The 57,671-nt window shown below is 50.1% G+C and carries 49 protein-coding genes, 1 tRNA gene, 1 pseudogene and 1 riboswitch (1 of these 52 running past the window's edge); of the genes and pseudogenes, 28 read left to right on the forward strand and 23 right to left on the reverse strand.

Annotation, left to right across the window (positions count from 1 at the left end; all coding sequences use genetic code 11):
• Positions 1 to 500 precede the first annotated feature (500 nt).
• Positions 501 to 590 (reverse strand) — tRNA-Ser (locus ACP7IZ_RS11015).
• Between the two features lie 159 nt (positions 591 to 749).
• Between ACP7IZ_RS11015 and efp the strand changes: the two genes are divergently transcribed.
• The 3 genes from efp (at position 750) to ACP7IZ_RS11030 (ending at position 5,282) form a co-directional block, all read left to right on the forward strand.
• Positions 750 to 1,316, forward strand: a complete 567-nt coding sequence (gene efp / locus ACP7IZ_RS11020) for an elongation factor P (RefSeq protein WP_087636042.1) — start codon at positions 750 to 752, stop codon at positions 1,314 to 1,316.
• A 45-nt stretch (positions 1,317 to 1,361) separates the two neighbouring features.
• The gene (locus ACP7IZ_RS11025; protein WP_081461451.1) at positions 1,362 to 2,192 is read left to right on the forward strand and encodes an inositol monophosphatase family protein; all 831 of its coding nucleotides are present in this window, start codon (positions 1,362 to 1,364) and stop codon (positions 2,190 to 2,192) included.
• Between the two features lie 111 nt (positions 2,193 to 2,303).
• A complete protein-coding gene (locus ACP7IZ_RS11030) occupies positions 2,304 to 5,282 on the forward strand; it encodes an ATP-dependent DNA helicase (protein ID WP_426849194.1) in 2,979 nt (992 codons plus the stop codon).
• A gap of 18 nt (positions 5,283 to 5,300) precedes the next feature.
• Here ACP7IZ_RS11030 and ACP7IZ_RS11035 read toward each other — a convergent pair whose 3' ends face one another.
• On the reverse strand, positions 5,301 to 5,504 hold the full coding sequence (locus tag ACP7IZ_RS11035; protein WP_003625755.1) for a cold-shock protein: 204 nt from the start codon (positions 5,502 to 5,504) through the stop codon (positions 5,301 to 5,303).
• 143 nt (positions 5,505 to 5,647) lie between these two features.
• Complete coding sequence (locus tag ACP7IZ_RS11040) at positions 5,648 to 6,316, reverse strand: dienelactone hydrolase family protein (protein WP_426849196.1); 669 nt, start codon at positions 6,314 to 6,316, stop codon at positions 5,648 to 5,650.
• A gap of 210 nt (positions 6,317 to 6,526) precedes the next feature.
• On the opposite strand from ACP7IZ_RS11040, the gene groES reads away from it, so the two are divergent.
• From groES to ACP7IZ_RS11090, 10 genes are all read left to right on the forward strand, one after another.
• Entirely contained in the window at positions 6,527 to 6,820 is a 294-nt protein-coding gene (gene groES / locus ACP7IZ_RS11045) for a co-chaperone GroES (RefSeq protein ID WP_026019247.1), read from the forward strand.
• Between the two features lie 55 nt (positions 6,821 to 6,875).
• Positions 6,876 to 8,516: a chaperonin GroEL gene (gene groL / locus ACP7IZ_RS11050; protein ID WP_006116437.1), complete on the forward strand. Its 1,641-nt coding sequence runs from the start codon at positions 6,876 to 6,878 to the stop codon at positions 8,514 to 8,516.
• 194 nt (positions 8,517 to 8,710) lie between these two features.
• Positions 8,711 to 10,927, forward strand: coding sequence for a hypothetical protein (locus ACP7IZ_RS11055; protein ID WP_426849198.1), 2,217 nt, complete (start codon positions 8,711 to 8,713; stop codon positions 10,925 to 10,927).
• Positions 10,928 to 11,070: 143 nt separating this feature from the next.
• Positions 11,071 to 11,445 (forward strand): hypothetical protein, encoded by a 375-nt coding sequence (locus ACP7IZ_RS11060; protein ID WP_006116435.1) that lies wholly within the window; start codon positions 11,071 to 11,073, stop codon positions 11,443 to 11,445.
• A gap of 14 nt (positions 11,446 to 11,459) precedes the next feature.
• The gene (locus ACP7IZ_RS11065) at positions 11,460 to 13,040 is read left to right on the forward strand and encodes a capsular biosynthesis protein (RefSeq protein WP_426849200.1); all 1,581 of its coding nucleotides are present in this window, start codon (positions 11,460 to 11,462) and stop codon (positions 13,038 to 13,040) included.
• 12 nt (positions 13,041 to 13,052) lie between these two features.
• Positions 13,053 to 13,784 carry a glycosyltransferase family 2 protein gene (locus tag ACP7IZ_RS11070; protein WP_426849201.1) on the forward strand — a complete coding sequence of 244 codons (732 nt, stop codon included), beginning with the start codon at positions 13,053 to 13,055 and terminating at the stop codon, positions 13,782 to 13,784.
• Positions 13,785 to 13,967: 183 nt separating this feature from the next.
• Positions 13,968 to 16,094: a hypothetical protein gene (locus ACP7IZ_RS11075; RefSeq protein ID WP_426849203.1), complete on the forward strand. Its 2,127-nt coding sequence runs from the start codon at positions 13,968 to 13,970 to the stop codon at positions 16,092 to 16,094.
• Between the two features lie 85 nt (positions 16,095 to 16,179).
• Positions 16,180 to 17,772, forward strand: coding sequence for an SGNH/GDSL hydrolase family protein (locus tag ACP7IZ_RS11080; RefSeq protein WP_426849204.1), 1,593 nt, complete (start codon positions 16,180 to 16,182; stop codon positions 17,770 to 17,772).
• Positions 17,773 to 17,832: 60 nt separating this feature from the next.
• Positions 17,833 to 19,809 carry a hypothetical protein gene (locus ACP7IZ_RS11085; protein ID WP_426849205.1) on the forward strand — a complete coding sequence of 659 codons (1,977 nt, stop codon included), beginning with the start codon at positions 17,833 to 17,835 and terminating at the stop codon, positions 19,807 to 19,809.
• 206 nt (positions 19,810 to 20,015) lie between these two features.
• A complete protein-coding gene (locus ACP7IZ_RS11090) occupies positions 20,016 to 22,118 on the forward strand; it encodes an HAD-IIIC family phosphatase (RefSeq protein WP_426849206.1) in 2,103 nt (700 codons plus the stop codon).
• Positions 22,119 to 22,203: 85 nt separating this feature from the next.
• Here the strand turns inward: ACP7IZ_RS11090 and ACP7IZ_RS11095 are convergent.
• A pseudogene (locus ACP7IZ_RS11095) lies at positions 22,204 to 22,332 on the reverse strand (IS5/IS1182 family transposase); the annotation flags it as partial.
• Positions 22,333 to 22,770: 438 nt separating this feature from the next.
• Between ACP7IZ_RS11095 and ACP7IZ_RS11100 the strand changes: the two are divergent.
• Positions 22,771 to 24,114, forward strand: coding sequence for an ammonium transporter (locus ACP7IZ_RS11100; RefSeq protein ID WP_426849272.1), 1,344 nt, complete (start codon positions 22,771 to 22,773; stop codon positions 24,112 to 24,114).
• A gap of 134 nt (positions 24,115 to 24,248) precedes the next feature.
• Positions 24,249 to 24,776, forward strand: coding sequence for a hypothetical protein (locus ACP7IZ_RS11105; protein ID WP_426849274.1), 528 nt, complete (start codon positions 24,249 to 24,251; stop codon positions 24,774 to 24,776).
• A gap of 47 nt (positions 24,777 to 24,823) precedes the next feature.
• Here ACP7IZ_RS11105 and ACP7IZ_RS11110 read toward each other — a convergent pair whose 3' ends face one another.
• The 3 genes from ACP7IZ_RS11110 to ACP7IZ_RS11120 are packed head-to-tail and all read right to left on the reverse strand — an operon-like array spanning position 24,824 to position 27,697.
• Entirely contained in the window at positions 24,824 to 25,759 is a 936-nt protein-coding gene (locus tag ACP7IZ_RS11110; RefSeq protein WP_150178159.1) for a pepsin/retropepsin-like aspartic protease family protein, read from the reverse strand.
• On the reverse strand, positions 25,756 to 26,742 hold the full coding sequence (gene pip / locus ACP7IZ_RS11115) for a prolyl aminopeptidase (RefSeq protein ID WP_426849208.1): 987 nt from the start codon (positions 26,740 to 26,742) through the stop codon (positions 25,756 to 25,758). The genes ACP7IZ_RS11110 and pip overlap by 4 nt, the downstream gene beginning before the upstream one ends.
• A 7-nt stretch (positions 26,743 to 26,749) precedes the next feature.
• A complete protein-coding gene (locus ACP7IZ_RS11120) occupies positions 26,750 to 27,697 on the reverse strand; it encodes a tyrosine recombinase XerC (RefSeq protein WP_006116425.1) in 948 nt (315 codons plus the stop codon).
• 83 nt (positions 27,698 to 27,780) lie between these two features.
• On the opposite strand from ACP7IZ_RS11120, the gene ACP7IZ_RS11125 reads away from it, so the two are divergent.
• Positions 27,781 to 30,051 (forward strand): primosomal protein N', encoded by a 2,271-nt coding sequence (locus ACP7IZ_RS11125; protein WP_426849210.1) that lies wholly within the window; start codon positions 27,781 to 27,783, stop codon positions 30,049 to 30,051.
• Between the two features lie 28 nt (positions 30,052 to 30,079).
• Here the strand turns inward: ACP7IZ_RS11125 and yajC are convergent, their stop codons facing one another.
• On the reverse strand, positions 30,080 to 30,445 hold the full coding sequence (gene yajC, locus ACP7IZ_RS11130; RefSeq protein WP_193561110.1) for a preprotein translocase subunit YajC: 366 nt from the start codon (positions 30,443 to 30,445) through the stop codon (positions 30,080 to 30,082).
• Between the two features lie 145 nt (positions 30,446 to 30,590).
• Here yajC and ACP7IZ_RS11135 point away from each other — a divergent pair, with 145 nt between their 5' ends.
• The 3 genes from ACP7IZ_RS11135 (at position 30,591) to mutT (ending at position 33,680) form a co-directional block, all read left to right on the forward strand.
• A complete protein-coding gene (locus ACP7IZ_RS11135; protein ID WP_426849211.1) occupies positions 30,591 to 31,460 on the forward strand; it encodes an ATP-binding protein in 870 nt (289 codons plus the stop codon).
• 116 nt (positions 31,461 to 31,576) lie between these two features.
• On the forward strand, positions 31,577 to 32,695 hold the full coding sequence (locus tag ACP7IZ_RS11140; protein ID WP_426849212.1) for a Rieske 2Fe-2S domain-containing protein: 1,119 nt from the start codon (positions 31,577 to 31,579) through the stop codon (positions 32,693 to 32,695).
• Entirely contained in the window at positions 32,688 to 33,680 is a 993-nt protein-coding gene (gene mutT, locus ACP7IZ_RS11145) for an 8-oxo-dGTP diphosphatase MutT (RefSeq protein WP_426849214.1), read from the forward strand. Before ACP7IZ_RS11140 ends, mutT begins: the two co-directional genes overlap by 8 nt.
• Before the next feature lie 45 nt (positions 33,681 to 33,725).
• On the opposite strand, the gene ACP7IZ_RS11150 is transcribed toward mutT, so the two are convergent.
• Entirely contained in the window at positions 33,726 to 35,225 is a 1,500-nt protein-coding gene (locus tag ACP7IZ_RS11150; RefSeq protein WP_426849216.1) for a mannose-1-phosphate guanylyltransferase/mannose-6-phosphate isomerase, read from the reverse strand.
• 94 nt (positions 35,226 to 35,319) lie between these two features.
• A riboswitch (SAM riboswitch) is annotated at positions 35,320 to 35,399 on the forward strand.
• A gap of 110 nt (positions 35,400 to 35,509) precedes the next feature.
• Here ACP7IZ_RS11150 and metZ point away from each other — a divergent pair.
• The 3 genes from metZ to folE all read left to right on the forward strand — a co-directional run bounded on the left by metZ (position 35,510) and on the right by folE (position 37,959).
• A complete protein-coding gene (gene metZ / locus ACP7IZ_RS11155) occupies positions 35,510 to 36,718 on the forward strand; it encodes an O-succinylhomoserine sulfhydrylase (RefSeq protein ID WP_426849217.1) in 1,209 nt (402 codons plus the stop codon).
• Between the two features lie 119 nt (positions 36,719 to 36,837).
• The gene (gene apaG / locus ACP7IZ_RS11160) at positions 36,838 to 37,308 is read left to right on the forward strand and encodes a Co2+/Mg2+ efflux protein ApaG (protein WP_414145414.1); all 471 of its coding nucleotides are present in this window, start codon (positions 36,838 to 36,840) and stop codon (positions 37,306 to 37,308) included.
• Between the two features lie 39 nt (positions 37,309 to 37,347).
• Positions 37,348 to 37,959 (forward strand): GTP cyclohydrolase I FolE, encoded by a 612-nt coding sequence (folE, locus tag ACP7IZ_RS11165; protein WP_426849218.1) that lies wholly within the window; start codon positions 37,348 to 37,350, stop codon positions 37,957 to 37,959.
• Between the two features lie 52 nt (positions 37,960 to 38,011).
• On the opposite strand, the gene ACP7IZ_RS11170 is transcribed toward folE, so the two are convergent.
• Both ACP7IZ_RS11170 and moaB read right to left on the reverse strand, forming a co-directional pair.
• Entirely contained in the window at positions 38,012 to 38,590 is a 579-nt protein-coding gene (locus tag ACP7IZ_RS11170; RefSeq protein WP_426849220.1) for a DJ-1/PfpI family protein, read from the reverse strand.
• A complete protein-coding gene (gene moaB / locus ACP7IZ_RS11175; RefSeq protein ID WP_193562055.1) occupies positions 38,583 to 39,221 on the reverse strand; it encodes a molybdenum cofactor biosynthesis protein B in 639 nt (212 codons plus the stop codon). The genes ACP7IZ_RS11170 and moaB overlap by 8 nt, the downstream gene beginning before the upstream one ends.
• 134 nt (positions 39,222 to 39,355) lie before the next feature.
• Here moaB and ACP7IZ_RS11180 point away from each other — a divergent pair, with 134 nt between their 5' ends.
• A complete protein-coding gene (locus ACP7IZ_RS11180; RefSeq protein WP_426849222.1) occupies positions 39,356 to 40,822 on the forward strand; it encodes a carbohydrate porin in 1,467 nt (488 codons plus the stop codon).
• Here ACP7IZ_RS11180 and ACP7IZ_RS11185 read toward each other — a convergent pair.
• Together ACP7IZ_RS11185 and ACP7IZ_RS11190 are read right to left on the reverse strand one after the other, a co-directional pair.
• On the reverse strand, positions 40,806 to 43,511 hold the full coding sequence (locus ACP7IZ_RS11185; protein ID WP_426849223.1) for an AAA family ATPase: 2,706 nt from the start codon (positions 43,509 to 43,511) through the stop codon (positions 40,806 to 40,808). The genes ACP7IZ_RS11180 and ACP7IZ_RS11185 overlap by 17 nt on opposite strands.
• On the reverse strand, positions 43,508 to 44,656 hold the full coding sequence (locus ACP7IZ_RS11190) for a metallophosphoesterase family protein (protein ID WP_426849225.1): 1,149 nt from the start codon (positions 44,654 to 44,656) through the stop codon (positions 43,508 to 43,510). Before ACP7IZ_RS11190 ends, ACP7IZ_RS11185 begins: the two co-directional genes overlap by 4 nt.
• A gap of 313 nt (positions 44,657 to 44,969) precedes the next feature.
• On the opposite strand from ACP7IZ_RS11190, the gene ACP7IZ_RS11195 reads away from it, so the two are divergent.
• The 5 genes from ACP7IZ_RS11195 to ACP7IZ_RS11215 all read left to right on the forward strand — a co-directional run bounded on the left by ACP7IZ_RS11195 (position 44,970) and on the right by ACP7IZ_RS11215 (position 49,759).
• Positions 44,970 to 47,054, forward strand: coding sequence for an FUSC family protein (locus ACP7IZ_RS11195; protein ID WP_006116410.1), 2,085 nt, complete (start codon positions 44,970 to 44,972; stop codon positions 47,052 to 47,054).
• A gap of 1 nt (position 47,055) precedes the next feature.
• Entirely contained in the window at positions 47,056 to 47,256 is a 201-nt protein-coding gene (locus tag ACP7IZ_RS11200) for a DUF1656 domain-containing protein (RefSeq protein ID WP_003624554.1), read from the forward strand.
• A gap of 15 nt (positions 47,257 to 47,271) precedes the next feature.
• The gene (locus ACP7IZ_RS11205; protein ID WP_414145420.1) at positions 47,272 to 48,234 is read left to right on the forward strand and encodes a biotin/lipoyl-binding protein; all 963 of its coding nucleotides are present in this window, start codon (positions 47,272 to 47,274) and stop codon (positions 48,232 to 48,234) included.
• 42 nt (positions 48,235 to 48,276) lie between these two features.
• Positions 48,277 to 49,041, forward strand: a complete 765-nt coding sequence (locus tag ACP7IZ_RS11210) for a hypothetical protein (RefSeq protein ID WP_426849227.1) — start codon at positions 48,277 to 48,279, stop codon at positions 49,039 to 49,041.
• 241 nt (positions 49,042 to 49,282) lie between these two features.
• Complete coding sequence (locus ACP7IZ_RS11215) at positions 49,283 to 49,759, forward strand: MarR family winged helix-turn-helix transcriptional regulator (RefSeq protein WP_414145422.1); 477 nt, start codon at positions 49,283 to 49,285, stop codon at positions 49,757 to 49,759.
• Between the two features lie 46 nt (positions 49,760 to 49,805).
• Here ACP7IZ_RS11215 and ACP7IZ_RS11220 read toward each other — a convergent pair whose 3' ends face one another.
• The 10 genes from ACP7IZ_RS11220 to ACP7IZ_RS11265 form a co-directional block, all read right to left on the reverse strand.
• Entirely contained in the window at positions 49,806 to 51,035 is a 1,230-nt protein-coding gene (locus ACP7IZ_RS11220) for an amidase (protein ID WP_426849229.1), read from the reverse strand.
• A gap of 50 nt (positions 51,036 to 51,085) precedes the next feature.
• On the reverse strand, positions 51,086 to 51,556 hold the full coding sequence (locus tag ACP7IZ_RS11225; RefSeq protein ID WP_426849231.1) for a flavin reductase family protein: 471 nt from the start codon (positions 51,554 to 51,556) through the stop codon (positions 51,086 to 51,088).
• Positions 51,553 to 52,311 carry a class II aldolase/adducin family protein gene (locus ACP7IZ_RS11230; protein ID WP_426849233.1) on the reverse strand — a complete coding sequence of 253 codons (759 nt, stop codon included), beginning with the start codon at positions 52,309 to 52,311 and terminating at the stop codon, positions 51,553 to 51,555. The genes ACP7IZ_RS11225 and ACP7IZ_RS11230 overlap by 4 nt, the downstream gene beginning before the upstream one ends.
• A gap of 20 nt (positions 52,312 to 52,331) precedes the next feature.
• Positions 52,332 to 53,309 carry a ketopantoate reductase family protein gene (locus ACP7IZ_RS11235; protein WP_426849235.1) on the reverse strand — a complete coding sequence of 326 codons (978 nt, stop codon included), beginning with the start codon at positions 53,307 to 53,309 and terminating at the stop codon, positions 52,332 to 52,334.
• A complete protein-coding gene (locus ACP7IZ_RS11240; protein WP_426849237.1) occupies positions 53,306 to 54,265 on the reverse strand; it encodes a PDR/VanB family oxidoreductase in 960 nt (319 codons plus the stop codon). The genes ACP7IZ_RS11235 and ACP7IZ_RS11240 overlap by 4 nt, the downstream gene beginning before the upstream one ends.
• Positions 54,262 to 54,996 carry an SDR family NAD(P)-dependent oxidoreductase gene (locus ACP7IZ_RS11245; protein WP_414145428.1) on the reverse strand — a complete coding sequence of 245 codons (735 nt, stop codon included), beginning with the start codon at positions 54,994 to 54,996 and terminating at the stop codon, positions 54,262 to 54,264. Before ACP7IZ_RS11245 ends, ACP7IZ_RS11240 begins: the two co-directional genes overlap by 4 nt.
• Positions 54,996 to 55,469, reverse strand: a complete 474-nt coding sequence (locus ACP7IZ_RS11250) for an aromatic-ring-hydroxylating dioxygenase subunit beta (protein ID WP_414145429.1) — start codon at positions 55,467 to 55,469, stop codon at positions 54,996 to 54,998. Before ACP7IZ_RS11250 ends, ACP7IZ_RS11245 begins: the two co-directional genes overlap by 1 nt.
• On the reverse strand, positions 55,466 to 56,731 hold the full coding sequence (locus ACP7IZ_RS11255) for an aromatic ring-hydroxylating oxygenase subunit alpha (RefSeq protein WP_426849240.1): 1,266 nt from the start codon (positions 56,729 to 56,731) through the stop codon (positions 55,466 to 55,468). Before ACP7IZ_RS11255 ends, ACP7IZ_RS11250 begins: the two co-directional genes overlap by 4 nt.
• Before the next feature lie 98 nt (positions 56,732 to 56,829).
• A complete protein-coding gene (locus ACP7IZ_RS11260) occupies positions 56,830 to 57,189 on the reverse strand; it encodes a hypothetical protein (protein ID WP_414145431.1) in 360 nt (119 codons plus the stop codon).
• 19 nt (positions 57,190 to 57,208) lie between these two features.
• On the reverse strand, positions 57,209 to 57,671 hold the end of the coding sequence (locus ACP7IZ_RS11265) for an acyl-CoA dehydrogenase family protein (RefSeq protein WP_426849242.1). 692 nt of this gene lie beyond the right edge of the window; 463 of the gene's 1,155 nt are visible here — the last part of the coding sequence; its start codon lies off the right edge, out of view — the gene reads right to left on this strand; the stop codon is at positions 57,209 to 57,211.

Raw genomic sequence — 57,671 nt, forward strand, 5'->3', positions numbered from 1 at the left:
AGCGCCACCGGTTACCAGAAAACGAGCCATACTCTCTTTTCGCTCCGTGCAATGTAAAAAGTCATACCCGGTTATCTTGCTGATACGTCGGGGGAAGAGTTTGCTTCATTCACCTTTCAGAACGGCTTAAGCAAACGGTCAAGATAACTTAATAATTGCTTATAGTACCGTCGATATTTTCATAATGCAAAAATTGCCGCATAATTTTCTGGAAAAATCCATTTTTCAATAAAAACTCACAGAGCATTTTCTAAGGCTTTTAGACTCTGCGATCACATGCGTTCTTACTGTCCACGCATCCATTCGTCTTCATGACCGCATCTTCCAACTGGATGATACGGAAGCCCCAAAACCCGCACCAGTAACCTCGCATAATGACTGATGGCTCTCGGCTCAGGTGTCATTCTTTGAAGTAGAAAATACAAAGCCGCCGCAAGGTGCGGTCTGTCAGGCGCTTCATATCGTAACAGGCTGATTTTATTGGAAAGTCTTCTTTTTGATGGCGGATGGGGTGGGATTCGAACCCACGGTACGGTTCCCCGCACGCTGGTTTTCAAGACCAGTTCCTTAAACCACTCGGACACCCATCCTCATGTCATCCATCTGAGGACCTGCCGCCTTATAAACAGGATATGGCCACCCTGTCCAGCGGGAGAAAACACGATATATCAAGTGCAGCAAACTTGCTCTTCGTGCGTCAGGCTTGTACAAGCCCCATCCTTAATAGACATTCCTTTCAGGGACGAATTATGAAACAGCAGGCAAACCTGATCCGCGCCGGTCAGGTGATTGAGCATGATGGCCGCCGCTGGACGGTGCTGAAGCAGCAGATCATCACCCCCGGCAAGGGCGGAGCCTTTATTCAGGTTGAAATGCGCGACCTGAAAACCGGCAACAAAACCAACGAACGCTGGCGGACCGCTGATAGCGTTGAACGCCTGATGACGGAAGACAAGGAATACCTGTATTCCTACGCCGATGGTGAACTGCTGGTTCTGATGGACCCAGAAACCTATGACCAGCTGACAGTTCCTGTGGATCTGCTGGGTGATCAGGCCCCGTTCATTCAGGATAACATGACCATCAACCTGCATCTGGTTGAAGGTGACCCGGTGGGTATTGATCTGCCGCCGCAGGTTACGCTGGAAGTTGTGGAAGCAGATCCGGTTGTAAAAGGCCAGACAGCCTCTTCCTCCTACAAGCCTGCAAAACTTTCCAATGGTGTAAAAACCATGGTACCGCCCTTTATTGAATCGGGTGAACGTATTGTGGTTCGGACGGAAGACGGTTCCTACGTCGAACGCGCCAAAGACTAATCCCTTCCGTTTTTCTCTCCAGAGCAGGACAAAACTACAGTGGCCATGCGTCTCTCCCCCGTCATGATGGTGATGCAAACAGCAGCCCAGAAGGCAGCCAAGCGTCTCCTGCGCGATTTTAATGAAGTCGAGCAGCTTCAAGTCAGCATCAAAGGGCCGGGAGACTTTGTTTCCCAAGCTGATCTGCGCGCAGAACAGACCCTGCGGGAAGAGCTTGAACGCGCCCGCCCCGGCTATGCCTTCTTTATGGAAGAATCCGGCAAATCCGGCAGCGATAACTGGACATGGCGTTGGGTGGTAGATCCGCTGGATGGCACCACCAACTTCCTGCACGGTATTCCGCACTGGGCTATTTCCATTGGCTTGCAGCGCCGCCTGCCAGATGGGCGTATCGAACTGGCAGCAGGGCTGGTTTACAACCCGGCTGCGGGTGAAATGTTCTGGGCAGAAAAAGGCACCGGTGCCTATCTGAACGAACGGCGTATCCGTGTATCCGCACGGCGTGACATGCAGGAATCCCTGTTTGCCACTGGCATTCCATTCGCCAAAGTGCCTGCGCGTATGCGCCTGCCATTTGCACGCGTGCTGGGTTCTCTTATGCCGCGCGTAGCCGGTGTGCGTCGCTTCGGTGCCGCCGCGCTGGATCTGGCATGGGTAGCTGCCGGGCGTTACGAAGGTTACTGGGAATTCGGCATTAAACCGTGGGATTGTGCTGCTGGCGCCCTTATCGTGCGTGAAGCTGGCGGCCAGGCAACAGACCCCGCAGGCGTTGATCTGGATGATCTCCCTGATGATGTCATGATTGTTGCTGGTAACGGCAATCTGCACAGCAAACTTCTGGAAGTGGTGGCAGATAGCCTTAAAGACGGCAACTAACTTTTCTGCCCCAGATTACCACCTAAAAAGCCTGCCTCATTCTGATGAGGTGGGCTTTTTTGTTCTTCATATGTTGCTTTTTGATTTCTAGCTCTGGCATTCCGCGCCGGAATGGATCATCTAGTATTTATCATGCAGACATCCTTCCCCTCCGCTTACGATGCCCCAGCACTGGTTGCATATAAGGGAGCCTATTCCCTTCTTACGGAAGATGGAGAGGTTCTCCATTTGTCTGCGCAGGATGTTAAGCAAAACCTGCAAAACATGCCTTGCCCGCTTGTTATCCATGCACCTGCATTGGCGCGGCGGCTAGATTTACCCCATCCGGGGCAACCTGCCCCGTGGCTGGATCTGTTAGAACTGTTTGCCTTTGTGCACCCAGCCACATCTGTTGCCCCAACCCCACGCGGGTTAGCACTGGCCTTGGGGATGCAAGATGCGGATATAGGCGCCGCAGAAGCAGATCTACTCCCTCGCCTTCTTTCTCTGTTGCTCACCAATCTGGCACGCCAGAACAACGGCACAACAGCAGAACATCTTGCTGCCCTGACCTTGCGGCTTGGCCAAGCAGGATGGATCTGGAGCGGTACAGTTGCCGAAACCTTAGGGCTGCATGAAAAACTAACGCCGCAAGGCAAATTGCCCGAAACCATGCTGCAACCCGGGGATGCGCTGCGTATCTGGCGTTTTTTGCCAAAATGGGAGGAAACGCCTCTTCCCCCTCCTCCTGCGTCTCACCCTATTTCCCCTGTAGAGGCGCGCGAGCAGCTTACCAAGATGCTGGGCGAAGATGCCGAAATCCGCACAGGGCAAGCCGACTTTGCATCCGTTGCCACAGGGGCTTTTGAGCCACGCAATGTGCGTGGAGACCCCGCCATTGTACTGGCAGAAGCTGGTACAGGAACAGGCAAAACCTTAGGTTACATTGCCCCTGCCAGCCTTTGGGCCGAGCGGAATAAAGGGGCTGTTTGGGTCAGCACCTATACGCGCCACCTGCAACGCCAGATTGAACAAGAAACCCGTAGGCTCTACCCAGATCAAACCACGCACCGGCAGCGCGTTGTATTGCGCAAAGGGCGGGAAAACTATCTGTGCCTGCTGAATATGGAAGAAGCTGTTAATACTGCAGCCTCTCGCCCTGCGGGTATTACCATCGCCCTTATCATGCTGGCCCGCTGGGGCTTAGCCACCGCAGATGGAGACCTGTTTGGGGGAGACTTGCCCGGCTGGTTTGGGGATCTGTTCGGCCAAGGGAATCTGATAGGCGTAGCAGACAGACGCGGCGAATGTATTCACGGTGCATGTGCCCATTACCAGCATTGCTTTGTTGAACATTCCATCCGCCGCGCGCGTGAAGCAGATCTGGTGATTGCCAATCACGCTCTCGTTATGGCGCAGGCCGCCTACGCACAGGCTGGCATGAGCGATGATGCCGATGAAACGGATGATCCCTCAGCCCCATCCCGCTATGTATTTGATGAAGGCCACCATCTGGCCGATGCCGCAGATAGTGCCTTTTCGGCCGAGCTTTCCGGGCTGGAAGCAGCCGAGTTACGGCGTTGGCTCCTTGGTGCAGAAGGCAGACGCTCCCGCGCGCGCGGCTTAAAACGGCGCTTGGATGATCTGGTTGTGGGCCACCCAAAACTGGAAACACCCTTGGAAGCTGCCCTTATGGCAGCAACGGCGCTTCCTGCCCCCGGCTGGTCTTCACGCTTAGGGCAAGAACAGGCGGATGAACCACCGCCGCCTGAACCTCCAGAAGATATCGGGCTCTTTCCGCTTGAACCAGAAGCGCCTCAACCGGTTTTGGAAAACCCCACAGAAGTTTTTCTGCGGCTTCTGCGCCAACAAGCGCTTGCCAGAACACAGGAAGGCGGAAAACAGCACGTTTATGCAGCCCTTGAATGTGATCTGCACCCTTTGGTGCCAGACTTGGCAGAAGCCGGACATCTTCTGGCCCGCGCCTTAACGCGCCTTGTTGAACCTTTACGCACCTTGGTGGACCGCCTGCACGCCCGCCTGGAAGAAGATGCCGAAACGCTGGATTCCACAACACGCGGGCGCATAGAAGCCATGACACGCGCCTTACGCCGCAGAGCTATCTCTCGGCTAGATGCGTGGATTGCCATGCTGAGCGCACTAGACACACCACCTGAACCCGATACCACCCCTTCGCACGTGCACTTCATCCGGGTTGAGCGGCGCGAAAAACAGAGAATGGGGGAGCAGGATGTGGGCCTCTATCGCCACTGGCTAGACCCCACCATTCCATTTGCTGGAATCATGGCCATACCTGCGCAGGGTATGCTGATTACATCTGCCACCTTGCGTGATCAGCAAACCAATGAACCGGATAGCGATAACGCAGAACAGGCGTGGGAAGCCGCTGAAGCACGCACTGGGGCCAATCACTTCCCTTCCCCACCTCTGCGTGCCAGCTTAGCCAGCCCGTTTGATTATGCCCGCCAGACGCGCGCCTATATTGTAACGGACATAGACAACAGCAGCATTGTGGATCTGGCAGCCGCATTTCGCACGCTTTTCTTGGCATCCGGTGGTGGGGGCTTGGGGCTTTTTACGGCCATTTCTCGCTTGCGTGGTGTGTATGATCGCATTGCCCCAACGCTGGAAGAAAACGGCCTCCCGCTCTACGCCCAGCATGTAGATGCGATGGACAACAATACGTTGGTAGATATTTTCCGCACAGAAGAACACGCTTGCCTGTTAGGCACTGATGCCATGCGAGATGGCGTAGATGTACCCGGCAATGCGCTACGGCTGGTGGCTTTTGAACGTGTGCCGTGGCCGCGGCCAGATATTCTGCACCGTGAACGCCGTATTCACCTTTCTGGAGGTGACCCGAAATCTTTTGATGAACGGATTGCACGCCTGCGGTTACGTCAGGCCTTTGGTCGGCTTATTCGCCGCCAGTCTGATCGGGGGGTATTTGTCCTGTTAGACAGGCGCACCCCTACCCGCTTGCTCAGCGCGTTTCCCGAAGGCGTGGAAGTTCGTCGCCTTGGGTTGGCAGACACAGCACGGGAACTTGCTGCCTTTTTAGCAGATACAGAAAGGGCCGATCAAAACTGATCGGCCCTGCCTGAAAAATCAATCTACTTTCAGATTGGTTGCAGCCTGCTTGCCGCGTTCTTCAACCAGATCGAAAGAAACTTTCTGTCCGTCATTCAGGCCACGCAAACCCGCTGCCTGCACTGCGGTAATATGCACGAACACATCTTTACCGCCATCATCTGGGGCAATAAAGCCATAACCCTTGGTGGCGTTAAACCATTTTACTGTACCGGTCGGCATGAGCGGGATAGTCCTTGTTCTTCTCAACGTTTTGTCCTGCTGCACACCGTGTGCGGTTCAGGATATACCCCATCCCCCCATGACCAGCCACAATTGTCAATCATAATTCGATAACAGGCCATGACGAGGACAGGAAAATAGCACTATGGATTCATATTGCTTTTCAGGAAATTAATGCTGCGTTCCTGCGCTTCCTGATAAGCTTTGGCATTAAAAGCGCTTCTTTCTGGGCAACCAAAGCCGTGCCCTGCATCGTCGTACACGTAAAGTTCAACTTCCGGGCGCGCCTGCCGAATGGCTGCAATATCAGTATGCGGAATACTTGTATCCTGTTCACCGAAATGCAGCTCTACGGGGCAACGCGGAGTCTCATTCCGGCTGGCGGCAATACCTGCCCCATACCAGCCAACAGCGGCTGCAAAGTCATCCGTTCTGCATGCAGCTTCCCACGCCAATGTACCACCCCAGCAATAGCCGATAATGCCCACCTTACGCGGCTTGAACACTGAGGCGGCTGCCTGAATATCCAACAGTGTTTTAGCAAGCGGAATTTGCGCCCGCAGCGCCTTGCCTTTTTCCACGCTTGCTGCGGAATAATCCAGCTCCACCCCACGTTGTGCGCGGTCAAACAAAGCTGGCGCAATAACGTGGAATCCGGCCTTGGCAAAGTTTTCGCAAACCTGCCGGATATGGTGGTTCACCCCAAAAATTTCCTGAAGCACCACAAGTGTGTAAGGATGATGGCTACCTTCGGTTTCCCACGCGGAAAATTCATGTCCATCCGCAGCCTGAAGTGTAGTGATATGACCCATGCGAGCACCTCCTATCTGTTCTTACGTTACAGCAAAAAGAAACTTTATCCACATTCCTTGACTCTGCCTTTGGCCAGACCTATCTCCTTTTCTGGCACTCCCGGGGTGGGAGTGCTAACGTAACGCGGCGTTATGTTACGCGCGACAAAGTGGATGGGGCTGCTTTCTGTTAAGGGCACCATCCCAAAAATGAATGTGGAGCGATCCATAATGACGAAGTTTCGTCCCTTACACGACCGGGTAGTTGTCCGTCGCCTTGAAGGCGAACAGAAGACCGCTGGCGGAATCATTATTCCTGACACAGCTCAGGAAAAGCCTATGGAAGGCGAAGTGGTTGCAGTGGGTCCGGGTGCCCGGAATGAACAGGGCCAGATTGTGGCGCTTGATGTTAAGGCTGGTGACCGTGTCCTGTTTGGCAAATGGTCCGGCACAGAAGTGAAGATCGATGGCGAAGAGCTGCTGATCATGAAGGAAAGCGACATCATGGGCGTGGTAACCGCCTGATTTTGCGCTGATCCGCATTATTTAATTTCAGAACGATCTTCACAGGAGAAATTCAATGGCTGCCAAAGACGTAAAGTTTGGTGCAGACGCACGCCAGCGTATGCTGCGCGGTGTGGATATTCTGGCTGACGCTGTAAAAGTAACGCTGGGCCCCAAAGGCCGTAACGTGGTGCTGGACAAGAGCTTCGGCGCTCCCCGCATCACCAAGGACGGTGTTTCCGTTGCCAAGGAAATCGAACTGGCTGACAAGTTCGAAAACATGGGCGCTCAGATGCTGCGTGAAGTTGCATCTAAAACCAATGACATTGCTGGTGACGGCACCACAACGGCTACGGTTCTGGCTCAGGCTATCGTGCGTGAAGGCCACAAGGCTGTTGCCGCTGGCATGAACCCGATGGATCTGAAGCGCGGGATCGACAAGGCTGTTGCCGTTGTTATTGAAGAGCTGAAGAAGAACGCCAAGAAAGTTACCACCCCGGCGGAAACCGCTCAGGTTGGTACGATTTCTGCAAACGGTGAATCTGAAATCGGTCAGATGATCTCCGAAGCCATGCAGAAAGTTGGCTCCGAAGGCGTGATCACGGTTGAAGAAGCCAAGCACTTCCAGACAGAACTGGATGTTGTTGAAGGCATGCAGTTTGACCGCGGCTACATCTCTCCGTACTTCGTGACGAACCCGGAAAAGATGACAGCGGATCTGGAAAACCCCTACATCCTGATCCATGAAAAGAAGCTGTCTTCCCTGCAGCCCATGCTGCCGCTGCTGGAATCCGTTGTTCAGTCCGGCCGTCCGCTGCTGATTATTGCAGAAGACGTTGACGGTGAAGCACTGGCAACTTTGGTTGTTAACAAGCTGCGCGGTGGCCTGAAAATTGCTGCTGTTAAGGCTCCGGGCTTTGGTGATCGCCGCAAGGCTATGCTGGAAGACATTGCTATCCTTACGGGTGGTCAGGTCATCAGCGAAGATCTGGGCATCAAGCTGGAAACCGTTACCCTGAACATGCTTGGCACCGCCAAGAAAGTGCACATCGACAAAGAAAACACCACCATTGTTGATGGCGCTGGCAAAGCCGATGACATTAAGGGCCGTGTGAAGCAGATTCGTGCGCAGATCGAAGAAACCTCTTCCGACTACGACCGTGAAAAGCTGCAGGAACGTCTGGCCAAACTGGCTGGCGGTGTTGCCGTGATCCGCGTTGGCGGTTCCACCGAAGTGGAAGTGAAAGAACGCAAAGACCGCGTTGACGATGCCCTGCACGCAACCCGCGCTGCTGTGGAAGAAGGCATTGTTCCTGGTGGTGGCACGGCTCTGGCCCGCGCTACGCTGAAGCTGGAAGGCCTGCACTACCACAACGATGACCAGCGCGTTGGTGGTGACATCATCCGCCGCGCCCTGCAGGCTCCTCTGCGCCAGATCGCTCACAACGCTGGTGAAGACGGCGCTGTGATCGCAAACAAGGTGCTGGAAAATAACGACTACAACTTCGGGTTCGACGCTCAGGCTGGCGAATACAAGAACCTGGTTGAAGCCGGTATTATTGATCCGGCCAAGGTTGTCCGCACGGCTCTGCAGGATGCAGCATCTGTTGCTGGCCTGCTGATCACCACGGAAGCCATGGTTGCAGAACGCCCGGAAAAGAAAGCAGCTCCGGCTGGCGGCCCTGACATGGGTGGCATGGGCGGTATGGACTTCTAAGCCTTACATTGTAACTCAGAAGTCTTTTAAACTGCCTGACGGGTGGAGGGATTATGTCCCTTCACCCGTTTTTATTTGCACACGGCTATAATTAAACCCAGTGTTTTGATAAAAAGTATTGGATGCTATAAAACTGCGTAAAGATTTTCACGGGCAACTACTTTTAGTACCCCATTCGTTAGGTGCAGGCAAAAATGCTGGAAACAAAAACTTTTCGTGGGTTACCTTTTTCATTATCTCCAGCACTCACAGAAAAAGTTTGGAATTTCCAATCTGAATCCACGCAGATCCAGCAACTTTTTCTAAGCCCTTCAGGACGTATAAAAGAACCCGACAGCTCCAACGCATGGTTGTGGAGGATTGAAAACCATCAGCTCCTTATCCTTGCAAACGATGGAGATCTTGCATGGCAGTCAACTGGCATGGAATATCGGGCTGATGGAAGATTAGTTATTTTTCTCGAAACCCCAAAGCACGATCTCTGCGCCATTTTAGAAGAGCAAGCACCTTTATCTAAGCCTCTCCTCACCGAAAAAACTACGGATGCTGTTCTTCCTACACAAAGCATGGAATCTACAGAATTAGAGGATTCTGAATTTATATTCCCCAGCAATCTAGAAATTGTTCCTACAAAAGTAAAAAAGGTGCTGATTATAGGTTCCAGTATCGGCGCCTTATGCCATGAACAACTCACACAACAATATCTAGATATTCGGTTTGATTTTATACCCTATGAATTTGTAGCTCCGCTGCCTGCATCCTTACCTGTTCCATTAGAAGATTATGATTTTGTATATCTTCAGCCTTCTTTGCGCTCTATTTTAGGTGATGATATTGTTTGGGGTGCGCGTTTTAATACGCCAAATTTTGCACAGAATGTTCTGACGAATGCTCAAGAGACACTCAAAAACTTTATTCAGCATGTTCTGGATTATGCCGCTTTATCCGACACACCTTTGTTGGTTTCAAACTTCCTAACTCCGCAGATCCCTCCCCGGCCTTTTTCGCGGGATCACGGCGTTAATATGTCTGTATCCACCATTATTCAAAAACTAAATATTCTACTTTCTACAGAATTAGATAATCACCCCCAAATAAAACTTTTGGATATGGAAGCAGTCACTTCAATTGTTGGCAAACGTTATATTCAAGATGACACAATATATTTTAATACCCATAACGGAATTATCTTTCAGGATTGGGATGATTTTGGCCCCTTTGAACAAGGCAGCCCTCTCCCAGATCTGCAAACCATTTATCCCAACAAGCATAACACTATAGGAACACTCCTTTTCCGACAGATGATATGGGGGCTGCGCGCCCTATGTCAGACTGACTGTGTTAAAACAGTTATCTTCAGTTTAGATAATACGATATGGCGCGGAAAACTCTCAAAAGATGCTTCTGGCGCCCAAACTTTGCCTATGCCAAGGCAAGATGGCTGGCCAATGGGCATATGGGAAGCAATCCAGTATTTGCGGGGGCGCGGCATAAAGGTTTGTCTTTACGCAGACGGGAATGAAGCAGACATACAGGCTCAGTGGGATAAAATCATTGAACCCAAATTTTTGGCTTTAGAAGATTTTGATTACGTTGCTGTTAATTCTGCACCCATAAGCAGTATTATACCTGATATCTGTTCAAAATTTTCTGTACAGTCAGCAGAAATTGTTTTGGTTGATGCTTCCGCCATACGTAGAGCAGCTATTACAGAAGCTTTTCCTGACATACGCACCATAGGAAAAAACCCTTATCTTACAAGGCGCATCCTGCTTTGGGCAGCAGAAACACAGGCAGATTTCAAACAAACTTTGTCCCATAAAACAGAAAAATTAGAAATACCACCAGCGCCTTCTGCTGTAATGCAGGCTCCAGCCAGCAATTTTACACCACAATCACTAAAGATGTTGCAGTTTATGGACTGCAAGGTTTCCCCGCATCAGATTATTTCATCTGATGATAAGCTTTTAGAAAGCCTGCCTTCTTTAATTAAAAACTCCCTGACTTCAAAGGCAGAAGATGTAAATATTACTCAGGAAACAGTAAATTCTTTTACATCCACAGACTCAAAAAAAATGCTCTTAATCTTCTCAGTAAAAGACAGATTTGCTGATTACGGCCCTTCTGCGGCCATGTTTATTGATGATCATGCCATAAATCGTTTCATTTTATCTGCACGCGTACACGGAATGGGCACTGAAAACTTTATGCTTTCTGAGGCCGCACAACTTATTCGCAATCAGTTTGGTGAAGGCGATATTACAATCTCCCTCCCCATAACATCCAATATTTCCTTATTCCGAAATATGTACGCGCAAGCAGGTTTCCTGCCCAGAGACCATAAAGATGGTACTGAGGTATTTTATTTACCTGCTGGCCTATTACCCCCTACAAGCCCGCATGTTTCTTAAAATAAAAACTCAATATTAGATAACGTCTGTTTATCTTATAGAGAAAATTCACGGATCAAGGCTAAAAAGCGTTGCATCTTTTTCGGGTTCGGTAAACAACAAAAGAACCATGTGAAACAGGAGTTTGAGGAGGTATTAGTAAAATGAAAAGACTAATTATGGATTTGGATGACACTCTGACGCTTACAGATGCATCCAAGTCCTACTCTGAAAAAAAACCCAATATTGAAGTTGTTGAAAAACTACGTGAATACAAACAGGCAGGTTTTGAAATTGTCATTCAAACTGCTCGTAATGTACGCACCTATAACGGCAATGTAGGTAAAATAAATGCAAACACGCTGCCCGTTATCATAGACTGGCTGCGCAAGCATGATATTCCTTTTGATGAAATCTATGTCGGCAAGCCATGGTGCGGCACTGAAGGCTTCTACGTAGATGATAAAGCTATCCGTCCTGATGAATTTTTGAAATATTCCTCCGAAGAAATCAGGAAACTCCTGAACATCGACAATTAACCGATGGAATATCCATGACGTCTTTTTCCCTCATCCTGTCTGGTGCATATGTTGACCAGGAATTGGCCATTGAATTTGGCCGTATTCCCCCTTCCTTTCTACCTATAGGTGTTACACGTCTTTACGAAACCCAGATTAAAGCATTGTCTAAACTGGGTTCTGTCTATTTGACACTGCCTGAAGATTTTAATGTTCCGCATTATGACATGCAACGATTGGAAGAGTTGGGCGCAATTATTGTGCGTGTTCCCAGCCATCTATCGCTGGGCAATTCCATCATCTATGCACTGAACTACATTGAAACTTCAGCTGAAACCTTGCACCTACTCCACGGTGATACGCTTGTAGAAGGATTAGACCTTGAACAGGTTGATGCCTTGGCCGTGCACCATGAAAGTGATGATTACGCTTGGGCTTCTGTGAGCGTCCAAAAAGACGATACTGTCTCAGACTTGCAGGCAATCCAGTTAGAAGCAACCCCACCACAACCCCAGCATATTATTTGTGGTTACTTCTGTTTTTCCAAATCTCGCCATCTTGTGCGGGCGCTTACGCGCGCAGGAGGAAGCTTTATTAAAGGTATCGCCTTATACGCAAAGGAACATACCTTAAAAGCCATTTACCCTGAGAAATGGTATGATTTTGGGCACCTGCAAACCTATTTCCGCTCACGCCGCAGTGTCACAACACAACGCGCATTCAATTCTCTCTACATTGATGATCGCATTGTGCGCAAATCCAGTGATGACCATAAAAAAATGCATGATGAAGCCACATGGCTCCAGAATGTACCGGCTGATATTAAACCGTTTACAGCACGCCTTTTAGATACGTCTGAAAACTCTTACACAATAGAATACGAATACGCGCCCACCCTGTCGGAATTGTTTGTTTTTTCCAGCATAGGCAAAGCCACATGGGAAAGTATTCTAGAATCATGCTTTGAATTTCTTTCCATTTGTCAAAAGCATTCTACGCCTGAAATCAAAGGCAATGATATTCTCAAGCTCCTTGCAACAGACAAAACCTATGATCGCATTGCCCAGTATTCTAAAGCAACAGGGTTTGATATTAATCATCCACTGACGCTAAATGGTAAAAAATTACCCTCTCTTAAACAAATGGCTGATGAAATGATCAGCAATATTGATCTTTCATCTGATCGTAATGCATCTATTATGCATGGAGATTTCTGCCTTAGTAATATTCTTTACAACTCCCGTGCACGCCGTATTTGTACAATCGATCCGCGCGGTTATATTCCCGTTACCGGCTCAAGCATTTTCGGCGACATTCGATATGATTTTGCCAAACTATGGCACTCATTCGGGGGGTTATATGACCTGATTATTGCAGGCCATTATCTTTTTGAGGCTGAAACTCCTTATAATTTCAGCATCTCCTTCCCATCGGGACCGCATCATGAGTGGGTGCAAGCTGATTTCTTACGAAGGCTCCCTGACAACATAAGTAAAACTGAAGTAAATTCTTTAACTGTTTTGTTGTTTATCAGCATGCTGCCGCTACATGCAGACAGACCAGATAGGCAAAAAGCTTTTATTGCCAATGCAGCCCGTCTTTATCAGCTTATATAAGGAGTTTTGTCTATGATTGTTATACCTATGGCAGGTCTATCCCGTCGATTTACAGAAGCAGGGTATAAATTACCTAAATACATGTTGCCTGTCGGCGATAATACTGTTTTTTCTCTTGCTGTTGGAAGCTTTGAAAATTACTTTGCGCAAGAAAAGTTTGTTTTTATTGCACGCGATGTAGAGGATACAAAAAACTTTATTGCCAAAGAATGCCAAAAAATGGGCATTAAGAACTTTGAAACAATCATTCTTGACGCCCCCACAAAAGGGCAAGCAGAAACAGTTGAGCTGGGCATTGTGGGGAGCAAGTATCCTTTAGAAACCCCGCTCACTATTTTCAATATTGATACATTCCGCAAAAACTTCTCTTTTCCTTCTGAGCCTTGGTTTGCTCATTCAGACGGCTATCTGGAAGTATTTAAAGGGACCGGACAAAATTGGTCTTATGTTGGTCCAGAAAAAAATAGTAGTGAACCGCGAGTTGTTCGCACAACAGAAAAAAATCCAATATCTGATCTATGTTGCGATGGTTTGTACTACTTTGCACGTGCCTCTGATTTTCTATGGGCACTAGAAGAAGAAAAAAAAGCTCCTTCTATGCCTGAACTTTATATTGCTCCACTTTATAATCATCTTATTGAACGTGGATCTTCTATTCATTACGAACTAGTCGATAAGAATGATATCATATTTTGTGGGGTCCCCAAAGAATATGATGATGTTCTAAAAAGTATCTCTTCATAGAAATATTCTAGTCCACTCCAATCAGCAGCAATATTTATTTATAATATTGCTGCTGATTGATGAATTTTATTAATCATCGAAAATAATTTGCTATTTTGCCGATTATAGTTATGGCATAAACAAGCTCTAGCGGAACGGCATTGATTTTCGTAATATCCCACAGAGAAAATGATAAAGGCAAGTATGATGGATTACGAAGAAGTTCTAAAAAATCGACAAGAGGTTCTAGATCTTGTTAATGCAGGAAACATACAAGAAGCTTTTTCTCGGTTAATTGAATGCTCTTATACTTGCCCTGAAGATAATAGCCAGCACTCTGCAGCCATTAAAGCTATTCAGGAGCAAATCATTGAAGGCCTTATCCGCCTAACGTCAGACCAAAACTATCGTGAAATCTTCATTATTCTCAATCGCCTCATAAGCTTTTTTGGTCTTAGTCATCGTCTTTGCCTCGAAATTGGGCTTCTTAATCTATCACGCAAGATTGACCTGGATTTCCAGATACAGTTTTTAAAAAGTTTACCACCAGAAATACTCAATGATCCCATTATTCAGATCATCCAAGCAGAAACATTGCGCTTGACGAATAATCCTGCCGCAGCCTGCGCAATTTATAATTCTCTCCCCCCCCGTGAAAGCTGGTGGCCTTTTGACCCTCTGTGGGAAAGTCTGACGCAAGGGCTTACAAAATATTTACTGGAAATCAATACAAAGTTTCTTCACAGGCAGGCAACCAATTCTACAGGATGGCATATGGAACCTCATGCCCTTAACGCTCTCATCGCAGGCCTTATTCGACCCAATTCTGGAAATGCGAACGATTTCCGGCACCACATCGAAAGAATTATGTGGCATACCCCCGTCCCGAACACGGATGTTGGCGGTTTAACCGTTGCATTTCTTGCTACGCATATCACGGACTTGGACCCTGACAGAGCTGCCATAGTCTTTCATTTGGCCGTCTCCTTTGAGAAGCGGCATGAAATTGATCTTATCCTACAAAAAGAAGAATTTATTGTTACAAAGCTTGCTTATCATCCGCTTTTTATAAAATATTTTGATATTTTTTCTCAGAAAAACCTTTCTTATCGAGATAAATTTAATGATATTCTTGATGTATTCCTCAAATCTTCTTTCTGCAAAAATTTTGTAGAAGGAGATATGAAAGCTTTTAACTTTAGCACCTTGTTCAACACGAATGTATGGGCAACAGAAGTTCTTTCTCGCTACAGAAAACGTCTGCCCCTACAAAGTATTCGGGGGGTGCCATTCCTTGCGCAACCACGTCATGCCATTTTTCCTAAAGTAGGGGGAGAAAACCACCTCTTTATTGGTATCTTTGGCCAAATGCGTGATCCACGTGGCAGCTTTTCCAAAGTTATGGAATATCTCTACAAAGATACGCAAGATTGGCGGGCTAAAGGCAAAACGGTTAGCATCGGCATTTCCACGTGGGATCAGACGGGGCAGAAAAAGATTGAAGATGGAAGCCCTACGAGCGAATTTGCTCATCGGGTTCCTGAACCTATCAAGAAAATTCTAACCGAACACCATATCCATACCCTTGCAGAGCTCCGTAATCTTCTACCATCCACGGCAGAAGCCATTCAGAAAGCGTCTTATTCTAATGAAACTGTAAGTCTGGAGCTTCTTCACGAAATTGCCCAAAGTTGCGGTTTTGATAGTTCTGATATTTTCATTAATATCTCTACAGAAAACCAATATATGGATGATATCGGACGTGAGTTCCGTGCATTTTACAAAAATGCTGGTTCAGGCGTGGAAAATCAGGCGCGTATGTGGCACCGTATTGCCGGTTTATATGATCTGACACACCAAGCTACAGAACGAAAAAGTGCAGCTATAGGCACAATGGCACTTATACGTCCTGATGTGTTATTCGAGAATTCTTCCATTTCCGACCTGGCAAAAACCACTGCTGCTGAAACATCTGCGCCTACAGCGATATGTGACTTTGATCCACAAGCATGCTGGATTGAAGGGGTAGGAGACCGTTACTTCGCGGGGAGCGCTCAGGCCGTAGCAAGAGCTTTTGATGCCAAAGACTTGATCCTACAAATTATTCGGGATCCCGCATTGTCGGAACTCTATCATGATCGGCCTTTCTGGCACCGTTTTGCACAGACCGTTTTTTACGAAAGCGATGTGTTCTTGCAAAGCTCCACCGCCATTCATATGCGCTTTCTAAGGCAGAACATTGATCTTAATGTTCTGAAAGCCGCTTTAAAAGCCGATTACGAGCAGACGACAAATGAAAGCATAAAAAAACTTATCCAAGACCACATATAAGTTACTTTATATAGTTGTTCTAGGCAGATCAAAATATCCTACCTAGAACAACTATTTATTGAATTTTTTCTAGATGGATATTCATATGACCCAAAATATATCTTTATCCTTAAATTCATTACTTGAAAAAAATTCACAAATATCATCACAATCTAAAAAAACTCTCCAAATTCCATCGGAATCTTCCATTCTTGAAAGCACGCATGGAAGTGGTTTGGGCTCTGTAAACCGCCTTATTTTGCAAGGAAATGCCAAGGTTCGGAACTGTCGGCGTAAAGGTATTCATCCAACCCATTTAGCGCCACCATCCATGTTTCCAGCTACGGTGAGACCAGAACATCTCATAGCTTTCCATAAAGCTTGTCGGGAAAAACAAGCAACCGTTATGGTTATGGGAGATAGTATATTTGCAACCGCAAGTGATATGGTTTGCCATACAGAAAATGCGACTTATGCATGGCTGGAAACACTCCAACAACAACTTCCACATGTAAGATTTACATTTATCAATGCGGCTGCAGGGGGACGATCTTGGAAGGATATGAACTCACAAGCTACTCCAGCACCAGAATGGATAAATCCACCACCAAACATGAATTGGAAAGAAGCTGTCCGACATTATCAGCCCGATCTGCTTCTTCTGCATAGTGGCGGCAATGACGTTGGAAGCTTTAACCCCCTTGATGTGAAAGAATTAATCGCTTTCTTTTTAAGCGCCCCTAAACCACCATCCATTATTTTAGGCTTAACGCACCATCCTTCCCAGGCATCCACCATTAATGGTTATGCAACACAAGAATATCAGGAAGGTCTGGACGGCATTATCAAGTGGTTGCGTACATATGCGCAACGAGAGGGATTTGGTTATCTGGATTTTCACCGCTGGCATAGCATGCGGCGTGATGGGTTTGACCCCTGTGAACTCACTCTTACACGAGTGCACCCCGAAGAAGGGTCGGGCCTCTCATCCTTTGGCTCTTATGTTTCGGAAACTCCTCATAATAACTGGGATTTCCCTACCTGCGAAAACGAAAATCATATTTCTGCCAATAATTGTACAGATTTTGCGCTTGCATTCGAATTAGAAAAAAAGCCTGCTTTTCTTTCTCTCAATCTCAGTTCTGGATATTCCAGCGCATTTCATCCACCTTACTCCAATAAACTGCATGTCTTTTTTGACGATGACAGTGGTTGTATCGCTTATTCTTGGAGTGATGGCACACACCCGGATGAAGATAAAAAACGAATAACAAATATTCCTATTCCATCCTTCCCTGCTCTTTTTAATATTATGGTTAAGGGAAGCCGCCTTGTCTTTTCAATATGGGTGCCTCTTTCGCATACAAACTGGCAACCAGAACATCTCAATACCCTAGGCACAGGTTATCAATATGTTTGCGATGAAACTATAATTAGATTTGGAAGCCCCTTCACACCTCGCCTAGAATGGGCTGGCTACAATAGATTGCGCATTTTTAATCTCTGCGTTGCCAATGCTTCTGTGGTGAGTGAAAATGCCGTCAGAAATATGCCTGATCGCACAGACAATGATTTGTATGAACACACCTACGCAGCCGGAGGCTCTGGGCATTATCATATGAATGCCTATGGCGTGCGAGATATTCTTACTCCAGTATTTAGAGCGCAAAATTGGGGCGAAAATGGCTTTCCAACATAGCAATTTAAATATTCACTTCGAATAGTAAAAAATTCTTATTTTTTATAAAAGGATGCCATCATGAATATCAAAATTTCTCTCATCTCTATGAGCGCTCTTTTATTTCCTTCTATTGGACTTGCACAAACAGCCTCGCATTCTATTTCGGAATATTCAACAACGTCTATTGTGCCCTGTATATGGGTAAAAGATGCTACAGGCAGCGGATGGCAAATTGGTGATATAGCAACCGTTTATAATGATGGCTCTGTTATAGAAATTACAAAAGTTAACAAAAACGGGTCTATTGCAGATTTTATCGTAAAGAAATATGCAAAAAATCTCAAAAACTATCAGGGCAAACAGTATTGGAGCCCTAATCCTCATGCTCAAAATGATGCAGATCCGCTCCATAAAGCTGCGTGTTTTCGTGTAAACACAACTTCTCTCAATGTCCTTCCTGCAGAAACGTCTCAAAGTATAATGACTGACGCAAAAGCTTCTGCAAAACAAAAAAATATTCAAACACTATTTGATCTCGTCTTTTCTTCACCCTCTCCATATTTTTATTTAGATAAAACCTTAAGCTATTCTTTTGAAAACGGCCCTCCCCTTACACTTCCCAATTATCTAGATAAATCAACAACGCCCTACACATCAGCATCTGCCGTCATCAATATGATAGAGGCAGATACTTCCATGTTTCCTCAAGCCACATTCTCAGGGCTTTCCTTCCCATACGCTGGAGACAGCTTTCCCACTCTAAGTGTTCCTCCGCGGGATTTACCAACTCTGACACTCGGCCGTGTCGATCAAGGACGTGTTGACAATACAGCGCCTTCTTTCTCGATTAATTATGTAAATAATGATCCGGCACATGGAAGAAACTCCATAGACCATATCAATAAACGTAATATTGATATTAATACGATTGTTACCCCACAGGCGATTTCTTCAACGCGCAGCTTGAGCAACTTTCTTGAAGATGATGGAATGCAAGGATACGGACAGCAAAACTATGCTTTCCAAAATGTTTTACACAAAAAAGGCTTGAGCTGGTCTTGGGCGACGGCTGAGGAACTAGATGAAACCCAGGGGCTTGATTATACTTACGGAGATCGCAATGCTCCGTCATTCGGGCAGCTTTCAACTGTAGAATTTGTAGCAGAACACAACTTAAACGCTGTTGGTTATGATTTGGCAGCCACGAGCTATGATGCACAAACAGCGCACCGCATCAATCAACTCGCATCCAATGGCCTTTGGGAACAATATGCGCCGTTCTGGAAACCAGATACATCCTTCGCCCCTCACCAGATGATTCGTGTTGTAGATCCGCGTTCCGGTATGCAACATCTATTTGTAACTGACCAAGGGGGCACAAGTGGCGGGATTTTGCCTCGTTTTGAATTTACTGGAACACGCAAGATTAACGATGCATCGGTTAAATGGTTATATCTTGGTCCATTAAAAGCACAAATCGGCCTTGCCTTTTCAGCTTCATCTAATTGTCATATCCCCACATATCCTGAGAACTACAACGGCAATAAAGTACCTGCCTGCTCAGAAATTGGTGCCGCTTTTGCTGCTCCTGCACATATTTATAATACGGTTTTTGATGCTTCTGCTTCTGTATTCGTTCAACCCGGCATTCACTCATGGGCTCGAACTCAAGCAGACACTTATCTAGATTTGACCGCAGATAGTACTTCTTCTGGTCTTAATAAGCACATTTTGGGCTATGACAGCAAAGAGCATGCCTTAGAGTATCGTGTAAAAACAGAAGAAAATAATAAAATTCAAAATAATAATTCAATGTTTTCTGTAAAAGATACTGGTGAATTAACTACTCAGTCTTTAACCACCAAACATGATGCAAATATCAATGGCAAAGTCACCATTGGGGACACTCTTAAACTGCCATCCAAGAGCAAAGAGGAAATAAAACAAATTACATCAGCAAAACCTGGAGAAATTATTTACGATACAACAGATGATGCCCCAGTGATTTACACAAAGCACGGCTGGAAGATTATTCCATTAATAAGTCTGAAATAATACGATCCACGTTATTAAAATATTAAATAATCTGCGTGGAAATATCATGGGAGGTTACTTATGCTCTATCTTACATACTTGGTATAGTACCTCCTTTATGATCAATACCCATTCTGCTTTTTAGTGTATAAATGGTGTTGTTTACAATTGCTGAAAACATTTTATAATCGAAAAAGGTAGAAATCTTTCCTTATAGAGAATCTTATATGCTTACTCCAATAAATGAAATTCTAACCATTGAACAATTAACCGGTCATTCTTGGGCTTGGGGGCCAGCCAACCATCCTGTGCAATCTACCACATTTGGATTTGCCCCAGATGGCCTTATTACAGGGTGGGAAAATCATCCCCAAGAAATAAGCTGGAAACTTGATGATGATGGCTTAAAAATATTTTCTGCGGAAGGTAAGTGTTCTTGGATATTTAATATAGCCGATAAATTAGGAGACGAAATTCGCCTATTTGGTAGCTGCCAGCAATCAGGCTTCCAATATCTGGTTTATCAGCTAATTGCGCCGTTAGCCCTTCCCAAAACTAAGGAAGAAGGCATTCGCTTGGTTATCTGGGATCTAGATGACACCTTCTGGACCGGTACTTTGTCTGAAGGTGAAATTACCCAAATTCCAGAAAACATTAATATTGTAAAAGAATTAAACCGCAGGGGGATTGTAAACGCCATCTGCTCTCGGAATGATTTTTCAGATGTGGAAAGCAAGTTAAAAGAACTTGGTGTTTGGGACGAATTTGTCTTCCCGCGCATTGAATGGGGCCCTAAAGGCCCGCTGATTAAGGACATTGTTGAGCAAATTCAGCTACGTCCCGCCAGCGTTTTATTTATTGATGATAATGTAACAAACCTTAATGAAGCTCTGCACTTTGTTCCGAGCATTAACGTAGCTGAACCAACCATCATCCCCACCCTATTGGCAGACCCCAAGTTTAAAGGTAAGCCCGACCCAACTTGCAAACGTCTCCAACAGTATCGTGTGCTGGAAGCAAAGCAGAAAGATAAGTCTGCTATGGGCGGCGATAACATCAGCTTTTTGCGCGATAGTAATATCCGCATTAGTTTCCATACGGATATTGAACAGCAATTCCCGCGTATTCATGACCTTGTAAATCGTACAAATCAGCTGAATTTTACAAAAAAGCGCTGGCCGGAAGATATTGAAGAAGCACGAAAAGTTTTTGAAGCTGAATTACAGGAAGAGTTCAACAGCAACGTAGGTTACGTAAAAGTATCTGATGCTTATGGTAACTACGGAATTTGCGGTTTCTATTTCATTCAGCGTGATACTTGCAAGCACTTCCTGTTCTCATGCCGCACCATGAATATGGGCGTGGAGCAAGCTGTATGGCAAAAACTTGGACGCAAACATATTGATATCCAAGGTAAAGTAGCTAGCCGCCTAGATATGCCGGTGGTTGATTGGGTTAGCTTTGTACCTGATATTGACCATGCAGATAATGGTATAGCTGGAGCAGCACCGCGGCCTACAGTGTGTTTGCGTGGCGCTTGCGATATGATGATGACAGCGCACTTCCTGCGGACAGATGTAGAAACCAAAGAAGAATTCAATTACCCGTATGAAGGCTGGGAAATTGCGACGACCCTACGTTCTGCGCTTGTCAATGAAGCACTGGAACGTCCGATCAACCGCCAAATTATTGCGGCACTTCCTGGTATTCCTGAAAATAGGTTTGCCACAGCCGCTTGGGATGAAACGGCGGATGTTTATGTATTTACATTTGGCCAAGAAACTTTCCATGGGCTCTACCGTTCTAAAACCACAGGCATGACTATCCCTATGGGAACTTACGCGCTCCCATATTACTTGCCCGGCGGCCCCTTTGAAAAGTTCGATTATACCACCGTTCCTTATGAGGAAATTCAGGACAAACTTCCCAACACGACTAGGGACCAGTGGAACTTTTTTAGATCAGAATTTTCATTTGTTGGCGGCTTTAACAAAGATATCTTTGTGAAAGACTTGAGAACTCTATTCAGCCGCCTAAAACGTGCTGGAAAGACCATTATCATTGTTGGCCTAAACAGCAGAGTGGGACGAGACCTGGGTATTCTTTCTGCTTTTGGTCAGATTAACGAACTTACACTACCTGTGGCTCGCGAATTTGGGGTTGATTTCCTAGATGCGCATCAGTTTGTGAAATCTGAAAATGATCTGGCAAAAGATGGAAGTTTTGGCGGGTCTCATTATGAGCGCCGGGTATATAAACAGATATCTGATGCCATTTTGAATATTGTGCACGGCAAAATCAAAAAGATGGAAACCATTCCCTCTTACTAAGTAAACGTAACATTCCTTGCCTGATGATTATGACTTCAGGCAAGGAATACTTTATATTTATAAATACTACTTAAAATACACTCCTTCAGCTCAGGACTGATATCCTGAACATGACGATGAGGCATTTGTCGTAGCGTGTTACGATGCGTCTCCAGCCCTCGAATCTGCCAAACATGGTCTCAATACAATTTCGACGTTTGTATTTTTGCTTGTCGTTCCTAGGGTTCAGCTTTCCGTGCTGAAAGCACCGTCCATCATCCGCACAAAAATCCTTATGGCTCCCCAACGCTGCCAGCGGTTGCAGAGTGTTTTGTGTGGCCCATATTCCCGTAGCGCATCCTGCTAGCGCAGGCCACTCCAATTGGCAAAATGATACCGCTCAGCACGCGGCCAAGGCGTATTCTATATAACTCGGCCCATGGGCCATAGTTAAAGACAGGGTTATTATAATCTGCCTTAACCTAATTTTAATCCGGTAAAAATCTATCCGGTAAAAATGAATCTACCTTGAATATTGTTCCGGATAAGATATGATTAAATTCTTACGTTAACCAAACATAGCGCCAAAACAATATATCTGGAGACTGTCATCAACATGCCGGGGCAATATGTCACTATGACAGCAAAAAAACACATAAACCCGTTGGCCAAAATGGTCACTCTTATTGGGGGCGGTATCCTCTTCCACGTTGGTGCTACATCCAGTTACGCGGCAGATACCCTTCCCGCAATCGATACCGGTGATACAGCATGGATGTTGGTCAGCACCGCCCTTGTGCTGATGATGACAATCCCTGGTCTGGCCCTGTTTTATGCGGGCATGGTGCGTAAGAAAAACGTGCTGGCAACGCTTATGCAATCCTTTGCTCTGTGCTGCATTATCTCCATTGTATGGATGGTAGCTGGATACTCCCTTGCCTTCACCACAGGCACCCCGTGGATTGGCGGCTTTGGCCGCATGTTTCTGAATGGCATTGGCGCCAACATTCATAACGGCGCGGATATTGGTTTCACGCTTGGCGCAGATTCTCCCAACGCCACAACCATGACCATTCCTGAGAGCATCTTCATGATGTTCCAGATGACATTCGCCATCATCACCCCGGCCCTGATCTCTGGTGCATATGCTGAACGCATGAAGTTCAGCGCCATGTGCGTGTTCTCCATCATCTGGTCTCTGATTGTATATGCTCCTATCGCGCATTGGGTCTGGAGCCCTATTGGTTGGCTGGGTGGCCTTGGCACGGCAGATTTCGCTGGCGGTACAGTCGTGCATATCAATGCGGGTGTTGCCGGTTTGGTGTGCGCTCTGGTGCTTGGCCGCCGTAAAGGTTACGGGCAGGATGATCTCTCCCCCTTCAACCTGACATATGCTGTTATTGGCGCTTCCCTGCTGTGGGTTGGCTGGTTTGGCTTCAACGCTGGTTCTGCAGTGGGCGCGAATGGGCGCGCAGGTATGGCCATGGCTGCCACCCAGATAGCTGCGGCTGGTGCTGGTGTATCCTGGATGTTGGTTGAATGGCTGCGCTCCGGCAAACCCACTGTGCTGGGTGTCATTTCTGGTGCTGTAGGTGGTCTGGTGGCCATTACACCTGCTGCTGGCTTTGTTCTGCCGGGTAGCGCTCTGATTATCGGTCTGATTACTGGCGTTGTCTGCTACTGGGGTGCCACATCCCTGAAGCACATGATGGGATATGACGATAGCTTGGATGCCTTTGGCGTGCATGGTGTGGGCGGTATTGTTGGCGCTCTGCTAACTGGCCTGTTCGCCTATGGCCCGCTTTCTGCAACGGATTCAAATCCCTCCGGCATTACGGGCTCTGTGCATCAGCTTATTGTTCAGTCAGAAGCTGTGCTCGTCACCATTGTATGGTGTGCGGTTGTGTCCTTCATCATCCTAAAAGTGGTTGATCTGGTTATCGGCCTACGCGTTACACCGGATGAAGAACTGGAAGGCCTGGATATGTCCCTGCATGGGGAACGTATTAACGACTGATCCTTCTGCAAGCACACTTTAATTCCAGCTTTTATACAAAGCCCTCTCCCGTCTATTCGGGAGGGGGTTTTTGTTTTTCTCATAAAAATATCATCCCCCATTCATTTCAACGCCACAGTTTGCGATAATATTTTCTGGGAATAAAAAACGGCATCGGGTCGTTTTTTGATTCGTCCCTTTGCATGAGGTTTTATTTTATGAACTTTTCTGCACGCACCGGCTTGGCTGCGTTACTGCTTGGTTGCGCAACTGCTCTTTCCGCTCCTAGCGCCCATGCACTGACGGCCAAGGAATGCCACGCAAAATTCAAAGAAGCCAAAGCGGAAAACACGCTTAACGGCCAGACATTTAAAGCATTTAAGGCTGCCAACTGTGATGCCACCACGGCAGAGGCTGCTCCAGCCACAGCCAACAAACCGGCAGAAACCACACCAGAAGCTACCAAACCGGCTGCGCCTAGTGCTGTAAGTGCTTCTGGCGCAACCTTCCCTTCTGCGGTCGATCCTCAGTATTCCAAGCTCAGCGCAGGTAAGGCCCGCATGAAAACCTGCCTGGATCAGTACCACACCAACAAATCCAGCAATGCCAATGGCAGCATGAAATGGATTCAAAAAGGTGGCGGTTATTACAGCGAATGCAACAAGCGCCTGAAAGGCGAATAATCTAAGAGCTTGAGGCAGGAGAAACCATCTTCTGCCTCTCTTTTATATTAACGGCGCACCTGCTGTGCTGGCATCACATACAGCGTGTGTGTGCGGTAAGATATCCAAACACGATGCGCGGCAAACCAATCTGATCCTAAAAGCATATCTACGGTATCATGCACGGGGGCAACCGTAAGAACCGGAGATTTTTCCTGTTCCTGCCCAATCTGGAACAGATGAAACTTATGCCAATGATAAATCTGCTGGTGCCCATCTACCCCGGTTGTCATTCCACCCGGATCAGCCGCCAAGGCTTGGCGGGAAACACCAATACGCTCAGCCGCACCAATTGAGACAATGCGAGATCGTGCCCCGCTATCCACCAGTGCCTTAAGCTTTGTGCCGTCTAGTGTAACTTCCGCCACCACCCGCTGGCCTGCTGCCTGCAACGGCACCGCACGATAAATGTAACGCCATCCTTCTGGGCCATTGCAATCTGCGGAAGTGGCGGACCAGAAAGACAGCGTCCCGCCCGCCACATTAAATTCCACATCATAGCGAGAGAGCAGATCCCCCCCCATAAGGCCCTCTACTTCAGGCTCGGTCTGTGGAACTGCGGGTAATGTATCTACCGGAATGGAAACAGGACCAAACTCGACATTCTGCGCACGAAAGGATTTTACAATCGCATTGGGCACAATCCGCCCTATTCCCCCAGTGCCCCGCACAACGGTGTGCACGCTTTTATCCCGCTGGGCAGCGAAAAGTGAGGCAGCCTCTGGTGAAATAAGGCTTCCCTCCGAACCTGTATCCACAATCATGCTGACAGCATGGCCATTAACGCTCACAGGAATGTTCAGAAAACCCTGATCATTCCGTAACGCCACACGCGCTACCAGCTTATGGCACCCATCTGCCGCATAAGCTGAAGAAATACCACCAAACGGCACACTGGCCCCGCCACCTATTATTAAGGCGCAAGCAACTATTTGGCGTTTCATGCCAGCTCCCGCGCAAAACGGTCTGTCGCATTCAGCAACGCCGTTAAAATACCGGGCTCGAACAACGCATGGCCTGCGGCGTTAATCAATTGGAAATCGGCTTCCGGCCATGCTTTGTGCAAATCCCACGCTGTGCGTACTGGCGTTGCCATATCGTAGCGCCCTTGCACAATCACTGTAGGAATATGGCGAATGCGCCCGACATCCCGAATAAGCTGGCCCTCTTCCAGCCAGCCCCCATGCACAAAGTAATGGTTTTCAATACGAGAGAAGGCAAGCGCGTAATCAGCCTCATCATGCTGCGTTTCCATTTCTGGGCATGGCAACAAGGTTAAGGTGCGCCCTTCCCACAAACTCCAAGCCCGCGCAGCTTCCAAACGAATGGCGGGATTATCTGATGTCAGACGCTTGCGGTACGCAGCCATCATGTCCCCCCGCTCTGCGGGCGGAATAGGTGCTAGAAAATCTTCCCACTTATCGGGGAAAAGCCAAGAGGCGCCTTCCTGATAATACCACAGCAATTCGGCCCGCCGCAGGGTAAAGATACCGCGCAGCATCAGTGCAGTTACGCGGTCCGGATGTGTTTCGGCATAAGCCAGTGCGAGCGTAGAGCCCCATGAGCCCCCAAATACAGCCCATTTTTCTACCCCGCACATTTCTCTCAGACGCTCAATATCTGCAACCAGATGCCATGTTGTGTTTGCTTCTAACGAAGCATGAGGAAGCGAACGGCCACATCCACGCTGGTCAAATAGCACAATACGGTAACGCACCGGGTCAAACAGCCGCCGTTGAGAAGGTGAGCACCCCCCACCTGGGCCACCATGCAGAAATACAACCGGCACACCATCGGGGTTACCACACTGCTCCCAATAAATCTGATGCCCTTCCCCCGTATCCAGATAACCATGAGCATAGGGTTCGATTTCGGGCCACGGTGCACGCAACGCCTGTATCATGCCGGTGTGTTCCTTATTTTGCATTCTGGCCTCATTGTGCACGCGGATGCGCCCGCGTCCAGACATCCAGCAAGCGGGCCTCATCTGCCAGTGTGTAACGCTGTGTGGTGGAGAGGCTGGCATGCCCGAGCAACTCCTGAATAACACGCAAATCTGCCCCACCTTCCATCAGATGGGTTGCAAAAGAATGGCGCAAAGCATGTGGCGTTACGTAATCTGGCAAGCCAGAAAGATGCCGCCATTCTCGCATGGCTTTTTGGGCTATGGCAGGCTGGAGGCGCTTGCCTCTTATCCCTACAAAAAGCGGTGCATCTGGGGTTGGGGCTGGGTGCCGCCCGCGCCATGCTTCCAGCGCTTGCTGCACAACAGGCAGCACTGGCACAAGCCGCTCCTTGCCGCCTTTACCCAAAATACGCAGCACGTTACTGCTACGCATTACGTCCAGATCTGCAATATTCAGGTTCAAGGCCTCGGAAATACGCAAACCGCAGCCATATAAAAGTAGAAACAAAGCGGCATCTCGCTGCTGTTCCATGGGCGTATGCGCCAGATCAGAAATATCTTCTGGAGCCGCCAAGGCCTGATCTTTAGCCAAAGGCCGCGGCAGAGGCTTTTTGGTGCGCGGTGTGCTAAGTAACTGGATAGCCGGGTTTTCCACCCCTTGCCTGCGGGCCAGATACTTAAAGAAAGACCGCACGGCAGAAACACGGCGTGCACGTGTGCGGGTAGCCTGATCTGATGATGTTTTGCGGGCTGTTGGTTTACTGGCCTCGGCTTGCTCATAAGCCAGCCATGCACGAAAATCCCGCAGGCTGATTAAACCCAAGCCGACCATATCTGGCAAACCATCCAGATGGGTGGTCATAAACCCTAAAAAACGGGCCAGATCGCCTTGATAAGCTTCAATTGTCAGGGGAGATGCCTGCTTTTCTACAGCCATCCACTCCAGAAACTTCTGAACAGCTTCTTCAGCAGTCATGATCTTCCTCTATCGGGCAGAAAGCTTTGTACGCTTTTTCTCCCCTGTTCTTTCCCTGTAGGCAGCATTACAACCAAATCCTGATGGCGCAGAAACCTTTTTCCCATATACCTTTGCAGGATTCTGGCAACTTAACGGCCAGCACTTCTGGCACCACACGCATTTCCGTGCTGCTCCCCATGCCTTTTGCTGGGCCTTTTGATTACCGCGCACCAGTAGATATGGATCTGCAACCCGGTGATATCGTTGTTGCCCCACTGGGTAAGCGGCAGGAAACCGGCGTGGTGTGGGATACAACATCCTCGCTTCCTGCCGATCTGGCCCCACCGGCCACAGAAAAAAAGGTAGATGCGGCCCGCCTGCGTCCGGTTGTCTGTCGGCTGGATCTGCCTCCGCTATCCGCTGAATTGCGCCAATTCATAGATTGGGTTGCTGCCTACACTCTCACCCCTCCGGGTATGGTGCTGGCCATGACCTTACGGCTGCATATGCGGGCAGCCCCCACCCCCACTATGGGGTGGGCTTTGGCAGAAAAGCCTGATTTGGAGACTTTACGCCTTACGCCTGCACGCCAAAAAGTGTTGGACCTTCTTGCTGATGGGAACCATCGCACCACCACGGATATTACCAATGCCACAGGTGTAAGTGCTGGCGTAGTGAAAGGGCTTGCCAATGCAGGCGTGCTGCGCCCTGTTTCCTTGGGGCCAGAACGCCCGTTTGGCCACCCCGATGCACATTATAACCCGCCTATCCTAGAAGGTGAGCAACAGAGCGCAGCTATGGCTCTGCGCCAAACTGTTACGGAAAACCGTTTTTCCGTAACCCTGCTGGAAGGGGTGACTGGCTCCGGTAAAACAGAAATCTATCTGGAAGCCATTGCAGCCTGTCTGGAACAGGGCAAACAAGCCCTTATTCTTCTGCCCGAAATTGCGCTTTCCGCCCAATGGATGGAACGTTTTTCCCGCCGCTTTGGTGTGCAACCTGCTGTGTGGCACTCCGAAATTGGGCAGCGCGCGCGTAGGCTCACCTGGCTTGGCGCAGCAGATGGCTCTGCCTCTGTGATAGTCGGCGCCCGCTCTGCTTTATTTCTGCCCTTCCATAACCTCGGCCTGATTATTGTAGATGAAGAGCACGAAGCCCTGTTCAAGCAGGAAGAAGGCGTTATCTACAATGCCCGCGATATGGCCGTAGTGCGAGGGCGGCTGGCACGTTTTCCGGTTGTTGTGGTTTCCGCCACGCCCAGCTTGGAAACACTGGCAAATGTAGAAGCTGGCCGGTATCGGCATCTGGTTCTACCCACCCGGCACGGAGGAGCAGAACTGCCAGAAACCCGCGTGCTGGATTTGCGCGACCATCCCCCACCCAGAGGGCTTTTTCTCTCACCCGAGCTGGTGGAAGATATTGGCGCCACGCTGGAACGGCAGGAGCAGGTTATGCTGTTTCTCAACCGGCGCGGCTATGCCCCCCTTACCCTTTGCCGCTCCTGCGGGCACCGTATGGAGTGCCCTCATTGCACGGCATGGCTGGTGGAACACCGCAACCGCAAGGTGCTCTCCTGCCATTATTGCGATCATACAGAACCCATGCCCCCCGCATGCCCCCAATGTGGATCAGACCACAGCCTGACCGCCATAGGCCCCGGTATTGAGCGGATTACGGAAGAAGCCCGACAGTTGTTCCCCGATGCGCGCTTGCTGGTGATGTCTAGCGATACGCTAGGAGGCCCAGCCGCCACAGCGGAAGCCGTGGCCAAAATCTCGCGCCGGGAAGTGGATCTGATTATCGGAACGCAGATTGTTGCCAAAGGGTGGCACTTTCCGCACCTCACCCTTGTTGGGGTGGTGGATGCAGACCTTGGGCTTGGTGGGGCAGACCTACGGGCTGGGGAACGCACCATTCAGCTTTTGCATCAGGTGGCGGGGCGTGCAGGCCGTGCATCCTCACCCGGTCGGGTTATTCTGCAAAGCTATACCCCGGAACACCCGGTAATGCAGGCGCTGCTTTCAGGGGATTTTGATGCCTTTATGCAGCAAGAAGCCGCACAGCGTAAGCCGGGTTTTTGGCCCCCTTACGGGCGGTTGGCTGCCTTAATTGTAAGTGCAGATACACCTGTTGCCGCAGATGAAGCCGCAGCCCAACTGGGCCGCACCGCCCCTTATGGAGAGGGCATACAGGTGCTTGGCCCTGCCCCAGCCCCGCTGGCTGTATTACGCGGGCGGCACCGTAGGCGGCTGCTCTTGCGCACGCACCGCAATATTGCGGTACAGCCTATCCTGCGCCGCTGGCTAGGCATGGTAAATCTGGCCAGAAACGCCAAAGTGGACGTGGATATAGACCCCGTTTCTTTTCTCTAACGTTTCTGAGCGCTTCGCCTAAAAAATCTTACTTTTTTGCTGTTGCGGTATCGTTTGCAGGCTTGGCGGTGCTTGTCAGCACTGTGGAAATTGTGCTGCGCAGCACCATAACACGCACGTTTGGCGCGATTTCCACTTCCACTTCTTCCGAATCATCCTTGGAACGCTGCACAATACCCACAACGCCACCTGCCGTTACAATCCGGTCTCCACGGCGGAGGGCCTTCAGTTCTGCTTTAAGCTGCTTTTGCTGCTTTTGCTGAGGGCGGATGAGCAAAAAATACATAATCACAAAAACGGCCACAAACGGCAGGAAGGACATCAGGCTAGAGCCCCCACCGGCACCTCCGGCACTCTGGGCATAGGCGGCGGGAATAAGGAAATTGGACATCAAGCAGACTTTCCTGAAAGGCGTGTTGCGAAAACAGAGAAAGTGACCATAATTTTCAATCCTCGTGCGTCAAGCACCTGCGCGGATGAAAACGCCTTCCGCCCGTATTTTATAACCAATATCGGCGACAAACAGGATAGATACCCAGATGGACACACCAACACTCCCTGTTCTGGAACGCATTGCCTCTGCTCTGGAGCGGCTTTCTCCTCCCCCCGCCACGCTGGAAGGCGTGGATAAAGCCGATGCCTTTGTCTGGCTGCCAGAACGTGGGCGCCTTCTGCCTGTTCCGCATGTTGCACACGTACCGGTTGATCTGCTGCGCGGGGTGGATCTGCAACGCAAGATCCTGATTGAAAATACAGAGCACTTTGCCCGTGGCCTGCCTGCCAACAACGCCATGCTCTGGGGCGCGCGCGGCATGGGCAAATCCTCACTGGTGAAAGGCGCGCATGCCTTGGCCAATCAGGTTGATGGCAAACCGTGCGCCCCCGGCAAGGGCGCTATTGCTCTGATTGAAATCCAGCGCGAAGATCTGGCAACCCTGCCACTGCTGCTCAGCCTGCTGCGGGAAAACCCACGCCGCTTTATTCTGTTCTGTGATGATCTTTCCTTTGAAAAGGAAGACCGGGATTACAAGGCCCTTAAATCTGTTCTGGATGGTGGTATTGCCGGGCGGCCAGAAAATGTTCTGTTCTATGCAACCTCCAACCGCCGCCACCTGATGCCGCGCGATATGATTGAAAATGAACGCGCAACCGCCATTAATCCCTCCGAAGCAACAGAAGAAAAAGTCTCGCTTTCAGACCGGTTTGGCCTGTGGCTTGGTTTTTATGCTTGTGAACAGGATACGTTTGCAGACATGGTGCGGAGCTATGCGCGTGAACGTAACCTGACCATTGATGATGAGGACCTGATGGCCCGCGCCAATGAGTGGGCGATTACACGCGGAAGCCGCTCTGGACGGGTGGCTTTCCAGTTTATTGAGGACCTGACGGCAGAGCTTGCAGAACATTAATTTCTGTCAGCTATGCGCTCCTGTCTTGCTTCTTGCGTCACGATGAGTTGAGATAGCATTCGCAACAGCGGCATCAAAACGGCGCCGCACAGGTATTCTTTGTGATTTGAGGCGAAATGGATCAGACCGCTCAGACCGATTCCTCCACCCCTGAACTGGCTGTTGAAGCCAGAAAGGGTAAAATAGATCTGCGGCGCGTCAGATCCAATCCGGACTACTGGTACCCTGTTGCATGGTCGCGGGAGCTAAAACCCGGCAAAACCATTGGCACGCGTTATGCTGGCATGCCCATTGCCTTGGTGCGCCCGGATGAAGGCCCTGTATTTGCGCTGGAAGACCGCTGCGCCCACCGGCAGGTGCCGCTTAGCAAAGGCACGGTGGAAGGTGCCTCTGTTAAATGCTGCTATCATGGCTGGGCCTATGGCCGCTCTGGCCGATGCATTGATGTGCCTTATCTGGGCAAAGGCAAGCTTCCTAACGGGGTGCGTACATTCCCCTGCCGGGAACAGGACGGCATGATCTTTGTTTTCCCCGGTGACCCGGAAAAAGCAGACACCGTGCCCCTGCCCACACATTTGGCACGCGCCAGCAACCCAGCTTACAAAACCCGTTACTTTGGCACCACCATTGGTTGCCACTACAGCTTCATGCATGAAAATCTGATGGATATGAATCATCAGTTCATGCACTCCAAACAGATGGGGCAGATGAAACCCCGTTTTCTGGGCCAAAAGCGTGAGCCAAAGCTGGTGGAAGCCCGTTACAGCTTTGCCCGCACCGGCGGCAAACAGCCTTTTGGTGAAGCGCTGATTTTTGGTGAACGCCGCGATTCTTCGGAAAAATTCCAGCATCGCGATGTCATGACCATTCGTACGGAATATCCGTATCAAACCCTGCGCATCCAAACCGGAGATGAAGACCCGGTAATGGATTTGTGGATTGTTTATGTACCGCAAAGTGCAGATGAGCTGACCAACCGCACCTTTGGCCTGCTGTCCGTTAAACGGCCCAAGATAGGTGGGTTGCTGGATATTGCATGGCCTTTCCTTGTTGCCTTTACCAACCGCATTTTTGCCGAAGACCGTGAGATTGTGGAACTGGAGCAAAATGCGTGGCGCGAACTGGGCGGTGACCACAACGTAGAGGTTTTTCCCGTTATTAACGCCCTGCGTGAACTTCTGACCGAATGCGGTATTCCTCCAGAACCAGCGCAGACGCCTCAACCCAATGCCTGATACTGCCCCGACCGAACTGGAAGCCCCGCCCTATCACCTGCGCCCACTTTGCGCGCAGGATGCCCCTGCCCTCCACCATCTGGTGAATGATTGGGAAGTGGTGCGGATGCTCAGCCGCCTGCCTTTTCCCTACCCGCGTGAACTGGCCGATAGCTGGATAGCTTCCACGCAGCAGATGCAGCAAAAAGGAGAAGGGTATCATTTTGCCATTCTGGATAAGGATGGCACTTTTATTGGCTGTATTGGCTTGGGTATTCAAACCCCAGCCAATTCTGCACGCATTGGGGTGCTGGGCTATTGGATTGGCCGCCCCTATTGGGGGCAAGGCATTGCAACATGTGCGGCGGCACGCATCACCAGTTGGGCGCTGGCGCATCTGGAAATTTCCTGCATCCGCGCAAATGTAGCGGTTGATAATATTGCCTCTGCCCGCGTGCTGGAGCACATCGGTTTTCAGCAAATCGGAACAGACAAACAAGTTTTTGCCTCTCGCGGTAGCGAACAACCTATGCTGGTGTTTGAAACCACGCGCCATATGCAGGATGCACGCCGCGGCTCTGCATCCGCCACCACATCATCAGCCCCCAAAAAGCTGGTTCTGGTTTCCGCCGCAGCACTTATTGATACACAAGGCCACATTTTGCTCGCCCGCCGCCCGGAAGGGAAAAGCATGGCGGGCCTGTGGGAATTTCCGGGTGGCAAAATAGAAGCAGGCGAAACACCAGAAGCCGCCTTGGTGCGCGAACTGCATGAAGAACTGGGGCTTGATATGTCCCGCGCCTGTTTGGCGCCGTTTACCTTTGCATCCCATTCTTACCCGACATTTAATTTGCTAATGCCGCTTTATGTGTGTCGGCGCTGGCAAGGTACACCTACCCCTAAGGAAGGGCAGAAACTGGCATGGGTTGCGCCGCAAGATCTGCGCAAATACCCTATGCCCGAAGCAGATCTACCGTTTATTCCGCTACTTCAGGCTTTACTTTAAACATTCAAGAACAGATTGGGGCCTTCTACAGGCCCTCTGTAATGCCTACTCCCGGCTATACAAATCCTGCACACGCACAATATCGTCTTCCCCCAGATAGGGGCCAGATTGCACTTCTATCAGCGTAAGGGGGATACGGCCGGGGTTTTCAAGCCGGTGCAGCATACCCAGCGGCAAGTAAACACTTTCATTTTCCCTTACGAGAATTTCCTCATCTCCGCGGGTTACCAGTGCTGTGCCTTCCACCACCACCCAGTGCTCCGAGCGATGGAAATGTTTTTGCAAGGAGAGTTTCTGCGCCGGGTTCACCACAATACGCTTAACCTGAAAACGATCCCCTTGGGTTAGACCCTCGTAAAATCCCCACGGCCTATATGTGCGTGCATGGTGCGTGGCCTCTGTGCGGCCTTCTGATTTCAGACGCTGAACAATGTTTTTAACATCCTGCGCCCGATCCTTCCGGGCAACCATAACGGCATCCTGCGTCACCACAATGGTCAGATTTTCAACACCAAGCGCAACGGTTAGGGTGCCATCTGTGCGGATGTAGGAATCATGCACATCCTCTAGCATCACATTGCCATAAACCGCGTTGGCGTTTTTGTCCTTCGTGCTGAGTTCCCACAGGGAATCCCAGCTTCCAATATCGGACCACCCAAAATCGGCCGGCACCACAGCCGCTTTATCCGTGCGTTCTGCCACTGCGTAATCCACTGAAATATCAGGAGATTTTTTAAAACTTTCTACGTCCAGACGTTCAAAATCCATATCTGTCTGGCGTTTTTCTACAGCTTGGCGCACGCATTCGTATAATTCGGGTTCGTATTTTTGAAGCTCATGCAAAAACGTGCACGCACGGGCAACAAACATGCCCGAATTCCACAAATACTTGCCGCTCTCTAAAAAATGGTGCGCTGTTTGCGCATCCGGCTTTTCAACAAACCGAGCTACACGGCATACGCCAGAAAGGCCGGAAAGAGGCGCTCCTTCCTCTATATATCCATACCCTGTTTCCGGGCGGGAGGGCTTCATGCCAAACGTGACGACATATCCAGCTTGGGCTGCCTGAACAGCACTTTCCAGCGCCTTATACAAACACTGCGTATCCGTTATGGCAGCATCTGCCGCCATAACCCACAACACGGCATCCGGGTCTTTTTCTGCTGCCAAAAAAGCAGCCGCCGCAATGGCTGGGGCAGAATTACGGCCAACAGGTTCCAGCACAATACGGGCATCCTGCACGCCCACATCCCGCAGTTGTTCTGCTATAATAAAACGGTGCTCGGCATTGCAGATCACAACCGGCCCGCACAGTTTGGCGGCTACGCCACGCAGAGCTGTTTCCTGTAACAAAGTTTTTTCTGTCAGCAATGGCCAGAACTGCTTGGGATAACTTCCGCGAGAAACTGGCCACAGGCGGCTGCCTGAACCACCAGAAAGAATAACAGGCACAACCTCCTGCCCATTGGCTACATGCACAGAAGTGGCTGTTTCTTTCTTAGCGGACATGCATAAATCCATCAGATTTTTGAAATATTCGTCCAAGTTAAATCACCGCAAGCCTGTTTTGTGAAGGCTGCATGCACAGAACTTGACGATAGCGGATATCCGGGCTTACCCTGCTTGCCAGCAAGGTGTTGAGCCCTGCCCTCGTGATTTGTAAGGCCGGCTTGCGGCGAGGTAAAAGAAACGCGCTAAAGAGGCTCTGACACGGCATTTAGCCGGCTGTCATGGTTTCCACGGTCAATTTAAGAGATTGAGCTGCTTTGGCAGGCACATGGGCCTGTCTGCTGCTTGCTCTGACACGCCAGAACCGGATACAAAGACCCATGAGTGACAACAAGATTGCATTTTCTGAAGCGTGGCGCCCCGCAACCCGTCAGCTCCATGCTGGTGTGGAACGCACGGAATATGGTGAAACCAGTGAAGCCGTGTTTCTGACCTCCGGCTTTGTTTACGATAATGCCGAACAAGCTGCCCGCACCTTCCGTGGTGAGGAAGAACACTATCAGTATAGCCGCTTTGGCAACCCTACGGTTGCAGCTTTGGAACGCCGGCTGGCAGATCTGGAAGGCGCAGAAGCCTGCGTGGCAACGGCTACTGGCATGGGCGCTGTATCCTCCGCCCTGCTAAGCCACGTTAAAGCCGGGGACCGAGTGGTAGCTTCTCGCGCACTGTTTGGCTCCTGCCACTGGATTGTTGCCAACCTTCTGCCCCGTTATGGCGTAGAAACCGTTTTTGTAGATGGCTGTAATCTGGACGAATGGGCAAAAGCACTTTCCAAGCCCACCGCCGCCGTGCTGCTGGAAAGCCCATCCAACCCCATGCTTGATATTCTGGATATCAAAGCCATTTCAGATCTCGCCCACAAGGCAGGCGCGATTGTGGTGGTGGATAACGTGTTTGCTTCCCCTGTTTTCCAAAAGCCTCTCCAGTTGGGCGCGGATGTTGTTGTCTATTCCTGCACCAAGCATATTGATGGCCAAGGCCGCGTGCTCGGCGGGGCCGTGCTCGGCCGGAAAGACTGGATTACAGAAACACTTCAGCCTTTCACCCGTAATACGGGAAACGCACTTTCTCCTTTCAACGCATGGGTCATGCTCAAGGGGCTGGAAACACTTTCCCTGCGCGTCAACGCCATGGCAGCCAATGCCGCAGCCGTTGCTGATTATCTGGCATCTGCCCCCGGCATTTTAAGCGTGCGCTATCCGGGCCGGGCCGATCATCCGCAGTATGAACTGGCCAAACGCCAGATGAGCGGCAGCGGAAGCCTGATTGCCTTTGAAGTAAAGGGCGGCCAGAAAGGCGCGTTTGCGTTCATGGATGCCTTGAAGCTGATTGCCATTTCCAACAATCTTGGAGATGCACGCTCTCTGGTTACGCACCCTGCCACAACCACACATTCCAAAGTGAGCGCAGAAGACCGCGCAGTGTTGGGCATTACGGATGGCGCTATTCGCTTTTCCGTGGGGCTGGAAGACAGCGCAGATCTGATAGATGATCTCGCCCGCGGTGTTGCGGCCCTTCAGGCTCTTTAAACAATACCAGCATTTTCCCTCCCCTCCGCCATAACAGGATCGGGAGGGAGAATGCTTGGCATAACAGATGGGTTCGTGATAGGTGCAACCACCATCCCGTACCATAAACAGGATATTCCATGCCCGACTGGGCCACTTCTCCCCTTTTGCAAGATCCAGAAGAAGCCATGAACGAGCTATTCTCCTCGCTGCCTGTCTATGAGGCCGTTACGGAGAATGTGCGCGTACAGGTGCAGGTATTCTGGCTGCCAGATCAATCCGAACCGGATGAGCATTCCTACTGCTGGGCCTATCGTATCCGTATTGGCAATGATGGCACCCAGCCTGTGCAACTTCTGGAACGTACATGGCACATTACGGATACAGCCGGGCACACAGAATATGTGCACGGTTCTGGCGTAGTGGGAGAACTGCCGGTTATTCAGCCCGGCGCGCTTTATGAATATACCTCCGGGGCATCCCTTACCACGCCGGGCGGATTTATGAGCGGACACTACCTGATGCAGGATAAAAGCAGCGGCAGACGGTTTGATGTCAGCATTCCTGCTTTTAGCTTGGACAGCCCTTTTCTGCTCCGCCAGATCCACTAATCCGCCCCATTCATATCCCTATTTTTTCTGGAGTGTGGCATGAGCGTGCCTCCGTCTGATACATCTAAGCGCCCAACACAAGCAGAAGCAGAACAGGCTGTACGCACCCTGTTGCGCTGGGCTGGCGATAATCCGGACCGTGAAGGCCTGCACGATACCCCCGCCCGTGTTGCCCGCGCTTACACCGAATTTTTCTGCGGGTATGAAATTGACCCCGCAGCCCTGTTACGCCGTACCTTTTCCGAAGTGGAAGGGTATGATGAAATTGTGCTGCTGCGTGATATTCGCTTTGAAAGCCACTGCGAGCACCATCTGGCCCCCATTATTGGGCGGGCACATGTTGCCTATCTGCCGCGCCAGCGCGTTGTAGGTATTTCCAAACTGGCACGCGTGGTGGATGCCTACGCCAAGCGTCTGCAAATTCAGGAACGACTCACGGCACAGATCGCCAATACCATCAATGATGAATTGGAACCGCATGGGGTTGCCGTTATTATTGAATCTGCCCACGAATGCATGACAACACGCGGTGTGCATAAACCCGGTGTTTCCATGGTAACCAGTACGATGCTGGGCGTTTTTCGGGAAAATTCAGACACGCGGCGTGAACTCATGGCAATGCTAAACCGCCCTGCCGCCTGCGAATACTAAAAAAGACTTCTCTCCCATTATAAACCGGATGGGAGAGAAAAGCCTTTGGGCCTTAAATACTTACGTTTGCACCCAGTACCTTAAGAAACTGAGCCAGCCACGCTGGGTGCGCAGGCCATGCGGGCGCTGTTACCAGCTCCCCATCCGTTACGGCTTCCGTTACCGGAATATCAGCGTAAGTGCCGCCAGCCAGTTCCACATCCGGGCGGCAAGCTGGGTAAGCGGAAACTTCACGCCCCTTGATAATGCCCGCAGCGGCCAGAAGCTGTGCCCCGTGGCAAATTGAGGCAATCGGCCTATCGGAAAACGCTTTTACAATTTCCAACACCCGCGCATTCAGACGCAGATATTCAGGCGCACGCCCACCAGGAATAATCAGCCCCAGATATTCATCCGTATCAATGGCATCAAAGTCTGCGTTTAGCACAAAAGCATGGCCAGGCTTTTCGCTATATGTCTGCGCACCTTCAAAATCATGAATGGCCGTCAGCACCTTATCGCCCGCTTTTTTGCCAGGGCAGATCACGTCCACCTTATACCCCACCATCAGTAGGGCCTGATAAGGCACCATGATTTCATAGTCTTCTACGTAATCACCTGCCAGCATCAGCAGTTTGACATCATCAGTCATGATGACCGTTCCCTTTCAAGCCTTCGCGCAAGCGCGGCATCAACTCCACAAAGTTACAAGGGCGGTGGCGGCTATCAAGCTGGAAAACTAGAATGTCATCCCAACCATCCTTCACAGCCCCCGTAGAACCTGGCAGCGCAAACAGATACGTGCCACCAGCCACACCAGCCAACGCACGAGACTGAATGGTGGATGTGCCGATCTTGCGATAAGACAGCATACGGAACAGCTCGCCAAAGCCTTCAATGCGTTTTTCCAACACGCTTTCAAAAGCCTCTGGTGTCACATCACGGCCAGTTACACCTGTGCCGCCGTTTGTAATAACAACATCCACCTGCGGATCAGCAATCCACTTGCGCAGTTGTGTGGCTATCTTGTCTGCATCGTCCGAGATAATGGCCCGATCAGCCAGAACATGGCCCGCACCTTCAAGCCGCGCAACAAGCGCTGCCCCAGAGGTATCTGTTTCCAGCGTGCGCGAATCCGAAACGGTAAGCACTGCAATACGAACAGGAAGAAACGGCAGGTTGGTATCGATTTTAGACATTGAGAGAATCTTATCTCCATAATTCTGATGCAGAACTGCACCATATGGCCGTAATAATGGCCTATTTTTATATAAAAAATCCATTAAACTGCACAACAGCGTCTACAATCGCATAAAAATTGCTTTAGAAAACGGGAACCGCAGTATCCCGAAACCCAAGGCCACACTTTTTTCTGCTGAAATATGAGGTGGCCGAAAGAAATAAAAATCAAGGGAACATGATTAAACGCCTTCACCTCCATTTTCCTTTTCGCGCTTTATGGCTGACCTGCCTGCTTATTCTGTCTTTTTTTGTTGTTTTACCTGCGCATGCACAGTTGCTAACAGGTGGAAACAGCGCCGTGGGCCTTTGGCCCAGCTTGCAGGTAGATAACGAAGCCGATCAGGTAGAAGATCCCGGCCCGCTTTTTTCTGCACCCTATGGCAAGGATCATTTTTTTGGAAACTGGTGGGGCGCGCAGCCTTGGCTGCTCAACCACGGCATTCATATTCTGGCAGATGTGCATGAAGAACTTGCAGGCAACTTTAGGGGCGGCCGCAGGAAAGGTGTGGATGATGCCGGACAGGTGGGTGTTGAACTTGATGTAGACTGGGGCAAACTCACCAATGCCGACATCATGAAAGGGTTCTGGACCCACATGATGGTGGTAAACGGGCATGGCCGTAACCTGAGCACAGATTACATTGGGGATTCACTTGGCGGCGTGCAGCAGATTTATGGGGCACGTGGTAACGTGGTGGCCCATCTTGTTTACCTGTATGGTGAACATGCTTTTCTGCACAACCATATCGATATCAGCGCTGGCTGGATTCCGGTTGGCAGCTTTTTTGCCGCCTCCCCACTGTTTTGTATGTACATGAACGTTGCCATGTGCGGGAACCCAGCCCCCACCAAATACACAGAAGGCGCGCGAGACTGGCCATCTGGTAACCTCGGCTTTGTTGCGCGCGTTATGCCCACAAAACAAACCTATATTATGGCTGGCCTGTTTGCTGTTTCCCCCCATGCTTATAACGGCGGCATTTCTGGCTGGGCTTGGGCGCAGGATGGCTTGGGCAAGTTTTCCTCCCCAGTTGAAATTGGCTGGCTGCCTTCTTTCGGGCGCAACCATCTGGTGGGCCACTATAAGGCTGGGTTTGGCTACGATAACTCCAAATACAAAAACCTGCTGAATGACGTAAACGGCAATGCATGGGTGCAAACCGGCGCACAACCGCAATACGAGGCAGGCCGCGCAAGTGCATGGTTTATGGCTGACCAGATGCTGATGCGGAATGGTGATGGCCCAACCAATGGCCTGATCGCACTGGCAGGGTGGATGTGGTCTGATGGTAAAACCACTGCCATGTCTCACCACGTATGGGCCGGTATGACAGAAACTGGCGCGGCATGGGGCCGCCCCAATGATAGCGTTGGCGCCATGTTCCAGTGGATGACCATGAGCCGCGCCTCTGTTCTGCAACAGGAAGCTGCATTAGCTGCTGGCGTGCCCTTTCCCGATAACCAGTGGGGCAAGGTGTGGGGTATTCAAACCCACGAAAACATCTACGAAGTGTTTTATAACGCACACGTTGCTAATGGCATGTCTTTGCAGCCGGACTTCCAGTATATCAACCGCCCCGGTGGTTCCACCGTGTTCCATGATGCTGCCGTTATGGCCCTTCAGTTCAACGTGGTGATGTAAAACTTTCTTGCGGGCGCAGGCTTAACATCCTGCCCCGCAATGGCGCGAACAGTTCCGCATGGCATGTGAGAATAAGGATCTGAAAGCGCTTTGCGGCTTCTGCCAACACATCAAACAAACGTTCCAGCCGCATTGAATCTGCAAAACTCAGCGCATCATCCAGCACCAAAATAGCTGGAACGCCGCGTGCATGCAGCATTTCAGCAAACCCCAAACGCACCAGAACAGCTATCTGCTCACGCGTACCATCAGAAAGATCTGCCACATCTTCCCGCTGAGCGCGCGAAAGGGCAGCTACTCCAAAATCTGCATTCATTTCCAGTGCAGCGCCGGGAAACAGGGCGGAAAATGCAGGCTGCATGGTTTTCACCAGTGGCCCCATATAGCGTGCTGTTTGCTCCTGCTCCGCCTTGCTTAAAACCTGATCCAGCAAAACAAGGGCAGATCTATCCCGCGTGCAGGCGGCCTCTTCCATATTCAGGCGCTGCTGGTGCCGGTCTGCCTCTGCCATGCGCTCATCCAGCCCTTCACCTTCCGCGCCACGCACACGGGTTTCGCGTTCACGTATATCTTCACGCAGCCGGGCTATGGTTTCACCATCCGTTTTCTGGGCCTGTTCACGCCGCTGAATACCACTTTCCACTAGGCTAAGGGGCTGTTCTTTCTGGCGTGCCTGCTCACAATGCTCCAAGGCGGCTTGTGCTGCTTCCTGCTCCTGCTGGCAGGCCAGCTTGCGTTGGACTAATGCTGCATCTGGTTCACGCTCTTGCCAGAGCGCCAGTTCGCGCTGCACACGGGCTAGCCCGGATTCCTGCTGCTGTTGTGCCGCACTGGCTTTATCCAAGGCCGTTTTGGCCGTTATCAGCACCTGTTGCGCATCACGCTCTTTTTCTCGCGCTTGATCTACCGCTACGGCTGCTTCCTGCTCCTGCTGCACGGCTTCATCTGGCTGGCAATTAAGATCACATTCCTCAGCACTTCCGATCTGGCTGGCCAGATTTTGCGCCAAGGCCTGTTTTTTCTGTGTGCATGCAGCTTCTTCTCTGACCAGAGCCTGCCGCAATTCCAACAGAACCTGATCAGGGGGTGCGCTCTTTTTATTGGGCACTGTAGCGGCAAAAACGGCCTTAGCTTCCTTAAGCTGACGTTCCGCCAAGCAGCGCTTTTCGTAATGTTGCTCAGCTTCTTCTGCATTTTGGCATCCAGCCTGTTGCAAAAGATCCGCTAATGCGGCTTGCGCTGCCTGAAGAGCCTGCTGCAATTCAACCGTATTTCCCCCAACCGAAGGGGTAATAACAAACCGGCCAATGCCTTCAATCTGAAGTTCAGCAGGAGCATGCAGCAGGCTTTTACCAGATGCACAAACTTGACCATTTAACAGAACATGTTGCGAAGCTTGCGGCAGCAAATCCATTTCCAGCACAGTGGCTTGCGCTTGCAACTGTTGTTCCAGCGTTACCACTTTCTGGGCTGCTTTACGCACGCGCTGGATTTTGGCTTCATCCATAGGCAATGCATCAAAAACGGCCTGCGCCTGTTCTATTTGGGCAAAGGTTTCCTGCACATGCTTTAGGTTTTCACGCTGGCGCAAAAGTGCTGCCTCCATGTGCTGCACTTCGCGCTGCTGCATGCCATGATGCAAAACAGCACGCCGCACCTGATGGCGCTGCACTGCCTTAAGGCATTCGGCCTGGGCAGCTTGGTACCGCAAATTGGCAGTTTTTTCGTATTCTGCCAGTTCTGCAATATCTTGTTCACTAGCCGCAATAAGGTGCTCTAACCGCGTGCATTCGGCCCGGTGCTCTTGCCGCCGCTCCTCTTCATCCCGAATATTCTGCAACTGCTGCACTGCTGCGGCTTTTCTGGCCTGCGCGGCTTTTTCCTCTGCATCCAAGTTTCGCAGGCGGTCTCTTACGGCCCGCAGCTTATGTAGTTCTTGCTCTTCCTGTTTTTGCCGTTCTGGGTTTTCCTGCTCACGCAACATGCGGCGTGTTTGTTCTAGTAAAACCAGATCTTCTTCCAGCGCAGCACGCTTGGCATGCAGGCTTTTCAACGTTTCTGCTGCTTTGGCCTGATCTTCCAGAAGCTGCTTATAACGCCCTGTGGGTTTGCCTGTAGTCGCGGTCTGTAACTGCCCCAACCGGGCCCTTACACGCTCCAGCATAGCCCCTGCTGTAGCAATACCGGTGACTTCCTGAATACCTTGTTCCAAACAGTTCTGAATACTGGAACGGCCTGCATTGTTCAGAACGGGCGCAGCAAAACTTTCCCCTTGGCGCACTAAAAGAGCATTCCACAAACCTGTTGCTTCGCTTTTGCCGTTTTTCTCCAACTCCAGCAGAGCATTCAGGCGTTCTTCTGCTGTATCCCCATCAAAACGCTCCTGCCCCAGATCAAGACGCGCAAACGCGCCCTTCATGAAGCGTTTTTCCAACCAGCAGGACTTACCACTCCATTCAAACCCGACACCAATATGGGGCGCACCGCCGCCATAGGGCTGCATGTCTTTTACAGATTGGGCTTTGGAACCATGACGTAAGGTTAACGCTGCCCGTAGAGCCATCAGCAATGTGGATTTACCGGCCTCATTCGGGGCGGCCAGCACATTCAGCCCATCGCCCAACCCTTCCAGACGCACTGGTGATGTAAACCGACGCACACATTCAAGCTGGATATCTGTCAGAATCATGCTGCGGCACCTTCTACTTCGTGCCAGAACAGGAACAACCTTTGCAGGGCCTCCCTTGCCACAGCACCTTCCTCACCTCCCCGCTCAATCATTTGTAGCAGTTCTTGGGCTGCCACCTTTACCGTTGCTGAGGCATCAAGGCGCTCCAGATCCTGTGCGCCTGCAGCCAGTTGGGGGGCACCGGTTATGCGTAAACACGCCACCGCACTTTGTAAGCGCGAGAGAATAACACTTTCGTATTTACGCAAATCATCCACACCCAACAGGCCAGAAACTTCCAGCCATGCCATAACAACACTGGGGTTATCCGGATTTATACTTCTTACACGGGCTTCCAATGCTTCAATATCTTCGCCATTGGCCAGCACAATATCTTCCAGTTTGCGCCAGAGATACTTACCCGTTCGATGCCGAGAAATAACAGGTTGAGCACATGGACCATCTACGGACACAACCAGCGTTTCCCCGCCGCCTGCGCCACCTGTTACAAAACGGTCTGTTTCCGGGGTGCCAGAATAACAGGTGTGCGCATCAATCTGGCAAAAGCCGTGCCAATCCCCCAACCCCAGATAGGCAAGCCCAGCCTGCTTTGCCCGATCCAGCGCAATAGGGTTATCCTCGGCTTCCTGCCCATTACTAAATCCGACAACAGATCCATGCGCCAATCCAATGCGCAAGGCTTCTGGCGGGGTGGCCGCATCATTCATATAATCGGTGAGATCAGAAAGCGTATGCCGCCGCTTGAGCACAGCAGGCAGCAACCACGCATTATGTGTTTTATCTATTTCCACCGCTTGCGGGCATGTATGCAGATGCACATTGTCTGGCACCGCATCTTCACGCCTTAAACGTGCCCATACGCCCTCTGGCGTATCCGCATCATGGTTGCCGGGAATAAGATGCCACTGCACATCGGGAAACTGCCGCATCCGCTCCATGGGTTGGTGCAATGTGCGTCTTTCTGGCGTTTCGTGCTCATAAATATCGCCCGCCACCAATACGCAGGTCACACCTTCCTGCCGCGCCAAAGCGCCAATCGTGCGCACAACATCTACACGCGCGGCCTGTAGCGCACCCAGTGTATCATCATCTGCAAAACTAAATGTCTTGCCTATCTGCCAGTCTGATGTGTGGATAAATTTCATGAATTCTGGCGCACTCCATCACGCAAATGGCAGAAAAATTTCACTTTCCCATGACATACCCAGATCGTGAGCAGCCATCCCTTAACCTCACTTCATCTTATCTTATCATTAGGTTAGATATAATTCACACCCTCGCCATCTGGCCTGACCCGCGTTAAGCGCAACCCCCCTCATCACTCATGGCATCACGCCAAAGATTATATTTTATTTTAAGAAGCATGCTGATACTGCGAGATTCGCTCTCACCCGCCTTGTCTGGCCGGAAATGGCATGCCCCCTAATGTGAAGCAAAGAGGTTAAAGACAGAGCAGACATGACAACAGAAACACCGGCAGCATTCCGTATGGGATCTTGGAAGACACTGTTTCTTCCCCTGCCTCGCAGCATCTTCGCACATGGCTGGTTTCTGTTTTGTCTGCGCACGTGGCTGTCTGCTGTTCTGGCGCTTGCCACGGCTTTCTGGCTCCAGCTTTCCTCCCCCGGTTCTGCTGCTGTTACTGTTATGATCTTGGCGCAGCCCACACGTGGGCAGGTGCTCTCCAAAGCGCTTTACCGGCTGGCTGGCACAATTATTGGGGCATTTGTCGCGCTGTTTTTAACCGCCTGCTTTAATCAGGAACGTGGCGTTTTTCTGGGCGGCGTGGCGCTGTGGCTAACGTTATGCACCATTATGGGCACATTGGAGCGAGACTTCCGTGCCTATGCAGCCATGCTTTCTGGCTACACCGTAGCCATTGTGGGCATTAGCTGTATTGATAACCCGGCTTCTATTTTTGATGTTACTGTTAACCGTGTATCTGCCATTGTTGTTGGCATTGCAGCCACCGCTGCCATTAACGATGTGTTTGGGTCTCCTACCGCGTTTGAAAAACTGGCAGCCAACCTGCGCCGCACAGGTGAAATGGTGCAACGCATTGCGCGTGATGCCGTAGCAGGCCACGGCGTACCAGATGACATGACATGCGCCGGGCTGGCTGGCGAAATTATTGCCCTGACATCTCAGGTTTCCTTTGCCAAAACCGAGCTTGCTGATGCCAAGCTACGCCTTGCAGGCGCGCGCTCCGCCATGGTGGCCTTGCTGGAAATGCTAACCTGTAGCCGTGCCATTGCCAATGTGCTGCGCCGGGGCAACATCTCTGGCCCCATACTCAAACATATTCGCACATCATTTGGAGATGGCACTCCGGTAGAATCTCCCCTTCAAGCCGTGCATGATCTGGAAGATCTGGCCAAGGAAGCCCACGCAGAGGAAGCATCTCTTGGCCCAACGCTGGATGAAGCGTGGCTGATTGAACGTTCCATGGCGCTTCTGTCTGATGCACGTTGGGCAGCAGATGGCATAGATGCGCTCCAGCATGGGCAACGGGCTCGCACACAGGCACCGGAACTCAAGATCGATCAGCATCATGATGTTATTGCGGCCCTACTCAATGGCTTGCGCACCCTGATTGGATTTTCTGTTGCGGCCGGGCTGTGCATTATCTCTGATATTCCCGCCACTTACAGCGCACTGTCTCAGGTTGCCATTATCCTTACTCTGGCCGCCACCACATACAATGCGCGCGGTTTTGGTATGGGTGCCCTTATAGGTACGCCTTTGGCTATTGCCGTGGCCGCAGTGCTGAACTTTGGAGTGCTGCCCCACGGTGCAGACATGCCTTTTCTGGCAATGGCTATTCTCCCCATTATCTTTGGCGGTTGCTTACTGCTGATGAACCCCAAAACAGCCACTATCGGGTTTAACGCGGGTGTCTTTTTCTTTGTGATTTTGGGCGTGGCGAACCAACAGAACTATGAGCCCTCTGCATTTATAGACCGCAACGTGCTGTATCTGTTTGCGGCCATTATCATCTTTATCTCACTGGTGCTGTTGTTGCCCCCTTCTGCTACAGGCAGGCGCTTCCGGGTTGGCATTACCATCGGGCACGATTTGCTGCTTCAGTTTGAAGGGCATGGCGAACAAGCCGGTTCCGCCCTTATCAGCCGCCATTATGATCGGCTCTGCCGCATTCTGGAATGGAACCGCTACCTGCCTAACAACAAGGCAAAACAGCGCGTTTTCTCCCGCCTTGCCAGTTTAGATGAACTGAACGTGGAACTGGCCCGCGCACGCCGCCATTTGCAACGCGCCGCCACTATTCCCGCTATCCGGCTGGATGCAGAATCCGCCTACCGCGCCACCATTATCTACAACGTGGATTCAGCACTTTACCGCATGAAGCGCAAAGCCCGCGTTCTGCTTGATCACTCCATCAACCTGCCACATGGCCAGATGGCTACGGCCCTTGCTGCCGTATCCGCCATGGTTGGCGCCATACATTTGCTGGAACACAACCGTTCCGCTTTGCATCTGTATGATCTTGTTCCTGTGCCAGATCAGCAATGGAAGGCCCGCTAACATGGAATTACGCCCTGTTCTGGATATAGGCGGGCTGCTTGTTTCGTCCTTTGTTGTCCATGCCGGATTGGCTATTGCCACCCTGCTGGCTCTTAACCCGGTTCTATCCAAAGTACGTGCCCGCCGCGTGGTATGGAACCTGCCTCTGGCTGAATTTGGCATTCTTATATGCCTTATCGGCCTTTACACTATTTTGTTGTGAAAGGGCTTTCCGACCGTGTTTGAGCGCGCCCGCCGCGTCCTGCAGTTTATCACGACGGGGACCATTCTTGCCATTGCAGCCGTTGTTTGCTTCGTACTGTGGGATTACTACACAGCCGCCCCCTGGACCCGAAACGGACAAGTGCGTGTACAGGTTGCAGATATTGCCCCTCGTGTTTCAGGCCAGATTATTGCTGTGCGCGTAAGGGATAACCAGTTCGTTCATGCTGGAGATATTCTGTACGAAATTGATCCGTTTGACTTCAAGGTAGCGCTGGCAACAGCAACGGCTGCGGTCAACCAGCGCAAAGCGGATATGGCGCTGAAAGATACGCAGGAGTTTCGGCGTGATCGGCTGACAGATGCTGCGGCCTCCCGCGAAGAAAAGCAGGTTTATCAAGCCACGGCAGACATTGCCAAAGCAGCTTATGCGCAGGCGTTGGCCAATCTTTCCCAAGCCAAAATCAACCTTGATCGTACGTATGTGCGCAGCACGGTAACAGGTTATGTCAATAACCTCATCATGCGTGTGGGTGATTACGCAACAGCAGGCAAATCCAATATTGAGGTTATTGATGCCTCATCCTACTGGGTGGATGGGTATTTTGAGGAAACAAAAATTCGCTCCATTCACGTTGGAGATCGGGTACGCCTGGATCTGATGGGGTATCGGGAGCCTATGTGGGGCCATGTTGTAAGCCTGACACGCGGCATTGCAACCGCCAACGCAGCCACCGCAACGCAGGGCCTGCCATCGGTTGATCCGGTTTATACATGGGTGCGTCTGGCGCAGCGTATTCCTGTGCGTGTGCAGATAGACAGTATTCCCCCCGGCACCCAGTTGGCTGCTGGCATGACCAGCACCGTGACTGTTGTAGGCAGCAAAGGCAAACGCGCGCATGATACACTCACCGAAGCACTGGACCGTATGCACGATGCCTTAATGGGTGGCACTGGCGGCAGTGGGCTGCGCCATTAAAACAGGATAGACGCACCCCTCTGGCACTGGCAAAAAGAAGACATGCTGTATTCTTTTTTTCGTTCAGAACTTTGCGCTGCAACGGCTCTTTGCCTGGCGGTTTTTCTGCCCTCTACTGCCTGTGGGGCAGAAAAAACCGAAACCCCAACACTCAATATTGCAGCGCCCTGCCTGAACAGCCTGCATATCCGCGCCCAAAAAGGCGTAACGCAGCCTGAACCAGTAAACGGGCAATGGCCAACAGGCCTACAGCTTGCCACCAACTCTGATGGCAGCCTGTCTCTTGCAGGGCAAAACTGTCGGGCAGATACCAATCTTACGCTCACCACGCCCCCCAATATGCCGTTGGTTATTACCAGCACAGGCAGAACAGCCATTCAGGTGGATGACCGTAAAAGCCCCGTTTTTCTTCAGGCTGGCAGTGGTGCAGTTACCCTAGGGCGCACTGCGGAACTGAATGTTACTTCTGATTCCACTGGCGCTATCACCATTCCTGTATTGGCTGACTCTGCACGTTTGCGTTCCACGCTTTCTGCCCCGTTCATGATCGGAAAGGTGCAAGCTCCTGCTCTGGCTGTTTATCTTGGTGGCTCTGCCTCCTTTACAGCCCAACAAGGTAAGCTAGAGGCGTTGGAAATCACCTCTAACAGCACAGCAGATGCTGTGTTTCATGGTGAAACATCTGTGGCGGCTCTACATGTTGAAAATACGGGTAACATTTTAGTAGACAAAGCCACAGGCACCTTAGCCACAGAACGTGATGGCAAAGGGAAAATTGTTGTAACCTCTACGCAGCACAGCCCTTAATGCAGCCTGCGCGCAAGCTCCAACGTTCAGGCCAAAGACAAAGCTGCTTCCTGCACCTTAGCCTGACGTTACGGTTTGCGCGATGACCTGTGGAAGCGGAGAAAAGACCTTCTTCCCAGTCATGAATCTCCACCGATAAAGACTTATGGCACTTTAACGTAACCACATGCGCGGCAGATTACTTCACAGATCAATCCAAAAAGACTAGAGCTTTCTACAGTTCATTATGAGGAATGAGATTGTGGTAAAATCACGCAGTGGCAAGGTGTGGCGTCAGGCAGACCCTAAAGATCAGCTCTTTTCTTCCGATGCCTCGCCTTTTTTCCACCTGACCCGTCTTGTCAGCCTCTATCAGATACGCATGGACGCGCACCTTAAACCCATTGGCATGGATATTCCCCGGTGGCGTGTGCTCGCTATTTTACACGAGCACGAATACGCCCCCATTGGACGGATTGCGGATTTGGCCGTTATCCGCATTTCTACCATGACCAAACTCATCTATCGTATGGAAAACGAAGGGCTCATCAGTACCTCTGTTTCGGAACATGATGCACGGGTGACAGACGTTCGTCTTACAGAAAAAGGGATTCAAGTATTTACTGACGTACGCCGTATTGCCTCTCTTATTTTTGGGCGGGCATTCCATAATTTTGATGATCATGAAATTCGTGCGCTGATAAATACATGCAGCAAAATATATCAGAATATTTATTAATGGGTCACCAGAGGGTTTTCAGCCGCTGGTGACCATCCGCATAAAATCAGCCAGAACAAAGCGGGCGATCTGGCAAAATGCCTTCTGCCCACAAGCCATAAGATAACAGAGCTTCATCAGCTCCGTAGCGCCCTAGAAATTGCACCCCAATAGGTAAGCCGGCCTTGTTTACCATGCCCGGCAGAGTAAGAGATGGCAGGTGCAAAAGTGTCCATAAACGGCTAAAAAGTGGACTGCCTGTGCCTTCTTGCAGTAAGGGCGCAACACCCGGAGCTGCGGGAGCAAGAAGCACATCATACGTTTCAAACAGTAGATCTGCCTTTTTTCGTAGATTTTTTGCTTTTTCCTGCGCCTTCTCATAATCCTGTCGGGTAATAGCTTGTCCGGCTTCAACCAGTGCTGCTATCTGCGGGCTTATTTGCGCACGCTTTGTTTTATATTCCCAAGCAAGAGATTGCGCTGCTTCATAACTCATAATTGTGAGATGCAGATCAGCCCCTTCTTCAAAATCTGTTAGATCTACTTTTTCAAGAGATACCTGTTGTGCAAACAAATCTGCTGCGGTTTGCAGTGCCTGATGCATGTCTGTATCCCCTTGGTTCCACCATGGGGTCTCGCAAAAGCCAATACGCTTGGGCTTTTGTAAGGGCAGTTTAACATTTACTGGTTTCGGCCCTTTTAAAGCATTATCAGCTTTAATTGCCGTAGTTACATCTCGCGTTACAATACCCAAAGCATCAAATGATGGTGCCAAATATTTAACCCCCGCAGCATTGTAACGCGCATAAGAGGGCTTAAAACCAACAATTCCGCAATAAGACGCCGGACGTGTAAGAGATGCAGCGGTTTGAGACGCAATGCCTATATCTACCATGCCACACGCCACAGCAGCAGCAGATCCACTGGATGAGCCTCCGGGTGTGCGTGCGGTATCATAAGGATTGACTGTTGGGCCGGGTTGAAAAAATGCAAATTCTGTTGTGACTGTTTTACCAGCCACCAACGCACCGGCTTGTTTAAGCAATGTTACACAAGCAGCATCTGCACGAGATTGGTTGTTTTTGTAAATATCAGACCCATACTCGGTTGGGTATGCTTCTGTTTCTACAATATCTTTTACGCCAACACTCATTCCGGCCAGAAGGCCGGAAGAAAGATGGGCGGCATCGCGCCGTATCTGCTCTGGATTATACTGCGTAAAAGCACGAATCTTACCTTCATGCTTGTTGATTGTATCAATAAGGTTTTCAGCAATAACCGTGGAATCTGGCAGCATAACCACTCCTTTGCAGAACTTGAAGTATGTTCGTCTTTACATGTTATTTATTAGAATAAATTAAAACCACCTTTGAAATACAACAAAGGTTCCGTGCCTGTTACATTAACGTAATCAGGGCTTCCCAGAAAAATTTCATGAGAGCCGCCTGTTAAAGTTTCCTGCACAGAGCAGGAAATATGGACAAGGGCATCCTTTACAAACAAACTCCCATTTTCGTGGCACAGTGTTTCTGTTTCCACGTTTTTATCCAACGCTGGAGATGCAAAGAAATAAGCCTTGTCTTCTTGGCTTTTCGAAAGAATGCTCAGTGCAAAACGTCCACTTTCCGCAATGGCCTTATAGGTTGAACTTTTACGGTTGAGGCACACCAACAGTAAAACAGGGTCCAGAGAAACGGAACTCAGCGCACTAATTGTGGCACCTTGTGCCCCCTGCTCTCCTTTGGCCGTTACAACGGCAACCCCGGTTGCAAAATGCGACATTGCTTTGCGAAAATCATCTCGCATTGTGGTGTTCATGCTTGGTCTCCTTCCCACAGGGGGCCTCGTTCTTTGCGTATTTTGCGCACTGCTGCGTCAAACATCTTTTGGGCGGCTTGTGAATTTGCAATAACGCCATCTGCATCTTGCGCACAGCGACGCCGTATTTCATCTGGAATGGTAACGTCTTTTCCGGGAATCATGCCTGTCTGGCACTGAATTTCAGCCGCTCTTTGCACAATCCAGAGCAGGAAAAAAGCACGCGGTACATCTGCGCCGCCAACAGCAACACCGTGGTTCCGCAAAACCAAAACATGTTTATTGCCTAAGCTGGCAAGCATGCGTGGGCGTTCATCATCATAAAGGGTGATACCTTCAAAATCATGATACCCAACGCGTTCAAAAAGCTGCGCCCCGTAAAAATTATCGTGGCTAAAGCCTTGCTGCTTCATGGCAACGGCACAGACTGCATTCGTATGTGTATGAATAACACAATGAATGTCATCTCGAGCGCCATGAATAGAACCATGCAGTGCAAACCCTGCCGGGTTAGGCTTATTTGCACTGTTGCTGACAATATGCCCATCAGCATCTACAACGAGTAGGTTTTCTGGTGTGACTTCATCATAATTCAACCCGAAAGCATTGACCAAATAACGCCTTGGCTCACCGGGAAGACGAACTGAAATATGATTGAAAATCATCTCAGTCCAACCAAAATAATCAATAAGATGATAACATTCCGCTAACTGAATACGGAGTTTTGTTTCATCAGCACTCCACAAGTCCGACATTTTTACGTCCTTTTGCAAGCTTAATAACGTCTTGATGCTTTGTTACGTGTCAGGCCTACAAGTGCTTCTGTCGTAGGAAGAACAAGCCCATGATGATGCGCAAGACGTATAATAACGTCCCCCATGGCGGCTAATTCCAATGGCTTATTCCGCAGATAATCTTGCAACATGGATGTAGGGTGGTTACCCCCTTGCTCCACCTTGCTCATTAACTCATCAATGGGGAGCAAGCCGCCAATTCCACAATCCTGCCCAAGAACCTGAATTTCTACGAGGCACCGCCTGATCAATACGCAAAGATCTGGATTGGAAGAGAGAATTTTTAATGTTCCCTCACATAGAACGGATAAGAAATTTGTTGCAACATTCAGGGAAAGTTTGTTCCAGATTTCCTTTTTGATATCAGGTGTTTCTGTAAAATACCCTTTCCCATCCTCCAGCCATGTCAAAACCTGATGAACAGTATTCTGGCCGGGTAATGCGCTCCCCAATATAAACCGAGGGGAACCAGAAATAGTCACTTCTCCTGGGGATGGCACCTGAGCAAAAGCATAGGCAACACACCCAATAATATTCTCGGGCGGAATACTGCTAAGATTGCCTTCAGGGTCTAAAGCATGGGTAATTTTTTTAACAACACTCCGTGCTGTATTTGTCTGCGCAATCATCCACCACGGCAGGCCATTCAAAACCGGTATAATTTGTGTGTTCGGCCCCACTGCATGGCTAACTGTTTTAAACAGATCTGGCAGTTGGTAGGACTTACCAGAAAGAATAATCAGATCCTGTATTTCAGCGGGCGCGCGATCATTCGCTCTGAGAGAATGCCGCGTAGTTTCTGATCCATTCTGGCAAACCAACCCATTTTCATGCAAGGCTTGTAAGGTTCTGCCTCGTGCCACAACAGACAGTATGACTGGTCTGGATGAAAGAATAGAAGCAAAGGTACCCCCTATTCCCCCCATACCGGCAATACAAATACGAGGCATTTTGTTCATAGGTCTACTACAAGCAAAGGTGTTTTTGACCGTGAGCAACAAAGAGCAATCTGATCCGTTTTTTCTTCATCTGTCAGGTATTCGTCACGATGCTCTGGCTTACCTTCCAGAACAGACACAACACACGTGCCACAGATACCCTGCTCACAACTAACAGGCACACGCACACCAGAGCGAGCAAAAGCTGCGGCTATGGTTTCATCTTCTGCAACCTGAACACGCACACCGCTTTTGGCGCCTAGTACTTCAAACCCAGATCCACCTTCCACGGTTTGTGCAGAAAAGGCTTCCTGATGCACATGGCCTTCTGGCAGATCACAGGCACCCCCTGCCTGCGCAACGGCCTGCATCAGCCCTTCTGGGCCGCACACATACACATGCACCCCAGATCCGCTTTGCTCTATCCAATTGGCAAGCGTATTTTGCACGTTAAAGCGTGGTCGTTCAGCTTGGCTATGATCATGAATAACAACGTGCTCGGCAAAAGGGAGAGCCTGCAAAACAGGTGTAAACACCGGGTCACGCGCAACATAATGCAGGGCAAAGTTTTCTGCTTTATCATGCAGTTCATATGCCATTGCGATCATCGGCGTAACGCCTATGCCACCGCCAATAAGCAAACTGCTCCGCGCATCACGAGCCAATGGAAACAAGTTACGTGGCTGGCTGATCTGGAATTGCGCCCCATTACACACAAGACGGTGCACAGCTACAGACCCCCCACGAGATTTAGGGTCCAACAGCACAGCCAGAGAATACCGCTTACGATCAGCCGGGTTTCCGCACAAGGAATATTGGCGGATCAGTCCGTCTTCAAGGTGCAGGTCAATATGGGCACCGGCTTCCCACTCCGGCAGATCTGCTCCATCTGGAGCTTTGAGATCAAAGCAAAGAACAGATCCGCGCAATTGACATGCATCTACTGTAACATTCAACAAATGAGATTGTCTGGTCATCGCAAATACAACCCACTGTTAATATCAATTGTAGATCCCGTTAGCCCATCAGCATCTTCACGCGCCATTTCCACAACCATGCGCGCCACGGTAATGGGGCGGCCTAACTTACCGGTTGGCAATGCAGCTTTCAGAGCAGGTAAACGATCTGCACCAATTGTTGCAGCAACCGATGGCAGGTCTAACGGGCCGGGCGCTATTGCATTAACGGTAATACCCAACGGCGCCAGATCGCGCGCAAACACTTTGGTAAGGGTATGAATACCCCCTTTTGAGGCCGCGTAATGCGCCCCAGTGGCCGAACCACCATTCTGCCCAGCCAATGAGCCGATGTTGACAATTCGCCCCGCCTGCCCTGCCGCAACAAGGCGCCGTGCAAACCGCTGGCTACACAGGAAAGTCCCGCACAGGTTAACCGATATAATGCGCTCAAACGTTGGCATATCAATTTCCAGCACGGGCTGTGCCTTCATGACCGCCGCGTTATTTACCAAAAGCCATGGTAAGCCAAAGCGTTTTTCTACCTGATCCAGAACCTGCTCGACCGAGTTTTCATTGCTTACATCCAGCCCGAAAACAGCAACCTTTTCTGCGCCATGTTCCTTTACCAAATGTTGAGCCACATCTGGGTTGATATCTGCAATTGCAACCCGATAGCCCGCCTGCACGAGGCTTGCCACTATAATAGCACCAAGCCCCTGCGCTCCGCCTGTTACCAAAGCCGTCCGCATTACAGGATGTAACTCACGGCTGTTAGTGCCTCTGTTGACCCTAAAAGCTTAATGACTTTCTGGTCAATTTTCAGAGAATCTCCTTCTTTCACCAAGGTAAAGATGACATTGGCCACATAAGAGCGCTCACGCCCCTGCCGCAGTTCCGTTAACAACTGGGCACAACGAAGCACACATTTCTGATCATCAGATTCCAGAATTCTGTACCGTGAAAGTAACCGAATTGTCTGTGCTGGAGGAGCCGCTGAAATGGCGCGCCCCCCAATCAGGCGTTCAACGCGTTTTTGGCGCATTTCAGCATCGTCATACGCATAATTCAGCGTATCAGCATAATCATCTGCCGCAGGGTCAATCGGAATAATGTAAAGGCCAGATTGCGTATAAAGCTTAAGCCATTCAACAAACTGGCCATCATCCAGCAGATCGGCTTCTAGCGTTACAAGCTCTACGGCATCATTCAGAGAAATGCTCATGCTTCATTCTCCTCAGTCATATCTGCAAACCACTGCCGATATGCAGCGCGCATTCCTGTTTCTGCACTGACATCACTATAGAGATTACCGTTTTCACGCTTGGCTTCGTGCCCGATACCTCGGTTTAACAAAATGGGAATATCACGCCCGGCCAGTGACCCACGCTGCACCCTATCCCATGCTTCTGCATCATCTGGGGTGCCAAAACCCATTGGTCCCTGAAAATGCTCATGAAGGCGCAAGCGGGCCTGATTGGCACTCGCCGGGCCGCCATCCATCCCAATAGCAATATGGCGTATTTCTGTTTCATTCACAGACAAAGGCCGTAGAACACGGAAAAATGCCATTGAGCACGCAAGGTTTGGAAACAGGTTCAGGTTAAAACCTGTTCCACCAACAGCACGCACAATGCGCCTGACTTCCTGCGGTGTGTGATCTTTGCTGAGATCTTCAGCCAGTTTTTCAAACCGCATGGGAATGGGGCGATCCAGATCTTCTTCAAGATCCACCAAATCTGGAATCATGACCATAACCGAGTGGCCATGCCCCAAATCTTCCACATATCCCTCACCATCTAGGAAGGAGAATGTATCTTCTGTTTCTTTGTCAACAGAATCAAGATATGGCTTATGCACTATAGGGAAATGGTAAGCATCTGTTGTATTTTCGAGCTGGATTTTCCAGTTTCCCGGAAAAGTAAACTTATGCTCACCCATGGTTTTGACCGGCCAATAAGCACCCTGCTTCATGAACAGATCAATCCACGGTTTGGCCCGGCCAAGCCAGTCTTCCAAAGACATAATGGACTTATCAAAAGTCGCAAAAATTAATCCATTATATTCTTCAACTCTCAGACTTACGAGAGGAAGCTTGGATTTATCAAGCTGCCCGGTATAGCCATCCTGATGCGGAACCCCACGTAATGCGCCATCCAACCCATAGGCCCAGCCATGATATGGGCATACAAAGCTGGCGGCCTTACCATGCTTTTGCTCACACACAGTCGCCCCACGATGGCGGCAGCGATTAAGCATGACATGCACCACGCCTTTTCTATCGCGCGAGACAATAACAGGGTGGCTGCCAACAAAAGTGGTAATAAATTCACCTGGTTCAGGAAGCTCGCTCCGATGAGCAACCCATATCCAGTTATGCATGAAAATACGGTCCATTTCCATGTCATACAGATCAGGATTGCTGTAAATGGACCCATCAGCACGATCTTCTGCAAGAAGCTGTTTGACATCAGGAAAAGCTGTCATGAACGCAAATCCTCTTTATGAAGGATCAAAAATATAGTCCGCCTATTGCGGGCAGAAACCTTGCATGCCTGTTTCAGACATATAACGGGGCGTATGTTTTAGGCCGGAACTTCAAGCACGCGGCCCATGCGGGCTTCCACTCTGAGGTAACGCCACAACCGATACTCACCCACCTCTGTTACACGGAATAGGTTGCAAGCAGCTGTAACGGTTTCCACGCTATCAACATCAGCAAGGATGTAGCAGGTCCACGGAAAAGCATGGGATGCCCCGACCATCACCTGATCATCATCCATTGTTCCCAGAATTGTCAGCCCCGGCAGGGAATTCATGCCTTTCAGCATTTCCCCTACTCCGGCCCATACCGTTTTGATGCCAGATGCTGGCAAATCAAAAAATGTCTGCGTGACACCAACACAAAACAGAACGCGTAATGGCTTTTTGTCTGGATTAGACATTGTTTTTCCTCTTTATAAATTATGGATAACCGGGCCGACCACCGCGACCAAGCATGACACGCCCTGCGGCTTCGTAATTTCCGCGCCCCATAAAGGCATGCTGCGCAACAACAACGCAGTCTTGCAAACAACGGGCCAAAATATGGTCTTTATGAACAGCAGCGATACCACCCAGAGCAAAACAGGCTCGGGCTACATCCGCACATACTTGCGCGGCGTGCGTTGCAGCCAGCCGAATGCGGTTTGCCAGTGCTTCCGTAACAGTGCCACCATCACTTAAAACATCCCACGCTTCTGCCGTAACGCCATAAAAAGCAGCACGGGCAGCAGAAAGCTGGGCAGACACTTCACCAATTGCAGCTTGAACCTGCGCACGGTCGGCCATTGTGGGGGCACCTGTAATAGATTTACGCCCGGCGGCCATTTTAACAACTTCATCAATAGCCCGCTGCGCACAGCCCAAACCAACAACCGAAAGAACC

It is taken from the genome of Acetobacter sp. AAB5 (assembly GCF_050106715.1).
Taxonomy (GTDB): Bacteria; Pseudomonadota; Alphaproteobacteria; order Acetobacterales; family Acetobacteraceae; genus Acetobacter; species Acetobacter oryzifermentans.

Excerpts from the sequence above, each read along its gene's own strand:
- ACP7IZ_RS11070 (WP_426849201.1), top strand. The coding sequence starts at position 13,053 with ATGATTGTTATACCTATGGCAGGTCTATCCCGTCGATTTACAGAAGCA.
- ACP7IZ_RS11200 (WP_003624554.1), top strand. The coding sequence starts at position 47,056 with ATGGAATTACGCCCTGTTCTGGATATAGGCGGGCTGCTTGTTTCGTCC.
- ACP7IZ_RS11230 (WP_426849233.1), bottom strand. The coding sequence starts at position 52,311 with ATGTCGGACTTGTGGAGTGCTGATGAAACAAAACTCCGTATTCAGTTA.
- ACP7IZ_RS11065 (WP_426849200.1), top strand. The coding sequence starts at position 11,460 with ATGACGTCTTTTTCCCTCATCCTGTCTGGTGCATATGTTGACCAGGAA.
- efp (WP_087636042.1), top strand. The coding sequence starts at position 750 with ATGAAACAGCAGGCAAACCTGATCCGCGCCGGTCAGGTGATTGAGCAT.
- ACP7IZ_RS11245 (WP_414145428.1), bottom strand. The coding sequence starts at position 54,996 with ATGCGGACGGCTTTGGTAACAGGCGGAGCGCAGGGGCTTGGTGCTATT.
- groES (WP_026019247.1), top strand. The coding sequence starts at position 6,527 with ATGACGAAGTTTCGTCCCTTACACGACCGGGTAGTTGTCCGTCGCCTT.
- ACP7IZ_RS11025 (WP_081461451.1), top strand. The coding sequence starts at position 1,362 with ATGCGTCTCTCCCCCGTCATGATGGTGATGCAAACAGCAGCCCAGAAG.
- mutT (WP_426849214.1), top strand. The coding sequence starts at position 32,688 with ATGCCTGATACTGCCCCGACCGAACTGGAAGCCCCGCCCTATCACCTG.
- ACP7IZ_RS11035 (WP_003625755.1), bottom strand. The coding sequence starts at position 5,504 with ATGCCGACCGGTACAGTAAAATGGTTTAACGCCACCAAGGGTTATGGC.
- ACP7IZ_RS11090 (WP_426849206.1), top strand. The coding sequence starts at position 20,016 with ATGCTTACTCCAATAAATGAAATTCTAACCATTGAACAATTAACCGGT.
- ACP7IZ_RS11190 (WP_426849225.1), bottom strand. The coding sequence starts at position 44,656 with ATGAAATTTATCCACACATCAGACTGGCAGATAGGCAAGACATTTAGT.
- ACP7IZ_RS11180 (WP_426849222.1), top strand. The coding sequence starts at position 39,356 with ATGATTAAACGCCTTCACCTCCATTTTCCTTTTCGCGCTTTATGGCTG.
- ACP7IZ_RS11125 (WP_426849210.1), top strand. The coding sequence starts at position 27,781 with ATGGCGCAGAAACCTTTTTCCCATATACCTTTGCAGGATTCTGGCAAC.
- apaG (WP_414145414.1), top strand. The coding sequence starts at position 36,838 with ATGCCCGACTGGGCCACTTCTCCCCTTTTGCAAGATCCAGAAGAAGCC.
- metZ (WP_426849217.1), top strand. The coding sequence starts at position 35,510 with ATGAGTGACAACAAGATTGCATTTTCTGAAGCGTGGCGCCCCGCAACC.
- ACP7IZ_RS11210 (WP_426849227.1), top strand. The coding sequence starts at position 48,277 with ATGCTGTATTCTTTTTTTCGTTCAGAACTTTGCGCTGCAACGGCTCTT.
- ACP7IZ_RS11220 (WP_426849229.1), bottom strand. The coding sequence starts at position 51,035 with ATGCTGCCAGATTCCACGGTTATTGCTGAAAACCTTATTGATACAATC.
- groL (WP_006116437.1), top strand. The coding sequence starts at position 6,876 with ATGGCTGCCAAAGACGTAAAGTTTGGTGCAGACGCACGCCAGCGTATG.
- ACP7IZ_RS11225 (WP_426849231.1), bottom strand. The coding sequence starts at position 51,556 with ATGAACACCACAATGCGAGATGATTTTCGCAAAGCAATGTCGCATTTT.
- ACP7IZ_RS11030 (WP_426849194.1), top strand. The coding sequence starts at position 2,304 with ATGGATCATCTAGTATTTATCATGCAGACATCCTTCCCCTCCGCTTAC.
- ACP7IZ_RS11185 (WP_426849223.1), bottom strand. The coding sequence starts at position 43,511 with ATGATTCTGACAGATATCCAGCTTGAATGTGTGCGTCGGTTTACATCA.
- ACP7IZ_RS11110 (WP_150178159.1), bottom strand. The coding sequence starts at position 25,759 with ATGAAACGCCAAATAGTTGCTTGCGCCTTAATAATAGGTGGCGGGGCC.
- ACP7IZ_RS11240 (WP_426849237.1), bottom strand. The coding sequence starts at position 54,265 with ATGACCAGACAATCTCATTTGTTGAATGTTACAGTAGATGCATGTCAA.
- ACP7IZ_RS11170 (WP_426849220.1), bottom strand. The coding sequence starts at position 38,590 with ATGACTGATGATGTCAAACTGCTGATGCTGGCAGGTGATTACGTAGAA.
- ACP7IZ_RS11120 (WP_006116425.1), bottom strand. The coding sequence starts at position 27,697 with ATGACTGCTGAAGAAGCTGTTCAGAAGTTTCTGGAGTGGATGGCTGTA.
- ACP7IZ_RS11195 (WP_006116410.1), top strand. The coding sequence starts at position 44,970 with ATGACAACAGAAACACCGGCAGCATTCCGTATGGGATCTTGGAAGACA.
- ACP7IZ_RS11075 (WP_426849203.1), top strand. The coding sequence starts at position 13,968 with ATGATGGATTACGAAGAAGTTCTAAAAAATCGACAAGAGGTTCTAGAT.
- ACP7IZ_RS11040 (WP_426849196.1), bottom strand. The coding sequence starts at position 6,316 with ATGGGTCATATCACTACACTTCAGGCTGCGGATGGACATGAATTTTCC.
- ACP7IZ_RS11085 (WP_426849205.1), top strand. The coding sequence starts at position 17,833 with ATGAATATCAAAATTTCTCTCATCTCTATGAGCGCTCTTTTATTTCCT.
- ACP7IZ_RS11055 (WP_426849198.1), top strand. The coding sequence starts at position 8,711 with ATGCTGGAAACAAAAACTTTTCGTGGGTTACCTTTTTCATTATCTCCA.
- ACP7IZ_RS11100 (WP_426849272.1), top strand. The coding sequence starts at position 22,771 with ATGGTCACTCTTATTGGGGGCGGTATCCTCTTCCACGTTGGTGCTACA.
- ACP7IZ_RS11140 (WP_426849212.1), top strand. The coding sequence starts at position 31,577 with ATGGATCAGACCGCTCAGACCGATTCCTCCACCCCTGAACTGGCTGTT.
- ACP7IZ_RS11135 (WP_426849211.1), top strand. The coding sequence starts at position 30,591 with ATGGACACACCAACACTCCCTGTTCTGGAACGCATTGCCTCTGCTCTG.
- ACP7IZ_RS11060 (WP_006116435.1), top strand. The coding sequence starts at position 11,071 with ATGAAAAGACTAATTATGGATTTGGATGACACTCTGACGCTTACAGAT.
- pip (WP_426849208.1), bottom strand. The coding sequence starts at position 26,742 with ATGCAAAATAAGGAACACACCGGCATGATACAGGCGTTGCGTGCACCG.
- ACP7IZ_RS11080 (WP_426849204.1), top strand. The coding sequence starts at position 16,180 with ATGACCCAAAATATATCTTTATCCTTAAATTCATTACTTGAAAAAAAT.
- ACP7IZ_RS11260 (WP_414145431.1), bottom strand. The coding sequence starts at position 57,189 with ATGTCTAATCCAGACAAAAAGCCATTACGCGTTCTGTTTTGTGTTGGT.
- ACP7IZ_RS11255 (WP_426849240.1), bottom strand. The coding sequence starts at position 56,731 with ATGACAGCTTTTCCTGATGTCAAACAGCTTCTTGCAGAAGATCGTGCT.
- folE (WP_426849218.1), top strand. The coding sequence starts at position 37,348 with ATGAGCGTGCCTCCGTCTGATACATCTAAGCGCCCAACACAAGCAGAA.
- ACP7IZ_RS11235 (WP_426849235.1), bottom strand. The coding sequence starts at position 53,309 with ATGAACAAAATGCCTCGTATTTGTATTGCCGGTATGGGGGGAATAGGG.
- ACP7IZ_RS11250 (WP_414145429.1), bottom strand. The coding sequence starts at position 55,469 with ATGAGCATTTCTCTGAATGATGCCGTAGAGCTTGTAACGCTAGAAGCC.
- moaB (WP_193562055.1), bottom strand. The coding sequence starts at position 39,221 with ATGGATTTTTTATATAAAAATAGGCCATTATTACGGCCATATGGTGCA.